Here is a 56,092-nt window from a genome sequence, read left to right as displayed (position 1 = left end):
ACTGCGGCTGCGCCGGTTCAGGCCTTCAAGGTAATCGTTGACCGTTTGCCGGTGCTCCGGGGTCGGGTCGGCCAGCAACTGCGGCACACTCGTTTCGAGTTCCAGCAGGCTGGGCAGGTAGGTGTATTTGCTGATCTCGCTTTCGACCGCGCGGGCGTTCAGTTCAAGCTGGCGCTGGCCGTTTTCACTGAGGCTGCGAATGCCAAAGTGTTCACTGATCAGGAAGCCGGCATAACCCAATCCGACCATCAGGATGATAATCAGCGGCGGCAGGAACAAATGACGAATCAGACGGGGCTTCACGGCAAGTGATGGCGGCGCGGCGCGATAGAGATTGGGGTCGCATTTCATCACAGATGCCTTGGGTCAACCACCACAACAAACTTCACCCCTCACCTGTAGTAGCTGCCGCAGGCTGCGATCTGTTGATCTTGCTTTTCAAGGCAAAAGATCGCAGCGTGCGGCAGCTCCTGCAGAGAGAGCGGTGTGGTGCTTTTAGTGCTGCAGGATTTTCTCGAGGAAGTGCTGCGCGCGTTCGGAGCGGGCGTTGATGTCGCCGAAGAATTCCTCTTTCGGGCAGTCTTCGATGATCTTGCCGGCGTCCATGAAAATCACCCGGTCGGCCACTTTGCGCGCAAAGCCCATTTCGTGGGTCACGCACATCATGGTCATGCCTTCGTGGGCCAGTTGCACCATCACGTCGAGCACTTCGTTGACCATCTCGGGGTCGAGCGCAGAAGTCGGTTCGTCGAACAGCATGACGATCGGGTCCATCGCCAGCGCACGGGCAATCGCCACACGCTGTTGCTGACCACCGGACAGTTGCCCCGGATGCTTGTGGGCATGCGCCGACAGGCCTACGCGCTCAAGCAGTTGCAGACCTTTCTTGGTCGCCTCTTCCTTGCTGCGGCCCAACACCTTGATCTGCGCGATGGTCAGGTTTTCGGTGATGGTCAGGTGCGGGAACAGCTCGAAATGCTGGAACACCATGCCGACGCGCGAACGCAGTTTCGGCAGGTTGGTTTTCGGGTCGGCAATCGAGGTGCCGTCGACGACGATGTCGCCTTTCTGGAACGGCTCCAGCGCGTTGACGCATTTGATCAGGGTCGATTTGCCCGAACCGGACGGGCCGCAGACCACGATCACTTCGCCTTTTTTGACCTCGGTGCTGCAATCAGTCAGTACCTGGAAGTCGCCATACCACTTGTTGATGTTCTTGATAGAGATCATACGGCAAACCTTTTTTGCAGACGCTTGACCAGCAGCGAGGCGGCAAAGCTGATTGTGAAGTACACGAGACCTGCGAAGATCAGGAACTCATTCGAGCGGCCAATGATGTCGCCACTGGCGCGCGAGGCGTTGAGGAAGTCGACCAGGCCCACGGTATAAACCAGCGAGGTGTCCTGGAACAAAATGATGCTCTGCTGCAACAACAGCGGGGTCATCTTGCGGAACGCCTGCGGCAGGATGATCAGACGCATCATCTGGCCGTAGCTCATGCCCAGCGCTTGGGCTGCGCCCATCTGGCCCTTGGGAATCGACTGCACGCCAGCCCGGACGATTTCGCAGAAATACGCTGCTTCGAACATCATGAACGCCACGATGCACGAGGTGAACGCACCAATCGGGGTGTCTTCGCCGGTGATCCAGCGCAGCACGAACGGTACTGCCAGATAGAACCAGGTGATCACCAGCAGCAACGGGATCGAGCGGAAATAGTTGACGTACGCGCCGGCCAGTCTGGACAGCAGTTTGTTATGCGACAGACGACACAGCGCGAGAATGGTGCCGAGAATAATCCCGCCGACCACGCCCATGGCCATCAGCTTGAGGGTCATCACCATGCCATTCCACAAACCGGGAATGGCCGGGACGATGCCACTGAAATCGAATTCCATTATTTACCCCCCACGGAGATCAGGCCGGGCACGGAAACTTTCTTCTCGACCACGCGCATCAGCAGCATCAGGCTCATGTTCAGGGTGAAGTAGATCAGGGTCGCCAGGGTGAAGGCTTCGAACAGGTTGGCCGAGAACTCGGCAGTCTGTTTGGTTTGCGCAAGCAATTCCATCAGACCGATCAGCGAGGCCACGGAGGAGTTTTTGAACACGTTCAAAAATTCCGAGGTAAGCGGCGGAATGATGATCCGGTAGGCCTGGGGCAGCAGCACGTTCCAGTAGATCTGCGGCAGCTTGAAGCCCATGGCGCGGGCGGCCGATTCCTGGCCACGCGGCAGCGCCTGGATACCGGTGCGCACTTGTTCGCAGACCCGTGCGGCGGTGAACAGGCCAAGGCACACGACAACGCTCAGGTAGGCCGAGGTGGTCGGGTTGAGATCCTGCTTGTACCACTCTTGCAGATCCGGCGGCAGCAGGTCGGGCACCAGGAAGTACCAGATGAACAGCTGAACCAGTAGCGGCACGTTACGGAACAGCTCGACGTAGCAAGTCGCAATGCCCGCCACGAGGCGGTTCGGCACAGTGCGCATGACGCCCAGTATCGAGCCCAGCAGCAGGGCGATGATCCAGGCCACGATGGCGATGGCAATGGTCCAGCCCAGACCGGAGATGAACCAGTCGAGATAGGTCTCGCTGCCCACGCCGGTGGACTTGAAGAACACGCCCCAGTCCCAGTTGTAATTCATTAGGGTCTCCCCTCGATTCGATCGATGTACAAGTGCCCGCCTGGGGAAGATCCATTCCCACCTGATCTTGAGGATCAGGCACACGCGATCGGCTCGACAGCCACCGGTTCGAGTGTTTCCAAAAAGTACCAGCAGGGAGTGACAAGCTCCTGAAAGGGCGGCGCCCCTTCAGGAGATAAGGTTAGTCAGAAATCAGGCTTTCTTGTCGTCGGCCGCTTTGTCGGTCGGCTCGGCGATCAGCTTCTTGAGCTCGTCGCTCATCGGGAAGTTCAGGTTCAGGCCTTTTGGCGGAATTGGCTGCATGAACCATTTTTCGTAGATCTTGTTGATCGCGCCCGACTTGTAGGTCGCCACGATGGCGTCATCGACAGCCTTTTTGAACGGCTCGTCGCCTTTGCGCACCATGCAGCCGTAGATTTCATAGGACTGAGGAGTACCGGTCACGGCCCAGTCATCAGCCTTTTTGGCTTTGGCAGCTTCGCCAGCCAGCAGGGCGTCGTCCATCATGAACGCAACGGCACGACCCGATTCCAGCATCTGGAAGGACTCACCGTGGTCTTTGGCGGAAATGACGTTCATGCCCATCTGCTTGTCGGCATTCATCGCCTTGAGGATGCGCTCGGACGTGGTGCCGGCGGTGGTCACGACGTTCTTGCCTTTCAGGTCATCGAAATCCTTGTACTTGGAGTCTTTCTTGGACAGAAGACGGGTACCGATTTCGAAGATGCCAACGGAGAAGTCAACTTGTTGCTGACGCTCGACGTTGTTGGTGGTGGAACCGCACTCGACGTCCACGGTGCCGTTCTGCACCAGCGGGATACGGGTTTGCGAGGTTACCAGGTTGTATTTGACCTGCAGGTTTGGCAGGTCGAGGTCTTTCTTGATCGCTTCGACGATGGCCAGCTGGATGTCGTGGGAGTAGCCGACCGGTTTGCCGGACGCATCAGCGATGTAGGAAAAAGGAATAGAGGCGTCGCGATGACCCAGAGTGATGGTGTTCGACTCTTTGATCTTCTTCAGGGTGCCGGTGAGTTCGGCGGCGAAAACTGGCGTGCTGATCAGAGCGGCAGCAATGGCTGCGCCCAGGATATGGGGAACGATGCGCATCAAATTTTCCTCGAATTGTTTTTTTTATGGAGCCAGTTCGTCGGCCCTTTTGTGCTTCGAATGCCTGACGGCTCCTGAAGTGTTGGCACAGCAGGCATTCGTCGAGAGAGTGTAGAGCATGAGTCGTGCCAGACCAGTCTGATGTAGTTAAGTGGATGATTTATAACGTTATTAAAGTTTTGTGATGGTTTGTTTGGGCATAACTGATCCGGTTTACCGAATCGACCGGGAAGTCGCGTTCGGAAAACCGAACGAGCAACAGCCCCTCACCCTAGCCCTCTCCCGGAGGGAGAGGGGACTGACCGCCGCGACTGGAAGAGATGCACCGACGTGAGATACCGAGTCGAACGCAAATTGGGCACCCCACAGAGATCGGCTCCCTTTTCCCCTCTATCCCTTGGGGGGAGGGCTGGGGTGAGCGATTGGGCGAGATGCACCGACTTGAGATACCGAGTCGAACGCAGATTGGGCACCGCACAGAGATCGGCTCCCTTCCCCCTCTACCCCTTGGGGGAGAGGGTTGGGGTGAGGGGGAAAAATTCAACTGACCCAATCAGATATTGAAGAATCCACACAACAAAAAGCCCCTGAACCTTGCGATTCAGGGGCTTTCGTTTAAGCAATGTTCAAATCACGCCGCTTCGATCTTGCTACGGTTCTGTTCGACCTGACCCAGATATGCGGCCAACTTATCTTGCTCTGCCGGCGTGGTGAACAACCCCAGCTTGCTACGGCGCCACAGAATATCGTGCGCCGTGGTCGCCCACTCTTCGCTGCACAGGTAATCGACTTCACGGGTATAGAGCCCGCCGCCAACGTGTTCGCCCATGTCGGCGAGGGTCTCGACACCTTCGAGCATGCGCCAGGTGCGGCTGCCGTACGTGGTAGACCAGCGACGGGCAATCTCGGTTGGCACGAAGTCGAACTTGTCGCGGATCAGCGCGCTCAAGGCCTGCGGTGTGGTCATGTCTTCGCCGCCCGGCAGGGTCGCCGTCGCGGTCCAGCTCGGGCGCATCTGGGTGAAGAACGGCATCAACTGCGCCATCGCCGACTCGGCGAGTTTGCGGTAGGTGGTCAACTTGCCGCCGAACACTGACAGCAGCGGCGCTTCTTCCGTACTGCCCGACAGCGCCAGGGTGTAATCGCGGGTGACAGCCGACGGGTTGTCGGATTCGTCGTTGCACAGTGGACGCACACCCGAGTAGCTGTGCTGAATGTCGTCGCGGCTGATCTGTTTCTTGAAGTGGGCGTTGACCACTTTCAGCAGGTAATCGGTTTCGCCGTCGGTGATTGCCACTTTCGCCGGATCACCAGTGTATTCACGGTCGGTGGTGCCGATCAGGGTGAAGTGGTTCAGGTACGGAATAGTGAAAACGATGCGCTGATCTTCATTTTGCAGAATGTGCGCGTGATCACCTTCGTACAGTTTCGGCACGATGATGTGGCTGCCCTGAATCAGACGGATGCCGTACGGCGATTCCATCTTCAGGTCATCACGGATGAAATTGGCGACCCATGGGCCGGCAGCATTCACCAACGCTTTGGCAGTGATCGAAAACAGGCTGCCGTCGGCACGTTCCAGGTTCAGGTGCCACAGACCTTTGGCGCGACGGGCGCTGACGCAACGGGTTTGGGTGTGCACGTGGGCGCCTTTTTCGCGGGCGGCCATGGCGTTCAATACCACCAGGCGGGCGTCGTCGACCCAGCAGTCGGAGTATTCGAAGCCTTTCTTGATTTCGCTTTTCAGTGCGCTGTCGGCGCCAAACTTGAGGCTTTTCGAACCTGGCAGTTTTTCGCGCTTGCCGAGGTTGTCATAGAGGAACAGGCCGGCACGAATCATCCACGCCGGACGCAGATGCGGACGGTGCGGCAGCACGAAACGCATTGGCTTTACGATGTGCGGCGCCTTGGCCAGCAGCACTTCGCGCTCGGCCAGCGCTTCACGTACCAGACGGAATTCGTAATGTTCGAGGTAGCGCAGGCCACCGTGGATCAGCTTGCTGCTGGCCGACGAGGTGTGGCTGGCCAGATCGTCCTTTTCGCAAAGGAACACCGAAAGACCGCGACCGGCGGCATCCGCTGCGATCCCGACACCATTGATCCCGCCACCGATCACGGCGATATCGTAGATCTCGGAGAGTGGGGGCGTACGCAAGGTAGAGGTGGACATCGGCTGGCCTCGGGCTCTTTTGATTTTCTATATTGGAAATCGAACATTAATGTTCATTTGCGAAAATGGTAGCCCATAAAGACGCGCACAGCCAGTCACGTTCGATTGAAAAAACTCATCGAAGATCAAAAAAAGGAAAATTTTCGAACATGGGATGCGCTTAATGGCGCGAGAGGTGTGTTGTTTGAGTGATCGCTTTCGCGAGCAGGCTCGCCCCCACAGTTTGAAATGCATTCCAGTGTGGGAGCGAGCCTGCTCGCGAAGGCGTCGGTACAGCCAATGAAGATAAGAAGGGTTAAACGACTTCGAGGCGAATCTTGTGCTGGCTCAACAATTGCGCCAGCGCCGGCACCGGCTGCTGATCGGTCACCAGGCAATCAATCAGACTGATCGGCCCAAGTCGAATCATCGCATTACGTCCGAACTTGCTCGAGTCCGCCGCCAGAATCACCTGCCGTGCATTGGCAATGATCGCTTGGGAAACCCGTACTTCCTGATAATCGAAGTCGAGCAGACTGCCGTCTTCATCAATCCCGCTAATCCCGACCAGCGCGAAATCAACCTTGAACTGATTAATGAAATCCACGCTCGCCTGACCGACCACGCCACCATCGCGGCGCACATTGCCGCCGGTCAACAGCACGTCGAAATCATCCTTGGCGCTAAGCATCGACGCCACGTGCAGGTTGTTGGTGATGATCTTCAGGTGATTGTGATTGAGCAGGGCGCGGGCAATCGATTCGGTGGTGGTGCCGATGTTGATGAACAACGAGGCGTGGTCGGGGATCTGCGCGGCGATGGCTTCACCGATGCGTTGTTTTTCATCGCGCATCTGATCGGCGCGCATCGCATAAGCGGTGTTTTCGACGCTGGAGTCGTAGGCCGCGCCGCCATGGTAGCGACGCAGTAAATTGGCTTCCGCGAGCTGATTGATGTCGCGGCGGATGGTTTGCGGGGTAACAACGAACAGCGTGGCCATTTCCTCGATGCTCACATAGCCGCGTTCGCGGACCAGCTCGAGGATTTGCTGCTGACGGGGAGGCAGATTCATGGGGCTTCCTTTGGGCTGCCGTGCAAAATTTGCCCATGATGCCGCAGGAATCCGCTCCCGACCAGTTAGTTGCCTATCAGTCTCTGAAGGTTGGCTTATTCAGCGTCTTCACGCGCCCAGTCACGGGTACGGCTGACGGCTTTTTTCCAGCCTTTGTACAGTTTCTCTTTCTCGACTTCGTCCAGGCTCGGCTCGAACTCGCGCTCGATCACTGCCTTGCCGCGCAGTTCTTCCAGGCTGCCCCAGAAGCCGCACGCCAGACCGGCCAGATAGGCCGCACCCAGTGCTGTGGTTTCGCGCATTTGCGGGCGCTCGACCTGGGTGCCGAGGATGTCGGCCTGGAACTGCATGAGGAAGTTGTTCGCTACCGCGCCGCCGTCCACGCGCAGGGCTTTGAGGCGTTCGCCGGAGTCCTGTTGCATGGCGTCGAGGACGTCACGAGTCTGGTAGGCGATCGATTCCAGCGCGGCGCGGATGATGTGATCAACGCGCACGCCGCGAGTCAGGCCGAACAGCGCGCCACGGGCATACGGGTCCCAGTAGGGAGCGCCCAGACCGGTGAAGGCCGGCACCAGGTACACGCCATTGCTGTCCTTGACCTTGCTGGCGAAGTATTCGGTGTCGTGAGCGTCGTTGATGATCTTCAGTTCATCGCGCAGCCACTGCACGGTCGAACCGCCGTTGAATACCGCGCCTTCCAGTGCATAAGCCACTTCGCCACGCGGGCCGCAAGCGATGGTTGTGAGCATGCCGTGCTGGGATTTCACCGCTTTGTCGCCGGTGTTCATCAGCAGGAAGCAACCGGTGCCGTAGGTGTTTTTCGCCTGACCCGGCTCGACGCACATCTGGCCGAACAGTGCCGCTTGCTGGTCGCCAGCGATACCGCCGATGGCGATGCCGCTCTTGGTGCGACCATAGATTTCCGAGGAGGCTTTGACTTCCGGAAGCATCTCGCGCGGGATATCGAGGATCTCCAGCATCTTCGAATCCCACTCCAGCGAGTGAATGTTGAAGAGCATGGTGCGCGAGGCGTTGGTGTAGTCGGTGACGTGAACTTTGCCGCCGGTGAATTTCCAGATCAGCCAGCTATCAACGGTGCCGAACAGCAGTTCGCCGTTGCGCGCACGTTCGCGGCTGCCTTCGACGTTGTCGAGGATCCACTTGAGTTTGGTGCCGGAGAAGTACGGGTCGGTGACCAGGCCGGTGGTGTCTCGGATGTAGTCTTCGTGGCCGTCGCGCTTGAGCTGCTGGCAGATCTCGGTGCTGCGGCGGCACTGCCAGACGATCGCGTTGTAGACAGGGCGGCCGGTGGTCTTGTCCCAGACTACGGTGGTTTCACGCTGGTTGGTGATGCCGATGGCAGCGACCTGATCATGATGCAGACCCGCCTGGGCCAGCGCCTCAACCATCACGGCGCTCTGGGTGGCGAAGATTTCCATCGGGTCATGTTCGACCCAACCGGCTTGCGGATAGTGCTGGGCGAATTCGCGCTGCGCGGTGCAGACCACGTTCGCATCGCGGTCAAAAATGATCGCGCGTGAGCTGGTCGTACCCTGATCGAGGGCAATGATGTAGTTCTTATTCTGAATGTCGGTCATGTCGATTGCCTTGGACGAAATAAGGGAGAGTGGGCCGTGGCGCAGGCTCGGATTGGCAGAAACCCGCGCCGGCTGTTTCAAGAAGTTCTTGGTTTGCCGTCAATGGCCGGTTCTGCATCCTTTGTAGCAGGTGTGGCGCCGGTCAGGTGACGGGCGATGAGCCCGCGATACCCGGCAGCGCCGAGGCAGGCACCGACAATCGGTGCAAAAATCGGAATCAGGAAGTACGGAATATCACGGCCGCCGGTGAAGGAAATTTCACCCCAGCCAGTAAAGAAAGTCATCAGTTTCGGACCGAAATCACGTGCCGGGTTCATCGCAAAACCGGTCAGAGGGCCCATCGAACTGCCAATCACCGCGATCAGCAAACCAATCAGCAGTGGTGCCATCGGGCCTTTCGGCAAGCCGTTGTTGTCGTCGGTCAGGGCCATGATCACGCCCATCAGGATGGCGGTGATGATCATCTCGACCAGGAACGCCTGAGCGGTGGACAGCACCGGATTCGGGAAAGTGGAGAACACCGACGCTAACTCAAGGCTGGCGGCCGAGCCACGCACCATTTGGTGAGTTTGTTCGTAATCGAAGAACAGATTGCTGTACAGCGTGTAAACCAACAGCGCACCGCAGAAGGCGCCAGCCACCTGCGAAAGAATGTAGAAGGGCAGTTTGCGCTTTTCGAAGTCGGCGAAGATTGTCAGCGCGATGCTCACGGCCGGGTTCAGATGCGCGCCGGAAACGCCTGCGGTGAGGTAGATCGCCATGCTCACGCCGACGCCCCAGATGATGCTGATTTCCCAAAGGCCGAAGCTGGCACCCGCGACTTTGAGCGCGGCGACACAGCCGGTACCAAAAAAGATCAGGAGTGCAGTACCCAGAAACTCGGCCATGCATTGGCCCGAGAGCGATGGTTGCTGTAAAGCAGTTGTCATTGAAAACCTCGTTTTTTGTTGTTGTCTGGCGCGATGCCGTCAGGGCAGGGCGCGATTTTCCCCGGGGCAGGATCCCCATCCTGTTCCCGGTTTACTGCTGGGTGCTGCAATGATGATAATTTTTACATTATTCAGATTCGAAAAAATATAGACAAGAAACAAACCTGTCAAAGGTCGAAAGTGAACCATCGGTCACAATAAAACTATTGGCGCTGTGAATGATCCTCGACGAGGGCCGATTATCGATCTTCTGAAAAGGCTGCAGGCCGCGGGAAACGCGGCGCTGGACTAGAGCCTTTTGTTATCTGATCGCCTAGAATCCGGCGCAGGATTTTTCTGCCACTGCCGAGCCTGGAGCTGCCATGACCCCTGCGTTGGACTTGTTGAAAAAAGTTCGTGCCGAACATCGCGTGCACAGTTACGAACATGACCCGAAGGCCGCGTCCTACGGGCTGGAGGCCGCGGAAAAACTCGCGCTGGAGCCTGCGCAGGTGTTTAAGACGCTGCTCGCGGCCAGTGAGAAAGGCGAATTGCTGGTGGCAGTGGTGCCGGTCGTCGGAAGTCTCGACCTCAAAGGTCTGGCTCACGCGGCAGGGGTGAAAAAAGTCGAGATGGCGGACCCGGCGGCGGCCCAGCGCTCCACCGGTTATTTGTTGGGGGGCATCAGTCCGCTGGGTCAGAAGAAACGTCTGCGTACCTTCATTGATAATTCCGCTCAGGCCTTTGCGACTATTTATGTCAGCGCCGGTCGACGTGGCCTGGAAGTCGAATTGGCTCCTGCTGTGCTGGCCGAGCATACCCAGGCCGAATTCGCCGACATTGGTCGCGCATGAGAATAACCTCGGCTGTATGAAGAAAATTGGCGGGTTCTGTCACTGGCGTTGATCCGAGCAGCGCTGCATGCTCTGCCGACTGACTGAGGGAGTAAGTTATGCAGCTTGATTTTCATCAGGTCGACGCATTCAGTGATCGGCCATTCAGCGGCAATCCGGCGATGGTGTATCGGCTCGACGCGTGGCTCGCGGACGAGTTGATGCAGAAGATCGCCGCCGAACACAATCTGGCGGAAACTGCCTTTTTGGTGCGGGAAGGTTCGGCCTGGCATATCCGCTGGTTCACGCCGACCACCGAAGTGCCGTTGTGCGGTCACGCGACGCTGGCCAGCGCTTATGTGCTGTTCGAGATCTACAAGGAAACGGCCGAGCGTCTGGACTTCACCTGCAAGTCCGGGCCGCTGAGTGTGAGCCGTGGGGATGGCCGCTTGTGGCTGGACTTCCCGTCAATCGTGCCCTCGGAGATTGGCGTGACGTTGGATGTCGAGCGGGCGCTGGGCGTCGAAGCCGTGGATGTGCTCGGGTCCAACGAATTGTTTGTGGTGCTGGAGTCGGAGCAGGCTGTGCTCGATTGCCAACCAGACATGGTTGCATTGGCCAAACTGCCTTGGCTCGGCGCTATCGTCACGGCGCGCGGCAATCAGCATGATTTTGTCTCGCGCTATTTCGCGCCGGCAATTGGCATCAATGAAGACCCGGTGACTGGTTCGACCCATTGCAGCTTGATTCCGTATTGGTCGAAACGTCTGGGCAAGTCGAGCCTGACCGCGTGCCAGCGTTCGGCGCGGGGCGGGGAGTTGTTTTGTCGGCTGGAAGGCGAGCGGGTGAAGATCGGCGGCAATGCGACGCTCGTTGCGAGCGGCACATTGTTTTTGAGCTGACCCAAAAACACCTGTGGGAGCGAGCCTGCTCGCGAATTCGGTCAGTCAAATCATCTGTGACTGATACATCGCATTCGCGAGCAGGCTCGCTCCCACAGTTCTGATCCGGGACGGATCAGAGTGCAGTGCTGTAGCGGCGGACGCCGTTTTCCACTGCCGGAATTTGTGCTGCGGTGCTGCCCGAGGCCTGGAACAACACGAGATGTTCGGCCGCGACACGAATCCCCACCTCTGCACCCACCTGATGGTCAGCATGGCTCGGGAAAATCGACTCCAGCTGCGCGCCGGTAGGCAAGTGCAGGCGATACAACGTCGAAGCCCCAAGGAAAGTTTTGCCGACAATTCGCGCCTTCAACCCACTGTCCGGCGCATAAACAATGTCATCCGGGCGCAGCAAAACATCCACCGCCCCGCCAATCGGCCACGTATAGGCCCGGTTGCCGCGCAGTTCACCCAGTTCGGTCTGCACCGATTCCGGGCTGCCGAGTTGGCCACGAATGAAGTAACCCTGACCGATAAAACTCGCTACATAAGGCGTTGCTGGCTCGTGATACAGGTTGTACGGCGTGTCCCACTGCTCCAGTCGACCTTCCTTGAAGACGCCGACATGATCGCTCACGGCAAAGGCTTCTTCCTGATCGTGGGTCACCAGAATCGCACTGGTGCCACGGGCCTTGAGGATGTCGCGCACCTCATGGCTGAGCTTGCGGCGCAATTCACCATCGAGGTTGGAGAAAGGCTCATCCAGCAACAGCAATTGCGGCTCGGGTGCCAGAGCGCGGGCGAGGGCGACGCGTTGCTGTTGGCCGCCGGACAACTCGTGGGGGAAGCGCTTGCCGAGGTTTTTCAGGTTGACCAGTTCGAGCAACTCTTCGGTAACGCGCTCCTTGTTCGGGTGCTTGCGGATGCCGAATGCAATGTTGTCCGCGACGCTGAGGTGCGGGAACAGCGCGTAATCCTGAAACACCATGCCGATCCGGCGCTTCTCCGGTGCGAGGGTGAAACCGGCGCTGGAAATGGTTTCGCCGCCCAACGTGATTTCACCTTCGTGCACCGGCTCGAAACCGGCAATGGCGCGCAACGTCGTGGTTTTGCCGCAGCCGGACGAGCCGAGCAGGCAGCCGATGTCACCGGCGTTGAGGTGCAGATTGAGGTTCTGCACCACACGTTGATCTTGATAGCCGCAAGCGAGGTTGCGCAGGTTCAGCAGTAATTCATGGCTCATGCGTGGTGATATGCCGGTTCGACGAGGAACTCGAGCAGGGCCTTCTGTGCGTGGAGACGGTTTTCTGCCTGATCCCAGGCGACGGAGCGCGGGTCATCAAGCAGGTCGAGGCTGATTTCTTCGCCACGGTGCGCGGGCAGGCAGTGCATGAACAGCACGTCCTCGGCAGCGAGGTCGAGCAGGGCGCGATTGACCTGGAACGGCGCGAACAGCTTGAGGCGCTTGGCAGTTTCCTCTTCCTGGCCCATCGAAGTCCAGACATCGGTGCTGACCAGATGCGCGCCACGCACGGCGTCCTGCGGATCGCGGACGATGGTCACGCGGTCGCCGGCCCTGGCGACGAATTCAGGGTTGGGCTCGTAGCCTTCAGGGCAGGCGATGCGCAACTGGAAGTCGAACTGGATCGCCGCTTCTATATAGCTGTTGCACATGTTGTTGCCGTCGCCGATCCAGGCCACGGTTTTGCCCTGGATCGAGCCACGGTGCTCGAGGAATGTCTGCATGTCGGCCAGCAACTGGCACGGGTGCAGGTCATCGGACAGGCCGTTGATCACTGGCACGCGCGAGTTGGCGGCGAATTCGGTCAGGGTGCTGTGGGCAAAGGTACGGATCATCACTGCGTCGAGCATGCTCGACATGACGATGGCGCAGTCGCCGATCGGCTCGCCACGGCCCAGTTGGGTGTCGCGCGGCGAAAGGAAGATCGCCTGGCCGCCGAGCTGGATCATGCCCGCTTCAAACGAGATCCGCGTGCGGGTCGAGGATTTCTCGAAAATCATCCCCAGCACGCGGTTTTTCAGAGGCTCGAACAGTACGCCGCGGTTACGCAGGTCCTTGAGCTCAACGCCTCGACGGATCACGCTGACCAGCTCTTCGGGCGTGCAATCCATCAGGGAGAGAAAGTGCCTTGCGCTCATCATTGACTACCTTTTGCTACAAACCGCAGATGCTCAAAGCCTTGTTTAACGGAACAACGGGCGAGACCTGCGGCGTAAGCCGCACGGGGCGACGAAATAGGGGAAGGCGCGATATTGACACTAAATGTCGCGTTTTTCCAATAGGCTACGGTTTTTGCGGGATTCGGAGGGCGGACATGATGTTGCAGTCACGCATTTGAAGCCAAGTTCAGGACAGCAGCGAGCCTCTTTGTACACTGGCCTCGCAGGGCTTGGCAATGCGGTGTGGCGGGGATCGGGTCGCTTGAGTCGGTTTACGACCGTGGCGCCATGCCATCACTTGGTCGGATGCTCAGTCTGAAACATTTGCTAAAGCAAAGTGCTGAGTTATAAATAAGTTTCGAGCGACGCAGGAAGCCCACCGCATGGAATCGAAAGAAAAACTGTTAATGGAATTGCTGGGCCACACGGCTCGCTCACTGACCCATCTGACCGCTTCAGTCACTTCAATGTCTTTTGAACTGTTGCGCAGCGAAGACGAAGTGGTCAAATCCGCCGGGCGCCACATGATCGATCGCATGGCGACCATCAGCGCCGGACTCGACGAACACTGGCGATTGATCGGCGAACTCACCGGCGTACACGTTGCTCACGAGCAGATCGAAACCATTCAGGAAATCCAGCTGGCAGCGCCCCCTCAGTTGCCCTCAAGCTGATTGCGGCGGTCTATCGGCTCACCTGATAGTCATCGATTCACAAGACGAACGTCGCTGGCGTCGTGTCGGCACTCGGGCCATAGTTTTGTTCCCGCGGGCGTGATTGCCCGTCCAGAACAAGACAGAGACTGGCCATGACCAAGACTCTCCATCACCGTGCCTGCCACCTGTGCGAAGCCATTTGCGGGCTGACCATCGAAACCACTGAAACCGACGGCAATGTCGCGATCACTTCGATCAAGGGTGATGCGCTCGACACTTTCAGTCGTGGCCACATCTGCCCCAAGGCCGTAGCGCTTCAAGATATCCAGAATGACCCGGATCGCCTGCGCCAGCCGATGCGCCGCGTTGGCAGCGAATGGCTGCCGATCGCGTGGGACGATGCGTTTGCGCTGGTGGCGGAGAAATTGGCGGCGATTCAGGAGCGGCATGGACAGAACGCCGTGGCGGTCTATCAAGGCAACCCGAGCGTGCATAACTACGGGCTGATGACCCACAGCAATTATTTCCTCGGCTTGCTGAAGACGCGCAATCGCTTTTCGGCGACCTCGGTCGATCAGTTACCGCATCACTTGAGCAGTTACCTGATGTACGGCCATGGCCTGCTGCTGCCGATTCCGGACATCGACCACACCGATTTCATGCTGATCCTCGGCGGTAATCCGCTGGCATCCAACGGCAGCATCATGACCGTGCCTGACGTTGAGAAGCGCCTGAAAGCCATTCAGGCTCGGGGCGGCAAAGTCGTGGTGGTCGATCCACGGCGCAGCGAAACGGCGGCGATGGCCGATCAGCACCTGTTTGTGCGCCCCGGTGGCGATGCGGCGTTATTGTTTGGGCTGCTCAACACGCTGTTTAGCGAAGGCCTGACGCGCGACAGTCACCTGCCGGTCGAGGGCCTGGACGAAGTGCGTGCAGCAGTGGCGACGTTTACTGCCGAGGCGATGAGCCCGTTGTGTGCCGTTCCCGCTGAACAGATTCGTCAGTTGGCCCGCGACTTTGCCGCGGCGCCGAATGCGGTTTGTTACGGGCGCATGGGCGTGTCGACGCAGGCATTCGGCACGCTGTGCCATTGGGTTGTGCAGTTGATCAATCTGGTTACCGGGAACCTCGATCGTGTGGGTGGGGCACTGTGCACGGAGCCGGCGGTGGATCTGGTGGCTTCAACGTCGGGCGGGCATTTCAACAAATGGCAAAGTCGGGTTTCCGGGCGTCCCGAGTACGGCGGCGAGTTGCCGGTCTCGGCGCTGGCCGAAGAGATGCTCACTGAAGGCGAAGGGCAGATCCGCGCGCTGATCACCGTGGCCGGCAACCCGGTGTTGTCGACCCCGAACGGGCGACAACTGGAGCAGGCGCTGGATGGCCTGGAGTTCATGCTCAGTATTGACCTGTATATCAACGAAACCACGCGTTATGCCGACCTGATTCTGCCGTCGACCTCGGCGCTGGAGAACGATCACTACGACACCACGTTCAACTTGTTTGCGGTGCGCAACGTTACCCGCTTCAATCGAGCGATCCTCGCCAAGCCCGAAGGTGCGTTGCATGACTGGGAGATCTTTGTTGGCCTCGCCAAGGCGTTCGCCGAGAAGACCGACAAGGAACTGAAACCGACCATGCCGCCGGCCAAGATGATCGACATGGGCCTGCGCATGGGGCTGTACGGTGACGGCTCGGAGCAAAAGCTCTCGCTGGCGACCCTGTTTGATCATCCCCATGGGATTGACCTCGGTGCATTGAAGCCGAACCTGGCGGCGCGCCTCAAAACCCCTGATCAGCGTGTCCAGGCTGCGCCGCCGGAGATCCTCGCTGACCTTGCACGTTTCGCCGCATTGCAGGCGCCCGCCGCCGATGAACTGTTGATGATCGGTCGCCGGCATGTGCGCAGCAACAATTCGTGGATGCACAACTATCATCGTCTGGTGAAGGGCAAGCCGCGTCATCAGTTGCTGATGCACCCGGATGACCTCGCCAGTCGTGGGCTCAGTGATGGGCAGTGGGTGCGGGTCAGTTCGCGGGTCGGCCAGATCGAGGTGGAAGTGCTTGGCAGCCTGGACATGATGAAAGGCGTGGTCAGCCTGCCGCACGGCTGGGGCCATGCGCGTCCGGGTGTGAGGATGGCGATTGCCAGCGGCCAGCCGGGGTCGAGTGCCAATGACCTGACTGATGAATGCCAGCTCGACGAGTTGTCGGGCAACGCGGCGTTGAATGGCGTGCCGGTGACCGTGGCGGCGGCTTGAGGATGTCTGTCGGGGAGACCGAGCAGCGCGCTCGGGATTCCGTTACAATGCGCCACCGTGCCGACCCATGAGTCGGAAAGTTCAGCCGAGGTGCTCCATGGATATCATCGAAACGATTAAAGAGCAGATTGCCAACAACACCATTCTGCTTTACATGAAAGGTTCGCCGAATGCCCCACAGTGTGGCTTCTCCGCGAAAGCTGCACAGGCTGTCATGGCGTGTGGCGAAAAGTTTGCGTACGTCGACATCCTGCAGAACCCGGAAATCCGCGCCAACCTGCCAAAGTACGCTAACTGGCCAACTTTCCCACAACTGTGGGTGGGTGGTGAGCTTGTCGGCGGTAGCGACATCATGACCGAAATGTCTGCTGACGGCTCGCTGCAAAGCACCATCAAGGCTGCTGTTGAAGCGGCTGCGGCGAACAAGTCGGAAGCCTGATGCTTTTGTTGTAGGAGCAAAGCTTGCTCGCGAAAAACCATAACGCGGTGTGTCTGTAGCACCGCGGCGCTTTCTTCGCTGGCAAGCCATGCTCCTACAGAAAAGCCAATAAAAAGCCCCGCACCTCGAAAGAGGGCGGGGCTTTTTAGTGCGTTCGCAAAGTTACTGCAAGTTACCGGTGCAATCTGAAACGATCGCAGCCAGCGTCAGCACTTACTCTTCGCCCATCTGCGACTGCAGGTAATTCTCAAGACCGACTTTATCGATCAGACCCAGTTGGGTTTCCAGCCAGTCGATGTGTTCTTCTTCGGATTCGAGAATGTCTTCGAGCAGTTCACGGCTACCGAAGTCGCCCACGGTTTCGCAATGCGCGATCGCGGCTTTCAGGTCTGCGTGACCGGTCTTCTCGATACGCAGGTCACACTCCAGCATTTCCTGGGTGTGCTCGCCAATGTGCAGCTTGCCCAGGTCCTGCACGTTTGGCAGGCCTTCGAGGAACAGGATGCGCTTGATCAGCTTGTCCGCGTGCTTCATCTCATCGATGGATTCTTTGTATTCGTGCTTGCCGAGCTTGTTCAGACCCCAATCTTCATACATACGGGCATGCAGGAAGTACTGATTGATCGCGACCAGCTCATTGGCAAGGATCTTGTTGAGATGCTGGATGACTGTAATGTCGCCTTTCATGATCGGAGTCCTGCCCTGTAATAGCTGTATATGCGGCAGAGTTTGAGCTTCGTATTTATAAGTGTCAAACCTAAGTTATTGAATAATATATGAAAATTAATCGGAATAAGAATGTTTGTGTTCCGCGTCTTGAGCCTAAGCAGTTGATTTACAGGCATAAAAAAACCGGACATGAGTCCGGTTCTTTGAAATAGGGTGTTATTACGCAGCAGTAAATTCTACCGGGTAGGGGATCGCGGCCTGGGCGGTTTGCAGCTTGGTCAGGGTTTCGCGAACCACTTCCTTGGCAAGACAGGCACATTTGCCGCATTGGCTGGCGACGCCGGTGGCCTGGCGTACTTCTTTATAGCTGCAGCAACCTTCATAGATCGCTTCGCGGATCTGTCCGTCGGTGACGCCAGTGCAGAGACAAACATACATAAGTGAGAACCGTCGCTGGTTGTGACTCAATTGCGATGGATCTTAATGTTAACGAGAATGATTGTCAAAGTGCTTTCGGAAGACTTCATCTGATTGACAGCTGTGGCTGACGAACGGTGATCACTGGCTAATTGCCTGGCCCTGTAAATGCAGCGTGGTTATCCGCCTCCTTTTTAAAAACCGTTAAGGACAGGCGAAACACGCAGTGTATGATGGTCGGCCCTTGCGAAGGGGGTTCGTGTCACAGGGCTGTCGTCTGAGGATGGCAGGCTGGCCCGAACCCTGAACTTCAAGTTTTTACACCAGGAGATATCAATGAGCGTACTCGTAGGCAAACAAGCCCCTGACTTCACCGTCCCGGCCGTACTCGGCAATGGCGAGATCGTTGACAGCTTCACCCTGTCCTCGGCCATCAAAGGCAAATACGGCCTGGTGTTCTTCTATCCACTGGACTTCACCTTCGTCTGCCCGTCCGAGCTGATCGCTCTGGACAACCGCATGGCTGACTTCAAAGCGCGCAACGTTGAAGTGATCGCTGTGTCGATCGACTCGCACTTCACCCACAACGCCTGGCGCAACACCCCAGTCAACAATGGCGGCATCGGCCAGGTGAAATACACCATGGCTGCCGACATGAAGCACGACATCGCCAAGGCTTACGACGTTGAATCGGAAGGCGGCGTAGCTTTCCGTGGCGCGTTCCTGATCGACGACAAAGGCGTTGTCCGCTCGCAGATCATCAACGACCTGCCGCTGGGCCGTAACATGGAAGAGCTGATCCGTCTGGTCGACGCTCTGCAATTCCACGAAGAGCACGGCGAAGTCTGCCCTGCCAACTGGAAAAAAGGCGACAAAGGCATGAACGCTTCGCCAGAAGGCGTTGCTGCTTACCTGACCGAGAACGCTGCTGCCCTGTAAGGCGCAACGTCGAGGTACAAAAAAACCGGCCCAAGTGGCCGGTTTTTTTATGTGGAGAATTAATTGGAACACCCTCTCGGCATCATTTGTTTCAAATGCGCGGAAAAAATACTGGATGACTGAACAGTGGTTGGATAGGGTTGTGCTCGAGCAATAACGGGGCACAGGGGCGATTGCCTGGTCCGGTATTGCGCCTCACTTCGTAAGGACGGTGCAATGGATTGCATGATGCAGAAGGGGATTCAAATGCCGAGTAGCTTGGACGTTGCGGATTATTTCCTCTGCCTGGAAGGGCATGAGGGCGAGATCTCCAATCTCAAAATTCAAAAAATGGTTTATTACGCTCAAGGGTTCAGTCTGGCCGTCCATGGCGAAGCACTCTTCCCTGAAAAGCTGGAAGCGTGGATGCACGGGCCAGTGGTTCCGGATCTGTATCGAAGATTCAGCCAATTTGGCTCGAGTGCCATTCCTCCTCCAAGTGATTTCAATCCAGATGTTTTCAGTGCCAAACAACAAAGTCTGCTCAACGAAGTGTTCGACGTTTATGGCCAATTCTCGGCGTGGAAACTACGTCAGTTGACGCATGAAGAAGCCCCTTGGCATAGAAACTTCAAGGAAGGGGAGTTCAGCCGAGAAATTCCAGCCTGTGAGATGCAGGAGTATTTCCGGGAGCATTTGGTGAACTGAACAATGGCCAGGTTCAAACGCAGGGAACGCGATGCGGCGGTTGCAGTAACGGCACGGACGTCAACCATCGAAAAGGATTCATCAGAAGCACGACCTCCGATTTTCTCATTTGAGTATTTGCAGAATGGTTGGTGCATTCAAGATTGCGAGGCCGTCGAGCGGTCGAAAATGCTTGAGCGTCTGAGGATTCTGGGAAAAATGCCTTGGAGAGAATTGCGCAAAGAACATAGGCATCGATATGGCTGTGAAACGATCGAGAGAACCAGCTTGAAAGTCGGGATACCTGATTTTTTGACAGGTGATGTCAGATTGTTGGTGTTTCGGGCTTTCGAACGTGTAGCGATGGTGGGTTACAAGAGCCATCGAGTTTTTTACGTGGTGTGGATTGATCGAGAATTTAAGCTCTATAAGCATTAAACAAAAAACCGGCCCAAGTGGCCGGTTTTTTTATGCTCGATAGAAATCCGACGAGTATCAGTCGTCGAAGTCTTCCCAGCCGCCCATCTGTTTCCAGCGGTTGACGATGCCACAGAACAGCTCAGCGGTTTTCTCGGTGTCGTAACGCGCCGAGTGCGCCTCACGGCCATCGAAATCGATGTCGGCTGCCTGACAGGCTTTTGCCAGTACGGTTTGACCGTACGCCAGGCCAGCCAGTGTCGCGGTATCGAAACTGGAGAACGGGTGAAACGGGTTGCGCTTCATGTCCAGCCGCGCAACGGCGGCGTTCAGGAAGCCGAGGTCGAAGCTGCTGTTGTGGCCGACCAGAATCGCGCGCTTGCAGCCATTGGCCTTCAGCGCCTTGCGGATGCCACGGAAGATGTCGGTCAGCGCGGTTTCTTCGCTGACCGCCATGCGCAGCGGGTGATCGAGCTTGATCCCGGTGAACTCCAGCGCCGCCGCTTCGATGTTGGCGCCTTCGAACGGCTCAACACGGAAGAAGTAAGTGTGGTCGGGATAAACAAAACCCTTTTCATCCATGGCGATGGTGGTCGCAGCAATCTCCAGCAACGCATCGGTGGCCGAGTTGAAGCCACCGGTTTCTACGTCGACGACCACCGGCAGGTAGCCGCGAAAGCGTGCTGCCATCGGATGACGGGAACCGCCACCACCACTTTGACCGTCCAGTTCGTCGTCGAAATGGTCTTCACTCACGCGTGTTCCTCCAGCAGGCGCCAGCGCAGTTTTTCACCGGCGCGCAGCGGGATAACGGTCAGCTCGCCGAATGGCAGGCTGGTCGGGGCGGTCCATTCTTCACGAACCAGGGTGATGCGATCGGTGTTGGCTGGCAGGCCGTAGAAGCGCGGGCCGTTGAGGCTGGCGAACGCTTCGAGCTTGTCCAGGGCATTACGCTGTTCAAAGGCTTCGGCATACATTTCGATGGCGGCGTACGCGGTGTAGCAGCCGGCGCAGCCGCAGGCGGCTTCCTTGGCGTGCTGGGCGTGCGGTGCCGAATCGGTGCCGAGGAAGAACTTCGCGCTGCCGCTGGTGGCAGCGTCGAGCAGGGCTTCCTGGTGCGTGTTGCGCTTGAGGATCGGCAGGCAATAGAAGTGCGGCCGAATCCCGCCCACCAGCATGTGATTGCGGTTGTAGAGCAGGTGATGCGCGGTGATGGTCGCGCCGACGTTGGCCGAAGCCTCGTTGACGAACTGCACGGCGTCGCCGGTGGTGATGTGTTCAAACACCACTTTCAGCGTCGGGAAGCGCTCGACCACACGACGCATATGCTCATCGATGAAAATCTTTTCGCGGTCGAACACGTCGACGTCGCTACGGGTAACTTCACCGTGGATCAGCAGCGGCATGCCGACTTCGGCCATGGCTTCCAGCGCCGGCAGAATCTTGTCGATGCTGGTCACCCCGGAGTCGGAGTTGGTGGTGGCGCCAGCCGGATACAGCTTGGCGGCGTACACGAATCCGCTGGCCTTGGCTTCACGAATTTCTTCGGGCTGGGTGCGGTCGGTGAGGTACAGCACCATCAGCGGCTCAAAGCGACTGCCGGCCGGGCGGGCAGCGAGAATCCGCTGGCGATAGCCGTCGGCTTCAGCGGCGTTGCGCACCGGAGGTACCAGATTGGGCATGATGATGGCGCGACCAAACGTGCGCGCAACATCGGCAACGGTATTGGTCAACACGGCACCATCGCGAAGATGAATATGCCAGTCGTCGGGACGCAGCAGGGTCAGGCGGTCGGACATGAGGGGATTCCAGGCGGGTCAAACTGAGGCGAATGCTACCGGAAAAGACTCTTGCAGGCACTCGCTATCAAGTTTTGCGGGAAGCTTCCGATATCCCGTACGTATGCCGTAAACATAGTGTGAATCGGTCTTTGTGTTTCAGAAGCCAATGGAGCCTCCCGTGCGCCAGCGTTATTTAGCCTTGCTCAGTGTGTTTGCCAGCCTTCCCGCGATGGCGCTCACCTACCAGACTCGCCTGGAGAACATTGAGTGGACGGTCGCCGGCGACAAGTTCGAATGCCGCCTGACACAACCGATCACTGATTTCGGCTCGGGTGAATTCGTGCGCAAGGCCGGCGAACAGGCGATATTTCGTCTGAATGCCTACAACGCCATGCTCGGCGGTGGCTCGGCGACGCTGCTGGCAGCGGCTGCACCGTGGCAGCCAGGACGTGGCGACATCAATCTGGGCAATGTCAGGCTCGGTAGCGGCAACGTCTTGTTCAACAGTTCGCAATCTCAGGCCGGCGGTCTGATCAGTGGCCTGCTGGATGGACGCAGTCCGGTCGTGCGTCGCGCTTCGGGCGATGGCCGCGTGTCGGAAGTGCGTTTATTGCCGGTGAAGTTCAGCAAGGCGTTTAACGACTATCAGACCTGTGTAGCGAAATTGCTGCCGCAGAATTTCGATCAGATCAAACAGTCGCAGATCGGCTTCCCCGGCGAAGGCGTTGACCTCGATGCCGCCGCCAAGGCCAAACTGCAAGTGATGCTTGAGTTCATGAAGGCCGATCCGACGGTCAATCACATCGAACTCGACGGCCATTCCGACAACAGCGGCAATCGCCTGACCAACCGCGAACTGTCGCGCCGCCGCGCGCTGGCAGTGGTCGATTTCTTCAAGGCCAATGGCATTCAGGAATCGCAGATCACCGTGCGTTTCCATGGCGAGCAATATCCCATCGTGCCGAACACCAACGCGGCCAATCGCGCGAAAAACCGTCGGGTCAATGTAAAACTGGCGCGGGTAGCACCCACTGCGGTTCCAGCACCGCAAGCCAGCACTCCAGCCAATACCGCGGCGACTTCCTGACCCGCCGGTCATCGTCGCGCTCTCGACAGATTCTGTCGCTTTGTCGTCTTAAGCTGTCGCGCCTCTGTAAATTATCGCGTTTGGGCGGTAGACTCCTCGGCTTTCCGTAGAACCCCGTGGAGTGATGGCATGGCGGACGTAAACAAGGTCGTTCTGGCGTATTCCGGCGGCCTGGACACTTCGGTGATCCTCAAGTGGCTGCAGGATACTTATAACTGTGAAGTGGTGACCTTCACCGCTGATCTCGGTCAAGGCGAAGAGGTCGAGCCGGCCCGCGCCAAGGCTCAGGCCATGGGCGTCAAAGAAATCTACATCGACGATCTGCGCGAAGAATTCGTGCGTGATTTCGTGTTCCCGATGTTCCGCGCCAACACCGTTTACGAAGGTGAGTACCTGCTGGGTACCTCCATCGCACGTCCACTGATCGCCAAGCGCCTGATCGAAATCGCCAACGAAACCGGCGCTGACGCCATTTCCCATGGCGCCACCGGCAAGGGCAACGACCAGGTGCGTTTCGAACTGGGTGCCTATGCACTCAAGCCTGGCGTGAAAGTGATTGCTCCGTGGCGTGAGTGGGACCTGCTGTCCCGCGAGAAGCTGATGGACTACGCCGAGAAGCACGCGATCCCGATCGAGCGTCACGGCAAGAAGAAATCCCCGTACTCGATGGATGCCAATCTGCTGCACATCTCCTATGAAGGCGGCGTGCTGGAAGACACCTGGACCGAGCACGAAGAAGACATGTGGAAATGGACCGTCTCCCCGGAGAACGCTCCTGACAAACCGCAATACCTGGAACTGACCTACCGTAACGGCGACATCGTTGCACTGGACGGCGTCGAAATGACCCCGGCTACCGTGCTGGCGACGCTGAACAAGATCGGTGGTGCTCACGGTATCGGCCGTCTCGACATCGTCGAAAACCGTTACGTCGGCATGAAGTCCCGCGGTTGCTACGAAACCCCGGGCGGCACCATCATGCTGCGCGCCCACCGCGCCATCGAATCGATCACCCTGGACCGCGAAGTCGCTCACCTCAAAGACGAGCTGATGCCGAAGTACGCCAGCCTGATCTACACCGGTTACTGGTGGAGCCCTGAGCGTCTGATGCTGCAACAGATGATCGACGCTTCGCAGGTCAACGTGAACGGCGTTGTGCGCCTGAAACTGTACAAAGGCAATGTGATCATCACCGGCCGCAAGTCCGACGATTCGTTGTTCGATGCCAACATCGCGACCTTCGAAGAAGACGGTGGTGCTTACAATCAGGCCGACGCGGCGGGCTTTATCAAGCTCAACGCGCTGCGTATGCGCATTGCTGCCAACAAGGGTCGCAAGCTGTTCTGATTACTTCAGACGCGCAGTATAAATAGCGCCCTTGTCATTCTGACGAGGGCGCTATTGCTCAAGCCCTTTCTCTCGCTTGCCTGACTCGTTTAATGCGTCGCACCCATTCAACGGTGTGCCCATTGTTCTTTCCAAGAACGTCTCCTGTCCGTCAATTTCCTTTCAGTATTGTCGCCATTCTCGTACACACGTTATAGACAAGGTAAAGCGTACTGCCTGTGGTCTTCTTGATGTGTTTGCTGTGGCTGAGAGCAACTTGCTTGAATAATGCATCGGAAGTTGAATCAGTCAAAAACATAATGATCTGGCTAGACTGTTTTCCGTGTAATGGGAATGCTTCTTTTAATTTATCCAGCTCAATCTGAGTGTTGATCAGACGTACATCGATGATGGACAGTAAGCTCGAAGGTTTGGACAGTTGAACGGCGTATTCGACCCACAGCGAAGTTACGCGGCGTTCCACCACTGGAGGATCGGGTGCGTTGTCGGTGCGACGTTTTTCTTGCGGGTTTGCCGTGTTTTTATGATCTTCAAGCGCCTTCAGGAAGTGGTCGTCGCTATCGAAGTCAGAGGGGGCGTAGAGAGAAAGATAGTTGAAGTTGAGGGTGATAAAAAAAAGCAGTAACAGATAGAAGGGGAAACTGATCAGGAACCAGATATAAATTTCGCGCTCGGTATTGTCCAGAAACGGCAGGGATACCGCAGCCGACGTCTCCGAGATCAAGGCAAATATGCCAATGATTGTCATGGGGTTGGTTATTCTTTTTTTTATATTAAGCGTGTTCTTTTTTTTCATGGAAATTGTCCTCTGTTGTGAGCAGTGTGTTTTAGTGAGTGCCTGGTTGGTTGATGTTATTAGTGTCGGTGGCCGGTATCAAAAGGTATCTGCTGTCTGGAAGTTTCTTGTTGCAGAGTTTTGTCGGTAGTCGTCAAGGATGTTGCTAACTTGTTCTGTAGAACTCGGTGCGCTCCGGTGATCCGCAGAATAGCTATCTGAAGTGGCCAAAGTTGGGCTGGCTGATCCGGGAGAATCAGTATTTAGAGTCGCTGTCGGGATGGGTAAAAATTCGCAGGGCTCCTCGGCCAAAAAGACGCTCAAAAGCCGCACGTACAGTTTGCCTGAACGTTTCAAATGCATTTTTTGTAGGAATAATCTTTATTGGTTGTAGGGCATGTCTTTCGCTGCAAGTGCAAGAGAACAACGCCATGCCACAGGCGATATGACTAAGCTAAGGTGCGGGCTCTAGAAATTCGAACAGCGAAATTGGACCTGCCCATGAATAAAGTGCTGATCGTGGATGATCACCCCGTCATTCGTCTCGCGGTACGTATGCTGATGGAGCGTCATGGCTACGAAGTCATTGCGGAAACAGATAACGGTGTGGACGCGTTACAACTGGCTCGCGAACAAATGCCGGACATCGTGATACTGGATATCGGTATTCCCAAACTTGATGGTCTGGAAGTTATTGCCCGATTGAGTTCGGTGGCCATGCCAATGAAAGTGCTGGTTTTGACTTCTCAGGCACCGGGGCACTTTTCCATGCGTTGCATGCAGTCGGGCGCCGCCGGTTATGTCTGCAAGCAGCAGGACCTGACCGAGTTGCTCAGTGCAATCAAAGCGGTATTGTCAGGTTATAGTTATTTCCCCAACCAGGCATTGCATACGGTACGTACCAGTTTGGGCAATGCCAGTGAAGCCGATATGGTGGATCGCCTTTCCGGGCGGGAAATGATGGTCTTGCAACAGCTGGCACGGGGCAAGACCAACAAGGAAATTGCCGACGGTATGTTTTTAAGCAACAAGACCGTCAGCACCTACAAGACACGTTTGTTATTGAAACTGAACGCACGCTCTCTGGTTGATCTGATCGAATTGGCGCAGCGTAATGGGCTTGTCTGATCATTTCGACCGCTGACGGGATCATGGGCCGATCAAGTTCAGCAATCAGCAGAAAGTAAAAAGCCTCCGTTCCGGGAGGCTTTCAAGTATCAGTCATCAAAATCGTAATCGGCCAATTGCTTCTGCAAACGGCGCTCCTCCAGCAAGTTATCGATAGTGCGGCGCTTGCTCAGATTGGTCTTGGCGACCTCAACCACTGGTTCTGCGTCATCAGTCTCTGCAGCGATATCGTCATCTATTTCCAGTTGCTCTTTGTCGCTACTCATAAGCTGACTCCCGGCTAAGAATGCCTTTGGCGCTCCTTATATCGACATTCCAGCAGCGGGTAAAAAAGATTTTTTCAATCGATGAATCAATAAACCTAATAGCCAGTCAATCGTCCGAGGTTTTGCCTTTGTATTCACACAAGTCTTCGATCCGGCAGCTGCCGCAGCGCGGCTTACGTGCCAGACACACGTAGCGTCCGTGCAGAATCAACCAGTGATGGGAGTCGAGCAGGAATTCCTTTGGTACAAACTTCATCAGTTTCTTTTCCACCTCGACCACGTTCTTGCCGGGGGCGATGCCGGTGCGGTTGCTGACGCGGAAAATGTGCGTGTCGACGGCCATGGTCAACTGGCGAAAAGCAGTGTTGAGCACAACGTTGGCGGTCTTGCGGCCCACACCGGGCAGAGCTTCGAGCTCTTCGCGCGTCTGCGGCACTTCACTGTTGTGGCGCTCGACCAATAAGCGGCAAGTCTCGATGACGTTTTTCGCTTTGCTGTTGTACAGACCGATAGTCTTGATGTACTCGGACAATCCTTCAACGCCCAGGGCGTGAATCGCTGCCGGAGTGTTGGCGACCGGAAACAGCTTCGCCGTGGCCTTGTTGACGCCGACATCGGTGGATTGCGCCGAGAGAATCACCGCAATCAGCAACTCGAAGGGCGAGGAGTAGGCCAATTCGGTCTTCGGCTCGGGATTGTCTTCATGCAGTCTGCGAAAGATCTCAAGACGTTTTGCGGCATTCATGGGCGATGCGATTCCTTGGAAATAGAGTGCGAGCGAGTCCACGCCTGACGGGCCGCAAGGAGCAGCCCCAGAAATATGAAGGCGCCGGGAACCAGCGTCATCAGATGCAGGCCCTCGCTGAATAAAACCAGACCTTGCCAGTGTTCGGATAGTCCGTGACCGAGGCTGCCGTGGCCGATGAGTTCGCGCAGTGCCGCGAGTAGCAGCATCAGCCCGCCGAATAGACCGCAGAGCCTGAAACGGTCGGTCAGCGGTTGGCGAAAGAAGCCATGGCACTCCAGCACCACGCATTGCAACGCGATCAGACCGATATACAGACTTACCGACTGATGCCACGGCAGAAACCAGCGTTGCGCAAGAATGTCTGCACAACTGGTCAACGTCGCCGCGAGCAGCAGACTGGCCAGCAATGCACTGGCCCCCGTCAGTCGCGAGCGCAGCAGTGCCATGCATGCGCCATAAGCACCGACTACCGTGGCAAACATCAGTAGGATGACCAATGCGCCCGCCAATGTTTCAGTAGCACCCAGCAGCAGCGAGAGCATCAGAGCATTCGACAGGTTCATGTTCCACTTCCCAGCAACGCGATCCGATGGTCATCAAAGTAACGCAATGCGTCATGAATCGCGTTGATCGCTGCGCGGGAGGTAATGGTCGCGCCGGCCATCTGATCGAATTGGCCCTGATCCTTCTTCAATGCCCAGGCTGCGTCTGCCGGTTCGCTGCTCGATTTGCCGGAAAACGCCGCAAGCCAGGTATTTGGCCAGTCGCCTATGGGCCCGCCCAGCGCCGGAGTTTCGTTTTGCCTGAGGGTTTTCACGCCAAGTAACTTTCCATTGGCATCAATGGCAATCAGCAACTCGATGACGCCTGCATAACCCTGAGTCTGACTCCGCAGCAGGACTGCGACGGTTTGACTGCCCTTGGTCGCGCGATAGCCGCCAGTCAAGGCACTGTGGCTCAACGCGATGTCGGCCAAAGTTAGCGGATGTTCCAGTGGTTGGTTGTCGTAGGCCTCGGCGGGTAGCACGTCGAGCAGTTTGCGGCTGTCGATCAAACGTTGTTCGGCGGCGATCTGTGGCGCATTGAGTTGTTGTATCAGATACGTCGCGCCGAGGCCGATGGCCGCCAGCAAGACCAGCGTCATCACGCGGCTCCTGCGGTTCATGGGCTCACCTGTATCTGGCGGCTGGCGGCAAAACGCTCGAGTGTCGGGACGCATAGATTCATCAACAACACCGCAAACGCGACGCCGTCAGGGTAGCCGCCCCACGTGCGAATCAAATAGGTCAGCAGCCCGACGCCGACGCCAAACAGCAGGCGAGCGAGCGCGCTTCTGGCGCCGGAGACCGGCTCGGTAATGATGAAAAACGCACCGAGCATGGTCGCGCCGCTCAGCAAGTGAAACAGCGGTGACCCATGGGAGTCCGAGCCCGAACCGTTCCAGCACAGCAGGCTGACCACAAACAGGCTGGCGAGCATGCCGACCGGCGCCTGCCAGCCGATCACCCGGCGCTGCAACAAGAACAGTCCACCGGCGAGAAACGCCAGGTTCACCCATTCCACACCGCGTCCACCGAATCGACCGAACGCCGGATTGCTGGCGAACAGCTCATCCATGGTCAGGCTTTTGTTGATGCGCAGACTGTCCAGCGCCGTGGCCTGAACCCAAGCGTCCGGCGCAGAGCCGACGTTGAATACCTGATGCACGGCAGCCACAACATCCATGCCATGCGCCGGCCAATGGGTCATTGGCTGTGCAAACATCAACATCGCCAAGGCGAATCCGAGCATTGCCGGGTTGAACGGATTTTTGCCGACGCCGCCGTACACATGTTTGCCGAGCAACAAACCTGAGGCCATCGCCGTTACCGTCAACCACCAAGGGCAATAAGGTGGCAGGGCAGCCGCCAGCAGTGTCGCGCTGACCACCGCGCTGCCGTCGCTCAGCACCGGTTGTAGCGGTTGTCGACGCAAGCGCGTGACACCCGCTTCAACGATCAAAGCCGTAGTGATGGACAGGATCAGATTGATCAGCACGCCCCAACCGTATAGCCAGAACAATGCGAGCAGCCCCGGCAACGTGGCGAGCAGCACACGTTTCATTGCCTGTTGCAGGCGATCGTCCGGCGTCTCAAGGGGCGACATGATCTTGTACCTGGCGCTCGGCGTCTTGCAGGCGGGCGCGGGCCTTGTCGAGGGTTTCGGTGGCGGTGTCGGCGCGCCGTTCGAGTTTGTTGAGGTCAGCGCGGGCGTAGGCCAATTCGGTTTTCAATTGGCGCAGATGGCTGTCGATGGGCCGTTTTTCGACCCGTAGCAAATCAGGCAAAGGCTGCTCGCTCGTGTCTTCGGCAGCGTGCAAGGCCTGCTCGGCGTCGCGCAAGGCCTGTTCCAGCGTTGTGATCTGCTCAGGTGCGGCTTCAGCTGTTTGCGCTTTCTTCAGTTCGGCGCGGCGCATGGCCAACTGGATCTTCGCCCGTTTCAGATCGGCGTCTTTCGCCGGCGCCACTACTGCAGAGGCGGGTGGGGCGCTGCTTTCGAGTTTCGCCAAAGCGTGCTCCGCCGCTTCGAACTGCTGCTGCAAGACAATTAATTGCGCCTGCTGCTCGAATGTCGGCGGATGGCCGAACGCTTTCAGGGATTTGTGCAGTTGCGCACGACTCATCGCCACATCGATCTTGGCTTTTTTCAGCGCGGCATCGGCGCCGGCGGCTTTCTGGGCGCGAACCCGTTCCAGCGCAGCCTGCACCGGATCGCTTGCAGTCACTGCCGGTTGAGCGGCCCGTTGCGCGCGAGCCTCTCGCTCTGCCTGTTTTTGCTGTTCTTCCCGTTGCAGGCGCTCATTACGCCGCTCGAAGCGCTGACGTGCGTGATCACGCTTGGCTGCGCGGGCGCGCTGTTCGTCCAGATTGAAGGCCAGACCACCCACCACCGGCAGCGTACCGAGTGGCAGCGGGTGCATCTCAATGCAATCCACCGGGCACGGCGCAACACACAGGTCGCAACCTGTGCACTCGTCGATCAACACGGTGTGCATCAATTTCGCCGCGCCGACGATGGCATCGATCGGGCAAGCCTGAATGCACTTGGTGCAGCCGATGCATTCGGCTTCACGGATATAAGCGACTTGCGGCGGCGCTGAACCACGGCTGATATCCAGCTCCAGCACTGGAATTTTCAACAGTTCAGCCAGTGCCGCGATGGTTTCATCACCACCGGGCGGGCACTTGTTGATCGGCTCGCCGTCGACGATGCCTTCTGCGTACGGCTTGCATCCGGGATGGCCACACTTGCCGCATTGGGTCTGCGGCAAGAGCGCATCGATGCGTTGAATCAGACTCATGTTTTGATCAATCCACTGAATCCGAGAAAAATCACTGCGATCAGTCCGGCGCCGATCAGATCGATCGGCAGGCCGCGAAAGGGCAGGGGAATATCGTTGTCGGCCGTGCGTTCACGCAAATCGCAAAACAGGCTCAGTACCAGCCAGAAGCCCAGCCCGGCGCCGAGGCTCAGCGCTGTCGCGTGCAGCGGGCCTTGATCGTTTTGCGCATTGATCAGCGCCAGCCCAAGCGCGCCGCCATTGCCCAGCAACAGCGGCCATAACCCGTCGAAGGGCAGGTTTGGCAGCCAGCGCTGCAAGCCGTGCAGCAGCGGCGCAATCAGCAACACGCTCAACGGCAGAAACACGAACAGGCGCAGCGCTTCAAGTTGCAGCGGCACCAGCAACCAATGCCAGATCGCGTAACCGATGACGCCAACGATCACCATCAGACACAGCGTCGCCAGCCCCAGCGCATGCACCTGCTGGCGACGGCCCGCCAACAGCGGATCGATGCCCAGCGGCCAGTGCAACACGAAGTTGTTGAGCAGCGCAGCACTGATGAGCGTAAGCACAAGTTCGGTCATGGTTCTGCCAGCGAAACGGGCGAGTGTCTCTTAAGGTTAGGCATTATCCGGGCGGATATGAAAAATCCCACAGGCATGCGGGGCACGCCTGTGGGATCGATTCACCGCCGAGTGTTACTTGATGCGTTGACCTGGCTTGGCGCCGCTGTCCGGGCTCAGCAGGTAGATTTCCTCACCGCCGGGGCCGGCAGCCATCACCATGCCTTCGGAAATACCGAACTTCATTTTCCGTGGCTTGAGGTTGGCGATCATCATGGTCAGACGACCATCGAGCTTGGACGGATCGGGGTAGGCGCTCTTGATCCCCGAGAACACGTTGCGTTGCTCGTCACCGATGTCGAGGGTCAGGCGCAACAGCTTGTCGGCACCTTCGACGTGTTCGGCTTTGACGATCAGCGCAACGCGCAGGTCGATGGCGGCAAACGCGTCGAAGTCGATTTCCGGCGACAGCGGATCCTTGGCCAGTTCGCCGTTGCCCGCAGGGGCGGCGGCGCCGGTGTCGGTCTGGCTGGCGGTCAGGTCTTCTTTCGAGGCGTCGCTCATGGCTTGCACTTTTACCGGGTCGATGCGGGTCATCAACGGCTTGAACTCGTTGAGCTGATGGTTGGCCAACAGGCTGGTGTGATCGTTCCAGGTCAGCGGGGCGACGTTGAGGAACGCCTCGGCGTCGGCGGCCAGCAACGGCAATACCGGTTTGAGGAAGATCACCAGTTGGCGGAACAGGTTGATGGCGGTGGCGCAGATCGCCTGAACCTCATCCTGCTTGCCTTCCTGCTTGTTCAACGACCACGGCGCCTTGTCGGCGATCCAGGCGTTGGCGCGGTCGGCCAGGGCCATGGTTTCACGCATGGCGCGGGCGAAGTCACGGGCTTCATAAGCGTCGGCAATGCTTGGCGCGGCAGCGAGGAAAGCCTCGGTCAGCTCCGGCGCAGCATTGGTGTCGACCAGCAGGCCGGCGTTGCCCTTCTGGATGAAACCGGCGCAACGGCTGGCGATGTTGACCACTTTGCCGACCAGGTCGGAGTTGACCTTCTGCACGAAGTCTTCGAGGTTCAGGTCGAGGTCATCGACGCCACGGCCCAGTTTGGCCGCGTAGTAGTAGCGCAGGTATTCCGGCGACAGGTGATCCAGGTACGTGCGGGCCTTGATGAAGGTGCCGCGCGACTTGGACATTTTCTGGCCGTTGACGGTCAGGTAGCCGTGCACGTTGATACCGGTCGGCTTGCGGTAGCCGGCGCCTTCGAGCATCGCTGGCCAGAACAGTGCGTGGAAGTTGACGATGTCCTTGCCGATGAAATGGTACAGCTCGGCAGTGGAGTCCTTGGCCCAGAACGCGTCGAAGTCCAGCTCCGGCGTGCGATCGCAAAGGTTCTTGAAACTGGCCATGTAGCCGATCGGTGCATCCAGCCACACGTAGAAGTATTTGCCTGGTTCGCCCGGGATCTCGAAACCGAAGTACGGCGCATCGCGGGAGATGTCCCACTGTTGCAGGCCGGCGTCCAGCCATTCGGCGATCTTGTTGGCCACGGCGTCTTGCAAGGTGCCGCTGCGGGTCCAGGTCTGCAGCATTTGCTGGAAGTCTGGCAGCTTGAAGAAGAAGTGCTGGGAATCCTTGAGCACCGGGGTGGCGCCAGAGATCGCCGACTTCGGATCTTTCAGGTCAGTCGGTGCGTAGGTTGCACCGCATTTTTCGCAGTTGTCGCCGTACTGGTCTTCAGTGCCACATTTCGGGCAGGTGCCCTTGATGAAGCGGTCGGCCAGGAACATTTTCTTTTCCGGGTCGAAATACTGGGTGATCGAGCGCTGGGCGATGTGCCCGGCGTCACGCAGCTTGATGTAGATCTGGCTCGACAGCTCACGGTTTTCTTCGGCGTGAGTGGAGTGGAAGTTGTCGAAATCGACCAGGAACTCGGCAAAGTCGGCGCTGTGTTCAGCCTGCACGTTGGCGATCAGTTGTTCCGGGGTGATGCCTTCCTTTTCTGCACGCAGCATGATCGCCGAACCGTGGGCGTCGTCGGCGCAGACATAGATGCATTGATTGCCGCGATGCTTCTGGAAGCGCACCCACATATCGGTCTGGATATATTCCAGCATATGGCCAAGGTGAATCGAACCGTTGGCGTAGGGCAGGGCGCTGGTGACGAGGATCTTGCGTGGTTCGGACATGTGGGGCTTCGCTACTTGATGAAACGGAGGTCGGCCACTATAAAGCGCCCGAGTATATTTTTCACCCCTGAGCCGCTGGGTACTTTGAGAGCATTTGTGGCGAGGGGATTTATCCCCGATGGGTGGCGAAGCCGCCCCAAAACCTGATACCTCGGTGTATCAGGTACACCGCGTTGAATGGTTTCACGACTGCTGCGCAGCCGAACGGGGATAAATCCCCTCGCCACAAAGGTTTTCCGACTCGAGCAATCTGTTCGCCTCAAATCGATGTCCAGCGTACGATAGCCGTCATCTTTTCCCAGTCTTGTTATCGGAGTTGCCCATGAGCGCCGTCACTCGCGCAGCGGTGGAAGCCGTCCTCAGCCAATACACCGACCCTTACCTGAACCAGGATCCGGTCAGCGCCGGTTGCGTGAAAAACATCGAGATCGTCGGTGACCGCGTCAATGTGCAACTGGAAATCGGCTACGCCGCCGGTCTGTTCAAGAGCGGCTGGGCACAACTGCTGCAACTGGCGATCGAAAACCTTGATGGCGTCGTCGTCGCCAGGGTCGAAGTCAACAGCGTGATTGCCGCGCACAAGGCGCAGGCGCAGATTCCGGGTCTGGCCAACGTCAAAAATGTCGTCGCCGTAGCCTCCGGCAAAGGTGGCGTGGGCAAGTCGACAACCGCCGCCAACCTTGCGCTGGCACTCGCCCGCGAAGGCGCCAAGGTCGGTATTCTCGATGCCGATATCTATGGCCCGAGCCAGGGCATCATGTTCGGCATTCCCGAGCGCACTCGCCCTGAGGTCAAGGATCAGAAGTGGTTTGTGCCGCTCAAGGCCCACGGTGTCGAAGTGATGTCGATGGCTTTCCTGACCGACGACAACACGCCGATGGTCTGGCGCGGGCCGATGGTTTCCGGCGCACTGCTGCAACTGGTTACGCAAACGGCGTGGGGCGATCTGGATTATCTGGTGATCGACATGCCGCCAGGCACCGGCGACATCCAGCTGACCCTCGCGCAGAAAGTCCCGGTGGCGGGTGCGGTGATCGTCACCACGCCGCAGGATCTGGCGCTGCTCGACGCGCGCAAAGGCGTGGAAATGTTCCGCAAGGTCAACATTCCGGTACTCGGTGTGGTGGAAAACATGGCCGTGCACATCTGCTCGAACTGCGGGCATGCCGAGCATCTGTTCGGTGAGGGCGGTGGCGAGAAACTGGCGACCCAGTACGGCGTCGAACTGCTGGCCTCGCTGCCACTGTCGATGTTGATTCGCGAGCAGGCCGATGGTGGCAAACCGACGGTGATCGCCGAGCCGGACAGCCAGATCGCCATGGTCTATCAGGAACTGGCCCGCCACGTCGGCGCGCGGATCGTGTTGCAGGAAGCGGCAACGCCGGCGATGCCGAACATCACCATCAGCGACGATTGATACCTCAGCAACACCCTGTACTTGTAGGAGCCGAGCTTGCTCGCGAAGGGGCCGTGTCAGGCAACGCTGATGTTGGATGACACGCCGCTTTCGCTTGTAGGAGCCGAGCTTGCTCGCGAAGGGGCCGTGTCAGGCAACGCTGATGTTGGATGACACGCCGCTTTCGCTGTAGGAGCCGAGCTTGCTCGCGAAGGGGCCGTGTCAGGCAACGCTGAAGTTGGATGACACGCCGCTTTCGCTGTAGGAGCCGAGCTTGCTCGCGATAGCGGATTAACATTCAACAGATCTGTTGAATGAACCACCGCTTTCGCGAGCAAGCTCGGCTCCTACAGGTTTTGCGCTGCGGTCAGATACGCAAGCCGCCGTCCATCTCCAGGATCCGGCCGGTGTAGTAGTCGTTCTCGAAGATATACGCCGCCGAATGGGCGATCTCCTCCGGCTTGCCCATGCGCTTGAGCGGAATCCCCGAGGTCATCTTCTCCAGCGCTTCGGGCTTCATCCCCAGGGTCATCTCGGTTTCAATGAAACCCGGTGCAATCCCCGCCACCCGAATGCCATAACGGGCCAGTTCTTTCGCCCAGGTCACCGTCGCCGCCGCCACGCCAGCCTTGGCCGCCGAGTAGTTGGTCTGGCCAACATTGCCCGCACGCGAGATCGATGAAATGTTGATGATCGCGCCGCTATTCTTCAGCTCGACCATTTTCGCCGCCACCTCACGGGTGCAGAGGAACACGCCGGTCAGATTGACGTCGATCACCGCTTGCCACTGTGCAAGGCTCATTTTGCTCATTTCGCCGTCCTTGACCTTCAACAGCAGGCCATCGCGCAGGATCCCGGCGTTGTTGATCAAACCGTGAATCGCACCAAAGTCGGCGGCAACCTGAGCAACCATGTGCTCCACTTGTTCTTCATTGGCCACGTTGCACAGATAGCTGCGCGCCTCGACGCCCTTGGCCTTGCAGGCAGCCACCGCGTCGTCGAGTTTTTCCTGATTCAAGTCGACGAGTGCCAGCTTCGCGCCTTTACCGGCGAAATACTCGGCCATCGAACGGCCCAAACCCTGGCAACCGCCAGTGATAATGATTACTTTGTCGTTGAGTTGCATTCGCATGCCCCGATAGCAGGTCAGAGTGGTTTTCCCTCAAGAGAGCCTCTCGATCTGCGCCCGACGTGGCCTGGCTGCACATGAGAACTGCCCCAAAGTGACTGGAACTTATCCCGGTCACCTGTCCGTTTTTACGACGGATTCTATTTAAGGAGTCATAAATTGAGCGTTGAAGTGGCCAAGAATGCCCGAGAATTGCTTCTCAAGGAATACCGCGGGGTGCTGTCGACTCACTCCAAATCGATGCCCGGTTTTCCCTTTGGCTCCGTGGTGCCGTATTGCCTGGACGAGCAGGGCCGACCGCTGATCCTCATCAGCCGCATCGCCCAACACACCCATAACCTGCAAAAAGACCCGAAATGCTCGCTGCTGGTTGGCGAGCGCGAGGCGGATGATGTGCAAGCCGTAGGTCGCCTGACCTATCTGGCCGAAGCGCAAAAGCTCGAAGACGCTGCTGCGATTGAAGCGGCTGCCGAGCGCTACTACCGCTACTTCCCCGATTCGCAGAACTACCACAAGGCCCACGATTTCGATTTTTGGGTGCTGACGCCCGTGCGGCATCGCTACATCGGCGGTTTCGGCGCGATTCACTGGGTCGATCAACTGACCCTGGCCAACCCGTTCGCCGGCAAGGGCGAGATCAGCATGGTCGAGCACATGAACAGCGACCATGCCAAAGCCATCGCGCACTACGTCGACCTCGCCGGTCTGCCGAAAAGTGTGCCGGCACAGATGGCCGGGATCGACACCGAAGGCATGCACCTGCGCATCGGTCAGGCACTGTACTGGCTGCCGTTCCCTGCGCCTTGTAATACGCCGACACAAGTGCGCGAAGCCTTGGTTTCTCTGGCTCACGCCGAGGTCTGGCCAAAAAATGCAGTGGCCGACGCTTGAATTCACGAAAGGGCGACGTCATCTAAGGCTTACTGCAAGGCATTTCTTGCGTTGAGGAAACTTTGATGCGCCCTTTTCTGTTGCTCTTTCTGCTGTTTCCGGTGCTGGAGCTGTTCGTATTCGTCAAAGTGGCAGGGTCTATCGGGTTTTTCCCGGCCCTGCTGCTGATCATTGTCGGCTCGATGTTCGGCGTGTTCGTGCTGCGCGTCGCCGGCCTGGCTACGGCACTGCGTGCCCGTGAAAGCCTGAACCGCGGCGAACTGCCTGCGCAAACCATGCTTGAAGGTCTGATGCTGGCGCTGGCCGGTGGTCTTTTGATCCTGCCGGGCTTTATCAGCGACGTGGTCGGTCTGGTGATGTTGCTGCCATTCACCCGTCGCCTGCTGGCGAACAAGATGCGTCAGCGCGCCGAAGACCAGGCCATGCGCCAACGCGCGTTCGCCGACGACCTGCAACCGCGGGGCGGTCCTGCTCCGCGCGAGCCTCTGGGCCGCGAAGGCGATGTGATCGAAGGCGAGTTCGAACACCGCGACACCAAGTAACGGCGTTATCGACACGGCACCTTCGGGTGCCGTGTTCATTTGTGGGCTGCTTTTGTAACGAGCCTCGGTGAAATTTTTTTAGCCTCGCCCTTGTAATAAGCTTATGCGCCCTTATGTATCGGTCACCGAAAGGTTTCCGACATTTGAGTCGGACAGACTTCCGCGGCTCGCTCGACGAACCGCAACCGGCGCAGGCCGGATTCGTTAAACCCGCCGGGACTACACCGGCCGATGAAAACCACAATTAGGAGAGATCGACAATGAAGCTTCGTCCTCTGCATGACCGCGTCGTAATCCGTCGCAGCGAAGAAGAAAAGAAAACCGCTGGCGGTATCGTCCTGCCAGGTTCGGCTGCTGAAAAAGCCAACCACGGTGTGATCGTCGCTGCAGGCCCAGGCAAGACTCTGGAAAACGGTGAAGTGCGTGCGCTGGCCGTTAAAGTCGGTGACAAGGTTGTGTTCGGTCCTTACTCCGGCAGCAACACTGTGAAAGTCGACGGCGAAGACCTGCTGGTAATGGCTGAGAACGAGATTCTCGCTGTACTGGAAGGCTGATTTCCCCGCCCATTTTCCCGCTACTACAAAGTATTTAAGGAATATCGATCATGGCTGCTAAAGAAGTTCTGTTTGGCGATTCCGCCCGTAAAAAAATGCTCAAGGGCGTCAACGTCCTGGCTGACGCAGTAAAAGCGACCCTCGGCCCGAAAGGCCGTAACGTGATCATCGAGAAGAGCTTCGGCGCTCCGACCATCACCAAGGACGGCGTTTCCGTCGCCAAAGAAATCGAACTCGAAGACCGTTTCGAAAACATGGGCGCGCAGCTGGTCAAAGACGTTGCCTCCCGTGCCAACGATGACGCTGGTGACGGTACTACTACCGCTACCGTTCTGGCTCAGTCGATCGTCAACGAAGGCCTGAAAGCCGTCGCTGCCGGCATGAACCCGATGGACCTCAAGCGCGGTATCGACAAAGCGACCATCGCTATCGTCAAAGAGCTGAAGAACCTGTCCAAGCCTTGCGCTGACACCAAGGCCATCGCTCAGGTCGGCACCATCTCGGCCAACTCTGACAGCTCCATCGGCGACATCATTGCCGAAGCCATGGAAAAAGTCGGTAAAGAAGGCGTGATCACCGTTGAAGAAGGCACTGGCCTGGAAAACGAACTGTCGGTTGTTGAAGGCATGCAGTTCGACCGTGGCTACCTGTCCCCATACTTCGTCAACAAGCCAGAGACCATGGTTGCCGAGCTGGACAGCCCGCTGATCCTGCTGGTCGACAAAAAGATCTCGAACATCCGCGAAATGCTGCCAGTGCTGGAAGCCGTTGCCAAAGCCGGCCGTCCACTGCTGATCGTTTCCGAAGACGTTGAAGGCGAAGCCCTGGCGACTCTGGTTGTGAACAACATGCGTGGCATCGTTAAAGTCGCAGCCGTCAAGGCTCCAGGCTTCGGCGACCGTCGCAAGGCCATGCTGCAGGACATCGCTGTTCTGACCGGCGGTACCGTTATCTCCGAAGAGATCGGCCTGAGCCTGGAAGCCGCTACCCTGGAAAACCTCGGCAGCGCCAAGCGTGTGACCATCTCCAAGGAAAACACCATCATCGTTGACGGTGCTGGCGTTGAAGCAGACATCCAGGCGCGTATCACTCAGATCCGTGCCCAGGCTGCTGAAACTTCCTCGGACTACGACCGTGAAAAACTGCAAGAGCGTCTGGCCAAGCTGTCCGGCGGCGTTGCAGTCATCAAGGTTGGCGCTGGTTCCGAAGTAGAAATGAAAGAGAAGAAAGCCCGCGTTGAAGACGCCCTGCACGCAACTCGTGCAGCCGTTGAAGAAGGCGTGGTACCTGGCGGTGGCGTTGCGCTGATCCGCGCTCTGCAAACCCTGAACGACCTGAAAGGCGACAACGCTGATCAGGACGTCGGTATCGCAGTTCTGCGCCGCGCTGTTGAAGCACCGCTGCGTCAGATCGCTGCCAACAGCGGTGACGAGCCAAGTGTTGTCGTCAACGAAGTCAAGAACGGCACTGGTAACTTCGGTTACAACGCTGCAACTGGCGAATACGGCGACATGATCGAAATGGGCATCCTGGACCCAACCAAGGTGACTCGTTCCGCTCTGCAAGCTGCATCGTCGATCGGCGGTCTGATCCTGACCACCGAAGCGGCAGTAGCTGACGCGCCGAAGAAAGACGGCGGCGCTGGCGGCGGCATGCCAGACATGGGCGGCATGGGTGGCATGGGCGGCATGATGTAAGCCAGCCTTACCCCCGTAACGCAAAAACCCCGCTGGCTCTCGCCAGCGGGGTTTTTTATTGCCCTCGGTTCAGTGTTGGCTGAAGACCGAGGTGTTGCCTTCGCGGGCAAGCCTTTCTCCTACGGAACTCGCGGGAGTCCTGAGGCGCATGGCTTGCCAGCGGTGGCGTCAGATCAGGCGCTGACGGGGTGCGCTCTGACGATACCCTCAGCCCTCACGGCCGGGCGATACAAGACCCAGTAATACGACCCCAGGCAAATCAGCCAACAGAAAATCGCCGTCCACACATTGTGCGAAAAGAAGTGCGCGCCCTGCATCATTCGGCTGATCGAAAACACCGAGCCCAATGCAAAGGCAAAGATAAACGCTTGTTTTGCCAGACGCGGACGACGGTCACGCAAGACAAAGAACAGCGCAAACAGTGTGAACCCCGTTGCCGCATGACCACCCGGCCAGCAACGACCAGGTTTGTTGGTCTGCGGCCGATGTTCCATCAGTTTGCTGTAAGTCTCATGGCCGCCGAACTGCTCCAGGCTCCACGGGCACTGCACCGCCGTCACCGCTTTCATCGGCGTGACAAACGACGTCGCCAGGCCCAACGACAGCACGAGGCAACCCAGTTCGCGCTTGAACGGTTTCAATCGTTCGATGAAAAACGAAGCAATAAAACCCAGAACCGCAAATACCGAGAACGCGATCACCACCTCTTTTGCGCGGTCGTGAAGGATGTTCTCGAGGAAGTAACTGTGACGCCCGATGAAGTCTCCGGCCGCCGGGTCGTAAAACATCCGAGCCAGATCCATGTCCAGATCGGTCAGTTCCAGCAAAACCAAAATGATCGCGGCAGCGACGGGAATCCCCAGGCACAACCACAGGTTCAACGGGCGAGGAGTGGGGCGTACAACGCTTGATGACATGACGGATCCTGAACAAAAGAAAACGCCCCGAGACATCGGCCCGGGGCGCTTCGATTAACGTTCGCTGACTTGCGGAGCACCCTCCTTGGGTGCTTTCCAGCCAAGCAGCTGTTGCTTGAAGCCATAACTGGCGGTTTGGTAATAGGTGATGGCGCGGCTGATCAGCGGGTCATCGCTGGTCGCCCGTGACTCACGGCTCTCGGTCAGTGCATCGTCGTGGCGACGCAGGCCCTGGCGCGGGCTGAGAATCGCCAGATCCTTGCCGTCGAACAGGCCCAGATGCTGATAGTTACCCACCACGACACGCGGCGGCAGCGGGTTGTCCTGCAACAGGTTGCGGCCGAAGAACGTTGATTGGTAATCCATGTTCAACAAACCCAACAAGGTCGGCGCGAGGTCGATCTGGCTGGCCAGTTGGCCGTTTTCGCGAGGTTCAATCAGCTTCGGTGCATAAATGAACAGCGGGATCTGGTAGTTGGCAATCGGCAAGTCTTCCTTACCGGCGCTGCCTGCGGTGTGGTCAGCGACGAAAATGAAGATCGTGTTGTCGAACCACGGTTTCTGCCGCGCCTGCGCAAGGAACTCGCCGATGGCGTAGTCGGTGTATTTCACCGCGCCGTCGCGACCATTACCGGATTTGATGTCGATGCGATTGTCCGGGTAGGTGTAAGGACGGTGGTTGGAGGTGGTCATCAGTTGCAGCAGGAAAGGCTGCTGTTTGGCGTAGTCGGCATCGGCGAGTTTCAGGGTCTGCTTGTACAGATCCTCGTCGGCCATGCCCCAGGCATTCTTGAAGTGAATGTCCGCTTCATCGACGCTGCTCTGATCAACCACGCGATAGCCGTTGCCACTGAAGAATGCATTCATGTTGTCGAAATAGCCGCGCCCGCCATACACGAACACGCTGTCGTAACCCACCGCACTCAGTTGCTGGCCAAGACTGGCGAAACCGCTTTCACGGCCGATGCGCTTGACGATCGAACGGCCCGGCGTCGGTGGAATGGCCAGGGTAATGGCTTCCAGGCCACGGTCGGTGCGGGTGCCGGTGGCGTAGAAATTGTTGAAGTACAGGCTCTGTTTGCGCAAGGCATCGAGATTTGGCGTCAGGTTGCGCTCGTCACCATTGCTGCCCAGGTATTTGGCGCTGAGGCTTTCGATGGTCACCAGCACGATGTTCGGTGTGCGCGCAGTGCCGGGGTTGTCGATCATCCGACGGATGTCTTGCGGATCCTGACCGATGAAGCGGGCATTGGGTTCGCTCAATTCAGCGCGAATCTGTCGGGCGACTACCTCAGGTGTGTGGCTGCTGTAGAACTGGGTGTAATCCAGCTCGTTGTTACGGAATGCAGCGAAAAACTGATACGGGCCATTGCTCGCCAATTCGTTTTGATAGGCGTTGCCGCCCTGAGCACGCGGTGCGTCCTGACTCAGCAGTTGCAGGCTCAAGCCTGCGACAACCAGCAAACCCAGCGCATTGAGCAAGCGCCCACGCAGCGGCGGCAGCGGAGCGTCCAGTGCAGCATTGAACGTTTTGCGCAGAGCAAAACTGATGGCAATGGCCAGCAGCGCCAGAATGCTCAACAGCGTACCGATCGGGTACGACTCCAGCACGTTGTTCAGCACTTCGTCGGAATACACCAGGTAGTCGACGGCGATGAAGTTGAAGCGCACGCCGAACTCGTCCCAGAACAGCCATTCGGCCACTGACACGAACAGCATGGCGAACAGGCTGACGGTGAACAGGCCTTGCAGAAACCAGCGATGGCCGCGACGACGCCATAACGCCGGCGGGCACAGCAACAAATACAAGCCCATCGGCAACGCTGCATACGCAAGGAAGCCGAGGTCGTACAGCAGACCGATGCCGAATAAGGCAAAAGCGCCGCCACCGGCCTCATCCAGATGCGTCAGCAACAAAACGGCGCGGGTCACGGAAAAGATCACCAGCCATACACCGGTGACCAGTAGCAGAAGGCGCAGGGGCGCCATCTTCAAAGAGTCCATTGTCTACATTCCTTATATCTAATGGCGCGAGAGTGTTGCGTGGTGACTGTAGTCAGGTTGTGAACCGATAGTGAAAATCTTGTTAACCCTCAAATTTGGTTGAGAGCGTCGATTTCAACGGTTTTCAGCCTAGCCCTGAGGCTGAGTTGGCCGTAAGCTGCGCGGGCCAAGACGGCCATTACTGTGTACGGAAGAGGTGCCCATGCGAATCCTGGTGGTCGAAGACAACCGCGACATCCTCGCCAATCTGGCCGATTATCTGGGCCTCAAAGGCTATACCGTCGACTGCGCGCAGGACGGTCTGTCGGGCCTGCATCTGGCGGCGACCGAGCATTACGACCTGATCATTCTCGACATCATGTTGCCGGGGATTGATGGCTACACGCTGTGCAAGCGCCTGCGCGAAGATGCCCGCCGCGACACCCCGGTGATCATGCTCACCGCCCGCGATCAACTCGACGACCGCTTGCAGGGATTCAAGTCCGGCGCCGACGATTACCTGATCAAGCCGTTTGCCTTGTCCGAGCTGGCCGCGCGCGTCGAAGCGGTGATGCGCCGGGCGCAGGGTGGCGGACGTCGGGCGTTGCAGGTTGGCGATTTGAGTTACGACCTCGATACGCTGGAAGTGACCCGCGAAGGTAAGCTGCTGAAACTCAACCCGGTCGGCCTCAAGTTGTTGGCAGTGTTGATGCAGAAGAGCCCGCATGTACTGCGTCGCGAAGTGCTCGAAGAAGCGCTGTGGGGCGATGACTGCCCCGATAGCGACAGTCTGCGCAGCCACGTTCACCAATTGCGTCAGGTGATCGACAAGCCTTTCGCCAAGCCACTGCTGCATACCGTGCACGGCGTGGGTTACCGCCTGGCCGATGCGTAATGGAGTTTAGACAGAGCCTTTCTCAACGGATCATCATTGCCTTCGCGCTGATGAGCGCGCTGGTGGCCGGCGCCTTCGCCATGGGCATCGTCGCAACGGTGCATCTGGTCGAGGAGAAACTGATTTCGGCCGGGCTGGGCGGCGATTTGCAGCGCCTGCTGCTGATGGACAATGTCTCCGACTGGAGCCATCGCCCGGAGCCGGATCAGTTGTTCTATTTCAGTGGCGGGCCGGGTGATTTTGAATTGCCCAAGGATTTGCGCCACCTCGATTCCGGTTTCCACGAAGTGTTCCGCGAGCAGCTGTCGTACCACGCGATGGTCGAAATCGTCGACGGTCGTCGCTATGTGCTGCTGCAGGATCAAAGCGATTTTGAAGAGCGTGAACGCGTGCTGTTTGCCGTCGTGCTGGTCGGCTTTGTGCTCAGCCTGGCGCTGGCGGTATTCCTCGGCTGGGTGCTGGCGCGCAAAGTAATGGCGCCGGTGGTACGGCTGGCCCGGCAGGTACGCCATCGCGACCAGTTGCTCGGGCTGGCGCCACCGTTGGCGCCGGATTACGCAGCAGACGAAGTCGGTGAACTGGCAGTGGCCTTCGATGCGACGCTCGGGCGTCTGCGTCAGGCGTTGAGTCGCGAACGGCTGTTTACCAGTGACGTCAGCCACGAATTGCGCACCCCACTGATGGTGCTGGCCAGCTCCTGCGAATTGCTGCTGGAGAACCCGGCTATCGATCAGCGCGGTCGCTCTCAGGTCGAGCGTATTGCCCGCGCCAGCGAAGAAATGCGCGAACTGGTGCAGACCTTTCTGATGCTCGCCCGTGCCCAGCGCGAAGACGCCGGGATGGCGCCGCAACATAATCTCGCTCAGGTGGCTGACAGCTTGCTGAATGTCTGGCGCGAACCGATCGAAAGCAAAGGCCTGAAATTGCAGTTCGAGCCCGGCAACCCACCGGACACCTGTTACAACGCCACGTTGCTGACAGCGGTGATGGGCAACCTCTTGCGCAATGCCTGCCACTACACCGAACAGGGCTTTATTCGCCTGTCGCTGAACGCTAATGGCTTTGTCGTCGAAGATTCGGGCGTCGGCATTCCGGAGGAGAAGCGCGAGGCGATGTTCCAGCCGTTTGTACGCGGCACTGAAAACCGCGGCGAAGGGTTGGGGCTCGGATTGTCATTGGTTCAGCGGATCTGCGAGAACCAGGGCTGGACGGTGACGCTGAGCACCATGCAGCCCAACGGTTGCCGTTTCGAGGTGGAATTGGGCAAAGGCTGACACGCGGTGGTGGCACCCAGCCACTCCCGCCAACCTGTCTAAATCCTGTATAACCTTGAAATAGTTTGCGGGTTTACCCGACGTTTTTTTCACAAATGGATGACCTGACGCTGACACGGCCCTGCTTATGGTGGGGACATCAGCAATTCAGGAGTCCTGGTGATGGCCGGCCCGATCAAACTCGATTTTTCCGAAAAGTATGACGACACGCATGCGCAGAAATATCTGCAAAAGCATCAGGCCAATCTCGGTCGCCGTTTGTCCCATTGGCGTGACGAGCAACTGGCTCGCAAGGCGCTGACATTGGCTGGCGAACCGGGTCTGGTGCTGGATTTGCCGTGCGGGGCGGGGCGTTTCTGGCCATTGCTGGCGGAAAAACCCAACCGGGTGATCATTGGCGCGGACAATTCCGAGTCGATGATCCGGACGGCCATGCAGGCACAACCGGCGGAGGTGGTGAAACGGGTACAACCCTTGCACACATCTGCGTTCGACATTGCCTTGCCTGATAACGCCGTCGACAGCATTTTCTGCATGCGTTTGCTCCATCACATCGGTGAAGCCGAGCATCGACGGGCCATTCTGCGTGAATTTGAACGCGTCACCCGTGACAGCGTGATTATTTCGCTGTGGGTGGATGGCAACTTCAAGGCCTGGAAACGCAAGAAGGCCGAGGCCGAGCGTGGACAGGAAGGTTACCAGAATCGCTTTGTGTTACCGGCTGTTACGGTCGAAAAGGAATTTGAAGACGCTGGGTTCCGCATTCAAGAACAACTGGATTTTATTCCGCTCTATGCCATGTGGCGGGTTTACGTATTACGCAAGAGGTAACGGAATGGCAGTGCAATTTGCAGCAGAATCGGACATTGCTCCGCAGGATCGTTTTGACTATTACTGGAACCAGCGCGGTGAGTGGGTAGAAGAACCCAACGTGCGTCGTGGTGGCGAAAGTGGTGTGCAACGAGTCATCGGACGTGACGGGCAACTGCTGTATGCAAAGCGCCAGACCGGACACATCTATCGCAGTTGGTTGCACCCGTTCGGTCGCCCGACGGTATTGCGTGAGCTCGATGCCCTGACCGGTGTGAGCAAGCTCGGAGTGCGGGTGCCGGAAATCGTTTTCTGCGGCGCGCAACCTGACCCGCAATACAAGTGGCGAGCCTTGCTGGTGACGAAGTCGCTGGACGGTTTCGACGAACTGGAAAAGTGGGAAGCCGGCGGTGGTCGCGCGCAATTCGGCGAAGCGGTTTATGAGCGTGTCCTCAAAGAGCTGGCCGAGAATCTTGCGCGTATGCACAAGGGCCGTTGGCAGCACAGTTGCATCTACATCAAACACGTATTTGTGCGGGTAACCGGTGAGCCTGAGTCGGCCAAGGTCGAAGTCGCTTTGATCGACTTCGAGAAGTGCCGGCAACGTTTGACCGCCTATCGCGCCGCCTCCCATGACATGAAGCAAATGCGTCGCCACTCGTCGTTCAGCGATACGGACTGGAAAAAACTCGTCTACTTTTATGAGACGGCGTTTGGCAGCGCTATCAAAGGTTTATAGCGATGAAACTCGAAATTGCACGAGGTTTGTTCCTGGTAGGGGCCTTGGCAGTTGCTTCACTGGCGGTGGCTGCCTGGGAGCAGCCTCGCATGCAGGTAATAGGTGCATCCACAACGGATGCTCACTGCGCTATACCCCGCGTGGCAAAAGTCTCTGCGGCGAGTAAACCCGACCATGATTTGTTGCTGTTCATGTTCGGGCTTTCCCAAGGGATGAAGCCACAGAGTTGACCCGGTTGAAGCCCACATAAAAGGCCTCGCAAATGCGAGGTCTTTTTTATGGATGAATACAAACCCCCTGTGTAGGAGCTGCCGCAGGCTGCGATCTTTTGATTTGGTTTTAAAACGCATGGTCAAGGTCAAAAGATCGCAGCCTGCCGAGCTCCTGCAGGGTCATGGTTTTAGGTCAGGTTTCGCCAGCAGGGTGTAGATGCACGGCAACACAAACAGCGTAAACAACGTGCCGATCGACATCCCCGTCGCAATCACCATGCCGATATCAAACCGGCTCACAGCGCCTGCACCGGTCGCCAGAATCAACGGCACCATGCCAAACACCATCGCCGCGGTGGTCATCAGCACCGGTCGCAAGCGAATCGCCGCCGCTTCCTCCACCGCTTCGCGCGCCGTGAGGCCTTTGTCCTTGCGCAACTGGTTGGCGAATTCGACGATCAGGATCCCGTGTTTGCTGATCAGCCCGATCAGCGTTACCAGTCCGACCTGGGTGTAGATGTTCATGCTCGACCAACCGAGGAACAGCGGAATCAGCGCGCCGCAAATCGACAGCGGCACTGTCACCAGAATCACCAGTGGATCGCGGAAGCTCTCGAACTGCGCCGCCAGCACGAGGAAAATGATCGCCAGCGCCAACGCGAAGGTTACCCACAAGGCACTGCCTTCCTGGACGAACTGGCGTGACGCGCCGCCATAGTCGAAAGCAAAACCGGCCGGTGCTTCCTCGCGGGCAATCTGCAACACGGTGTCGATCGCTTCGCCCATGCTCACCAGCGGGAAACCGGAGATTTTCGCGGCGTTGAGCTGCTGGAACTGGTTGAGCTGTCGTGGTCGCGCGCGATCGCTGATCTTGATCAGTGTCGACAGGGGCAGCAGCTCACCCTGGGTGTTCTTCACGTAGTAATTGTTCAGCCAGTCCGGGTTATCTCGGTACGCTCGTTCGACCTGAGCGATGACCTTGTAGCTGCGCCCTTCGATTGTGAAACGGTTGATTTCCGCCTCACCGAGCAGCGTCGCCAGGGTGCCTCCGAGATCCTGCATCGACACGCCCATCTGCGCGGCTTTGGCGCGGTCGATGTCGACCACTACCTCAGGTTTGTCGAATGCCAGATCGAGATCGACGAAGGCGAACTTGCCCGACTCCATCGCGCGTTTCTTGATCCGGTCAGCCACTTGCAGCAGCAGTTCGTAGTCGTTGGCGGTGTTGACCACAAACTCGAACGGCAAGCCTTCACCGGTGCCGGGCAGCGAGGGCAGATTGAAACCGAAGATCTGCAAGCCGGGGATACTTCCCAGTTTGCCTTGCACCTCGGGAAGGATCTGCATCTGTGTGCGACTGCGCTCGTTCCACGGTTTGAGCAGGAAGCCGCCGATCCCGGCCTGTACGCCGTTGTAGCCGTTGATCTGGAACGAAGAGTAGTACTCCGGGAATTCCTTGAAGATCTTGATGAACTCGTCGGTGTAGGTGCTCAGGTAGTCAAGGTTGGTCGGTTGCGGGGCGCTGGCCATCATGAAAATGATGCCCTGGTCTTCGTCCGGCGCCAGTTCCGATTTGGTGAACTTGAGGAACACCGGGATCAGGCACAGCACAATCAACGCGAACACCAGCACCACCGGCCGCGTATTCAGCGTGCCGTGCAGCAGGCTCTGGTAGCGGCGCTTGAGGTTGTCGAAGACGCGGTCGAGGCGATGCGCGAGGCCGCTGGGATTCTGTTCGGGGCGTAGCAGAAACGCGCACATCATCGGCGACAACGTCAGCGCGACAACCCCGGAAATCACCACTGCACCGGCCAAAGTCAGGGCGAACTCCTTGAACAGCGCCCCGGTCAGCCCGGTGAGGAAACCGATTGGCGCGTACACCGCAGCCAGAGTGATGGTCATCGATACCACCGGCATGGCAATTTCCCGCGCACCCTCAAGGGCGGCATCAAAAGGCGTCTTGCCTTCCTCGATGTGCCGGTGGATGTTTTCCACCACGACAATCGCATCGTCGACCACCAGCCCGATGGCCAGCACCATCGCCAGCAAGGTCAGCAGGTTGATCGAGTAACCCATCATCTGCATGAAGAACATCACGCCGATCATCGACAGGGGAATGGTCACCACCGGGATCACCACCGAGCGCAGTGCGCCGAGGAACAGGAACACCACGACGATGACGATCAGCACCGCTTCGAACAGGGTTTTCACCACTTCGTCGATGGATGCTTGAATAAACAGCGTGGCATCGTAGGCGATCTCGCTCTTGAGGTTGGGCGGCAACTGCGCCTCCAGCTCCGGCATGATCTTGCGCACTTCCCTGATCACGTCCAGCGGGTTGGCGCCCGGCGAGGATTTGATGCCGATGTACACCGACGGCGTGCCGCCGAACGAGCTGATCGAGTCGTAGTTTTCGGCCCCCATTTCAACCCGCGCGACATCGCTGAGCAGCACGCGGCTGTCGCCGCTGACCTTGAGCGGAATCGCCGCAAACGCCTCGGCGGATTTCAGTTCGGTGTTGGCGTTGATGCTGGTGACCACGTACTCGCCTTTCACTTCGCCGGCGGCGGAGAGGAAGTTGTACTGGCGCACGGCGTTGGTCACGTCGCTGGCGCTGAGGCCGAAACCGGCGAGTTTCACCGGGTCGAGCCACAGGCGCATGGCGAATACCTGATTGCCGAGAATCTCCGCTTCGGCCATGCCCGGCAGGGTCGCCAGTTTTGGCTGGATCACCCTGGACAGGTAGTCGGTGATCTGCGGGTTGCTCAAGTCCTTGCTGAAGAAGCTGATGTACATCAGCGCCGAAGCGTCGGCGGACTCCTTGCTCAGCACCGGGTCTTCGGCGTCCTGCGGCAGTTTGTTCTTCACCTCGTTGGCTTTGGCCAGCAGTTCGGTGAACAAGCGATCAGTGTTGGAGCCGATGCGTGCGTAGATCGAAATCGTCGAGAAGTTCTGCCGACTGACCGAGGTCATGTAGTCGATACCCTCGGCGCTGGCCAGGCTCTGTTGCATCGGCTGGGTGATGTAGCCCTGAATGGTCTCGGCGTTGGCCCCGGGGTACGCCGTGGTCACGGTGATCAGGGCGTTTTCCATTTGCGGGTATTGGCGCAGCGGCAGCTTGCTCCAGGCCTGGAAGCCGAGCAGCACAATCAACAGGCTGACCACGGTGGCGAGCACCGGGCGGCGGATGAACGGATCGGTAAAAGCCATGGGGTTTCCTTGATCAGTCGGCGCGGGGCGGACTGTTCTGCTCGCCGAGGGTCTTGTCGTCGCTGATGGCAATGTGGGCGCCGTTGTCCAGTTTGATCTGGCCGGCGGTCACCACTGTTTCGCCACTCTGCACGCCCTTGTTGATCATCACCACGCCGTCGCGGCGCTCACCGGTTTCGATGAAGCGGCGTTCGGCGATCAGTACCGGTTGGCCCTTGTCGTCCTTTTCAACGCTGCCGTCCTCGGCTTTCTTCTGTCCGACCACGTAGATCGAGTTGCCATAGAGGGTGTAGGTAATCGCGCTTTCCGGCACGACGACATGTTTCTGCGGATCCGGCAGCAGCACTTCGAGGCTGGTGAACATGCCCGGCAGCAATTTGCCGTCGGGGTTGGCCAGGGTCGCGCGTATCAGGATGTTGCGCGTGGTGCTTTCGACAATCGGGTTGATCGCGCTGATCTTGCCGGCGAAGTTTTGCCCTGGATAGGCGGCGACTGAAATCTGCACCGGTTGGCCGATGGCCAGTTTCGGCACCGATTGCTCGGGCAGGTAGAAGTCAGCGTAGAGGCTGCTCAGGTCTTGCAGTGTGGCAATTTTGGTACCGCTGGCGAGGTAGTCGCCGACGTCGACCTGACGGATGCCGATGGTGCCGCTGAACGGCGCGAGGATGCGTTTTTTCGCCAGCGAGGCGTTGAGCTGATTGACCGTGGCCTTGTTCTTTTGCAGTACGGCGGAGAGGCGGTCGTATTCGCCTTTGGAGATGGCGCGGCTGTCGACCAGTTGGCTGCCACGGCCGAAGTCCAGTTGCGCGAGGCCCAGATCAGCCTTGGCGGTTTCCAGCAGGGCGGTTTCGACGGCGCTGTCGAGTTGCAGCAACGGTTGTCCGGCTTTGACCTTCTGGCCTGACTCGAACTTGAGCTCGGTGACGGTGCCGGCCACTTCCAGACTCAAGTCGACGCCTTGCAGCGCCTTGAGCGTGCCGACGGTGGGCAAGCGCATCTGCCACGGGCGTTCGGACGCGGTGGCCACGGCGACGCTGATCGGCGGTTTCGGTTTGGAAAAGCCCTGGACCATCGTGTAGATCGAAAAGGCTTTGTACCCGCCCAACACAAGGACGATCAGCAAAACAACACCCAACATGATCAGCATGCGGCGACGCAGCATATTTCCAGTTCCTTGGATAAATCAGGTGAGACAGGCGGGCACATTACTCCGAGACAGGCAGGGATTCCAACTGCCAGTTATTACCGTTGGCTTGTAGGAGCAAAGCTTGCTCGCGAAAGCGGTGTATCAGTCACCAGGATGTCCGGTGTGCGGCCGTCTTCGCGAGCAAGCTTTGCTCCTACCGGGTTTGCGGTTGCTTCAGGCCATCAAGTGCAAATGGTTGTCCCAGAGCCCCGCCGGCAGTTCCAGTGGCTTGGCCAACAGTTCATCCTGGCGGCAATCGTAGTAACGGCAACGGCCCTGACCCGAGGTCACGACAAAGCCGTCCTTCACCGCACCCACGCCCGCGCAATCAGGCAACGGCGCGTCGAGGCGCACTTCGCCGCTGTCCAGATCCCAGATAAAGAAGCGATTGCCACGGGGCGCCGTCAATGCGACCAGACGCAACTCGCTGTGCACCGCCACACTCGCGGTGTAATGGCCCATCGACTGCAACTGATGCTCCGGCACCGGGAACGCCACGAAGGGCTGCCCCGGACGCTTGATCGCCAACAGCTCCGAACGCTCATGCGAGGCGCCCATGAATTGCTGGCCGGCGACGATGGTGCCGTCGCTGGCAATGCCCAGGTGGCGCACGCTGTTCATCTGCTGGGCGAGGGTTTCCTTGCTCAGCAGGGTGCCGTCGCGCTGCATCAGCACCAGGCTTGGCTCCATGGCGTTGAGGTTCATGTCGACGCGGCTTTCCGCTTCAGTACGAATCCCGCCGTTGGCCACCACCAGCGTCTCGCCATCGGGCATCCATGACACCTGATGCGGGCCGAGGCCATGAGTGGAAATCTCACCGCTGTGCACCAGCCGTTCGCCTTCGAACTTGTACACCCCGAGCAAACCACGACCGGCATCGCTGGTGTCATTCTCGGTGGCGTACAGGTATTCGCCGTCCTTGTGAATCACCGCGTGACCGTAGAAGTGCCGGTTCGGTTGCGACGTCACGGTCTGCAACAAAGCACCGTCGCGCAGATCGATCAGGTAGCTCTCGGTACCCGGCCGGCGGGCGACGAACAGTGCAATCGGCTGCGTCGGGTGGTTGATGATGTCGTGGCAACGCTGGCCGACTTCGGTGGCGAACACGCGCGTGCCATCCAGCCGATAACCGACGGCATAGTGCTTGCCGTCGGTGTCGTCGCGCGCCGACAGCAGCAGCGGGCTCTGATCCTTGCGTTTGAACAGCGTCCAGCCGCCCAGCGTCACTGCTCCCAGCAGCACACTACCTAAAGTCAGAGCCTGGCGTCGCAGCATGGCACTTGCCCTCATCAGTCACCGTCGTTGGCGTTGAAGCCCAGTTGAATGCCCAGCGCCTTGGCCAATTCGCCTTCGTGCAGGCGATGGACGACGTTGAGGCTGTCGTAGATGTCGTTGAGTTGCTGCCGACCCGCATCGTCTTCAAGCATTTCGCCCAGCGACCGCTGGGTGCTGTCGAACAGTTTCAGCGAGGCAGCGTAAGCGGCGTCGATCTTGTCTGCCAATGGCTTCTGATCGCTTGGCAGCAGGTTGCGCAGGCCTTTGTTGTCGACGCCTTCCCAAACGGTTTTGGCGGCGGCAAGGCTGGCTTCCAACGCGGTCAACGACGACTGGCTGCGCCATGCATCGGCCTGGAACGGCTGTGGCACGCCTTTGCTCTGGCGGCCCATCGGCGTGCCGAGTTTTTTCTTCAGAGTGTCGAGTGCGGTGACCTGTACACGCAGCAGATCGGCGATCGCTTCGTGGGAGTCGGCGTAGCGCTGGTTGGGGAACTTGGTCATCTGCGCGAGCATGCCGTCGGTGTTGTTCCAGCTCTGCAGAATCTCTTCGGCCAGTTGCTTCTGACGTTCGCCGATGGCGATCAGCAGCGGGCAGTACTTGGCTTTCTGGTCGGCGTTGGCGACATCAGGCTTTGCGTCGAACAGGATGTACTCGTAAGCCGACAGGCCCTGTACCACCACGCTCGACTTGGCCAGTGCAGCGGCATCGATCTGCGGCTGGGCGACGACCAGTTGCTCGACCTGACGGCCGACAAGGTTTTTCTTGTCCGGCCAGAACTGCACCTGCCACGAACGGTTGCCCTCGGCCAGCGGGCCGATCAGCAGCGGTTGCAGCTCGGCCCAGGCTTTCTGCGCGTGCAGGAAGTCGGCGCGGGCGGTCTCCAGGGTTTCCTTGCCCTGGCAGTAGGCGAGGGCGCTGACAGCCAGTTGCTTGTCGGCCTCGACCCAGCGTGTGTAAGTCGGCAGGATCACCGATTTGGCGATGGCCGCCGAGGTGACGGCTTGCGGATCCTGTGGCGAGCACGCGCCGAGGGCCAGTGCGGCAAGGCTGGTGAACAGTAGCTTGGGACGGAACATGTCGGGCTCCCGATTCTTTTAAGTGTTTAAAGTGAATTCAGAAACGCCAGCAGCGCGGCACGCTGCTCGGCATTGAACGATAAAACCTGTTGCTGCGCCGCTTTTGCTTCGCCGCCGTGCCAGAGCACCGCTTCGAGCAGATTGCGCGCGCGGCCATCATGCAAAAACTGGGTGTGGCCACTGACCGCTTGCGTCAGGCCGATCCCCCACAACGGCGGCGTGCGCCAGTCGCGGCCGGAGGCCTGGAATTCCGTGCGGTTGTCAGCCAGACCGTCACCCATGTCATGCAGCAGCAGATCGCTGTAAGGGCGAATCACTTGATTGGCCAATTCAGGTTCGGCGGCGTTGGCAGCGGTGGTGTATTTCGGGGTGTGACACGAATCGCAGCCGGCCTGGAAAAACAGGTTTTTGCCGGCCAGCACTTGTTCATCGTTGACGTTACGGCGCGCGGGCACGGCGAGGTTACGGCTGTAGAACAGCACCAGACGCAGGATGTTGTCGCTGACTTCCGGCTCGCCGTCCGGGCCATTGCCGTTCGGCGCCTGCTTGCAGGCGGTTTGCGCCTCGGTGCAGTCATCGAAAGGTCTCAGGCTGGTCGTAAGGCCCATGTCACCAGAAAACGCGTGAACATTTTGTTGATTGAGATTCGGTTGCCCGGCTTTCCAGCCAAATCGGCCGATCACGGTTTGCTGCAACGCGTCGTCCCAGACTCGGTTTGGCCGGCCATTGATGCCGCCGTTCTCTTTGGCTTGCGCGGTAGCGTTGGCGAGGATCGCTTCTTCAGGGATCGCTTCGAGCAGACCGAGGCCAATCATCGGCGGGGCGACGCGGGCGGAGAAACGCGTGTCCGGGTGCATTGGGCCGTAGCCGAGTTGGGTGATCTGTAACGTCGGTTTGCGCAGTTCGACTTCGGTGCCGTCCTTGAAGCGAACCGGTACCGGCGTGTAGTCGACCCGCACTTTGCCTTCGGGAGCGACGCCGGGCACAGCCATGTCCTGGAACTGGCCACCGTAGACCGGCTCCGGCACCACGCCGACCTGCTCGATGAGCCGGGCATATTCCGGCGCGTCGGGAATCGACAGCCTGACCAGCATCGACACCGCATTGGCCGCACCGGGCGTTGGCGGATGACCGCGACCGTCCTTGATGTGACAGTTCTGGCAGGCGTTGGTATTGAACAGCGGGCCGAGTCCGTCACGCGCGGTGGTGGTCGACGGCGCGATCACCCACGGGCTGCGGAAGAAGCTGTTGCCGACGCTGAAATCCACTCGACGCGACGGCGGCAGGTTGGCCGAGGGCAGGGAGAACGCGTTCTGATCGGTCTTGCGCACGGTCGCTGCACCGCCCGAACGTGCTTCACCAGGCTCGGCCTTGGTGAAACGCGGGGCGTCATCGCAGGCACTCAGGCCCAGGGCCAGACACAGTGCGGACAAGCGAAGAGGCAGCGAGGGCATCAGACATCCTGCGGACGGGCAAAAATAAAGGCGCAAAGTCTAACAGGGCGAGGGGGTTTGAATAAGAGGAATTATCGTTTGCTTGATTTGTGGCAAGCCTTGAAGCTCATGCAAACCCTGTGGGAGCGAGCCTGCTCGCGAAAGCGGTGTCTGCGGCGCTGACGAGGTTGCGACAGATGACGCCTTCGCGAGCAGGCTCGCTCCCACAGGGATGGGTGGTGCATTTGATATCGAGCACATCATGGAGCAGGGTTTTGGGAATGGCAGATATGAAAAAGGCGACCCGAAGGTCGCCTTTTTTGACGCGGACGCTGTTGATCAGAACTCGTGATCAGCGTTGTCCGGGTTCAGGTCGCTGATGCCCAGTTTGCCGGCAGCGGCTTCGATCGAACCGGTCTGCTTGACCAGCGAGGCGATGGCGTCGCGGACGATCTGGTTGCCAGCGGTGTTGCCGGCAGCGATCAGTTGGTCGTAGTGCTCACCCTTGTTGGCGTGATCAACCATGACCTGGATCTTCGCTTCAGTGGCAGCCAGATCGGCTTTCAGCGCGGTGTCGGCAGCCGGGTCAGCCTTGGCCACCAGCGACGACAGGCTGGCGCCGGTCATTTTGGTGCCGTCGGTACGGGTGTACTCGCCCAGGTAGACGTTACGAATGCCTTTGGCATCGTAGAAGTGCGAGTTGTGGGTGTTGTCGCTGAAGCAGTCCTGCTCGTCTTCAGGCGAGTTCGCCTCCAGAGACACCTTCATGCGCTCGCCCGCCAGTTCGCCCAGGGACAGGCTGCCCATGCCGAAGAGCATTTTGCGCAGGCCGGTTTCGCCTGGCTCGGCTTCCAGCGTGGCGCGGTAGTTGTCAGCCACGTTTGGCTTCCAGTTGCCGACCATTTCTTCCAGGTCGCTGACCAGCAATTGGGTCACCGACTTCAGGTAGGCACGACGACGATCGTTGTGGCCGCCAGTGGCGCCGGCGCCTTCCAGGTAGTCGGAAGCAGGACGGTTGCCAGCACCAGGGCCGGTGCCGTTCAGATCCTGGCCCCAGAGCAGGAATTCGATCGCGTGGTAGCCGGTGGCGACGTTGGCTTCGGAACCGCCCAGCTCATTCAGGCTGGCGAGTTTTTCCGGGGTGATGTCTTTGACGTCGACCTTGTCTTCGCCGACCTGAACTTCGGTGTTGGCGATGATGTTGGCGGTGGCGCCCGGGTTACCCAGTGCGTGCTCGTAGGATTTGTCGACGTAGTCGATCAGACCCTCGTCCAGTGGCCAGGCGTTCACCTGACCTTCCCAGTCATCGATGATGGTGTTGCCGAAGCGGAACACTTCACTCTGCAGGTAAGGAACGCGGGCAGCGACCCAGGCAGCCTTGGCGGCTTTCAGGGTGTCGGCGTTCGGCTTGGCGAGGAAGGCGTCAACGGCAGTTTGCAGGGTTTTCGCGGTGGATTCGGCATCGCTGTAAACGGCGAAGACCATGTCGGCGTAATGCGCGACCACAGCCTTGGCGGCGGCTTCGTCGACTTTACCGGCAGCGGCAGGAGCAGCCGCAGGTGCGGTGGTGCTGGCGGCTGGAGTCGGCGTGGCCGGAGCGGCGGCCTTGTCTTTGCCTTCGCCGCAACCGGCGAGGGAAATAGCGATGGCCAGCAGACTGGCGGTAGCCAGAGGCATACGAATCATGGCGAACATCCTGCTTCGGTAGATGAATGGACAGGCGCGGGGGTGCGCAAAGCTGCGACATAATGCAAATCTTTCGCATTATGTGTAAAGGGTTGTGGCTGGAAATATTTCTTATTTACGCAGATCGAAAGATCGCAGCCTCC

54 protein-coding genes (1 of these 54 only partly in view) are annotated in these 56,092 nt (G+C 58.4%); 21 read left to right on the top strand and 33 right to left on the bottom strand.

What is annotated here, in order from left to right; translation table 11 throughout:
- The 9 genes from JFT81_RS17850 to JFT81_RS17810 all read right to left on the bottom strand — a co-directional run.
- Positions 1-351: the 5' portion of an ATP-binding protein gene (locus tag JFT81_RS17850; RefSeq protein ID WP_201228346.1), read on the bottom strand. Its footprint begins 1,551 nt before the window's first position; the window shows 351 of its 1,902 coding nt (coding positions 1-351); it begins with the start codon at positions 349-351; its stop codon lies beyond the left edge, outside the window.
- Between the two features lie 144 nt (positions 352-495).
- Positions 496-1,230: an amino acid ABC transporter ATP-binding protein gene (locus JFT81_RS17845; protein ID WP_007927141.1), complete on the bottom strand. Its 735-nt coding sequence runs from the start codon at positions 1,228-1,230 to the stop codon at positions 496-498.
- Positions 1,227-1,898 carry an ABC transporter permease subunit gene (locus tag JFT81_RS17840; RefSeq protein WP_201146921.1) on the bottom strand — a complete coding sequence of 224 codons (672 nt, stop codon included), beginning with the start codon at positions 1,896-1,898 and terminating at the stop codon, positions 1,227-1,229. The genes JFT81_RS17845 and JFT81_RS17840 overlap by 4 nt, the downstream gene beginning before the upstream one ends.
- Complete coding sequence (locus JFT81_RS17835) at positions 1,898-2,644, bottom strand: amino acid ABC transporter permease (protein WP_201228345.1); 747 nt, start codon at positions 2,642-2,644, stop codon at positions 1,898-1,900. Before JFT81_RS17835 ends, JFT81_RS17840 begins: the two co-directional genes overlap by 1 nt.
- A 192-nt stretch (positions 2,645-2,836) precedes the next feature.
- Positions 2,837-3,751, bottom strand: a complete 915-nt coding sequence (locus JFT81_RS17830; protein WP_201146919.1) for a glutamate/aspartate ABC transporter substrate-binding protein — start codon at positions 3,749-3,751, stop codon at positions 2,837-2,839.
- A 631-nt stretch (positions 3,752-4,382) separates the two neighbouring features.
- Positions 4,383-5,921, bottom strand: a complete 1,539-nt coding sequence (gene glpD, locus JFT81_RS17825) for a glycerol-3-phosphate dehydrogenase (RefSeq protein ID WP_201228344.1) — start codon at positions 5,919-5,921, stop codon at positions 4,383-4,385.
- Between the two features lie 295 nt (positions 5,922-6,216).
- Positions 6,217-6,972, bottom strand: coding sequence for a DeoR/GlpR family transcriptional regulator (locus JFT81_RS17820; protein WP_007916700.1), 756 nt, complete (start codon positions 6,970-6,972; stop codon positions 6,217-6,219).
- A gap of 95 nt (positions 6,973-7,067) precedes the next feature.
- Positions 7,068-8,570, bottom strand: a complete 1,503-nt coding sequence (glpK, locus tag JFT81_RS17815) for a glycerol kinase GlpK (RefSeq protein ID WP_201146917.1) — start codon at positions 8,568-8,570, stop codon at positions 7,068-7,070.
- Positions 8,571-8,647: 77 nt separating this feature from the next.
- On the bottom strand, positions 8,648-9,499 hold the full coding sequence (locus tag JFT81_RS17810; protein WP_201228343.1) for an MIP/aquaporin family protein: 852 nt from the start codon (positions 9,497-9,499) through the stop codon (positions 8,648-8,650).
- A gap of 362 nt (positions 9,500-9,861) precedes the next feature.
- On the opposite strand from JFT81_RS17810, the gene ybaK reads away from it, so the two are divergent.
- Together ybaK and JFT81_RS17800 are read left to right on the top strand one after the other, a co-directional pair.
- A complete protein-coding gene (ybaK, locus tag JFT81_RS17805) occupies positions 9,862-10,332 on the top strand; it encodes a Cys-tRNA(Pro) deacylase (RefSeq protein WP_201228342.1) in 471 nt (156 codons plus the stop codon).
- A gap of 98 nt (positions 10,333-10,430) precedes the next feature.
- Positions 10,431-11,213 (top strand): PhzF family phenazine biosynthesis protein, encoded by a 783-nt coding sequence (locus JFT81_RS17800; RefSeq protein ID WP_201228341.1) that lies wholly within the window; start codon positions 10,431-10,433, stop codon positions 11,211-11,213.
- A gap of 115 nt (positions 11,214-11,328) precedes the next feature.
- On the opposite strand, the gene JFT81_RS17795 is transcribed toward JFT81_RS17800, so the two are convergent.
- Positions 11,329-12,438 (bottom strand): ABC transporter ATP-binding protein, encoded by a 1,110-nt coding sequence (locus JFT81_RS17795; protein WP_201228340.1) that lies wholly within the window; start codon positions 12,436-12,438, stop codon positions 11,329-11,331.
- Positions 12,435-13,355 (bottom strand): ornithine carbamoyltransferase, encoded by a 921-nt coding sequence (gene argF, locus JFT81_RS17790; protein ID WP_201228339.1) that lies wholly within the window; start codon positions 13,353-13,355, stop codon positions 12,435-12,437. The genes JFT81_RS17795 and argF overlap by 4 nt, the downstream gene beginning before the upstream one ends.
- Positions 13,356-13,759: 404 nt before the next feature.
- Here argF and JFT81_RS17785 point away from each other — a divergent pair, with 404 nt between their 5' ends.
- From JFT81_RS17785 to grxD, 3 genes are all read left to right on the top strand, one after another.
- Positions 13,760-14,050, top strand: coding sequence for a hypothetical protein (locus JFT81_RS17785; RefSeq protein WP_007916677.1), 291 nt, complete (start codon positions 13,760-13,762; stop codon positions 14,048-14,050).
- Positions 14,051-14,184: 134 nt separating this feature from the next.
- Complete coding sequence (locus JFT81_RS17780) at positions 14,185-16,290, top strand: molybdopterin oxidoreductase family protein (protein WP_201228338.1); 2,106 nt, start codon at positions 14,185-14,187, stop codon at positions 16,288-16,290.
- A 97-nt stretch (positions 16,291-16,387) separates the two neighbouring features.
- The gene (gene grxD / locus JFT81_RS17775; protein WP_042560740.1) at positions 16,388-16,729 is read left to right on the top strand and encodes a Grx4 family monothiol glutaredoxin; all 342 of its coding nucleotides are present in this window, start codon (positions 16,388-16,390) and stop codon (positions 16,727-16,729) included.
- Between the two features lie 213 nt (positions 16,730-16,942).
- Here the strand turns inward: grxD and bfr are convergent, their stop codons facing one another.
- Together bfr and JFT81_RS17765 are read right to left on the bottom strand one after the other, a co-directional pair.
- Positions 16,943-17,416 carry a bacterioferritin gene (gene bfr, locus JFT81_RS17770; RefSeq protein WP_095190453.1) on the bottom strand — a complete coding sequence of 158 codons (474 nt, stop codon included), beginning with the start codon at positions 17,414-17,416 and terminating at the stop codon, positions 16,943-16,945.
- A gap of 201 nt (positions 17,417-17,617) precedes the next feature.
- Positions 17,618-17,836 (bottom strand): bacterioferritin-associated ferredoxin, encoded by a 219-nt coding sequence (locus tag JFT81_RS17765; RefSeq protein ID WP_003227725.1) that lies wholly within the window; start codon positions 17,834-17,836, stop codon positions 17,618-17,620.
- A 315-nt stretch (positions 17,837-18,151) separates the two neighbouring features.
- On the opposite strand from JFT81_RS17765, the gene JFT81_RS17760 reads away from it, so the two are divergent.
- From JFT81_RS17760 to JFT81_RS17750, 3 genes are all read left to right on the top strand, one after another.
- Positions 18,152-18,754: a peroxiredoxin gene (locus JFT81_RS17760; protein WP_003227723.1), complete on the top strand. Its 603-nt coding sequence runs from the start codon at positions 18,152-18,154 to the stop codon at positions 18,752-18,754.
- Between the two features lie 216 nt (positions 18,755-18,970).
- Positions 18,971-19,441: a type II toxin-antitoxin system antitoxin SocA domain-containing protein gene (locus JFT81_RS17755; protein ID WP_201228337.1), complete on the top strand. Its 471-nt coding sequence runs from the start codon at positions 18,971-18,973 to the stop codon at positions 19,439-19,441.
- Positions 19,442-19,444: 3 nt separating this feature from the next.
- Positions 19,445-19,858, top strand: a complete 414-nt coding sequence (locus JFT81_RS17750; RefSeq protein ID WP_201228336.1) for a hypothetical protein — start codon at positions 19,445-19,447, stop codon at positions 19,856-19,858.
- Between the two features lie 57 nt (positions 19,859-19,915).
- On the opposite strand, the gene rnt is transcribed toward JFT81_RS17750, so the two are convergent.
- Positions 19,916-20,593 carry a ribonuclease T gene (rnt, locus tag JFT81_RS17745; protein ID WP_007916667.1) on the bottom strand — a complete coding sequence of 226 codons (678 nt, stop codon included), beginning with the start codon at positions 20,591-20,593 and terminating at the stop codon, positions 19,916-19,918.
- Positions 20,590-21,636 (bottom strand): dihydroorotase, encoded by a 1,047-nt coding sequence (pyrC, locus tag JFT81_RS17740; RefSeq protein WP_201228335.1) that lies wholly within the window; start codon positions 21,634-21,636, stop codon positions 20,590-20,592. The genes rnt and pyrC overlap by 4 nt, the downstream gene beginning before the upstream one ends.
- A gap of 160 nt (positions 21,637-21,796) precedes the next feature.
- Between pyrC and JFT81_RS17735 the strand changes: the two genes are divergently transcribed.
- Together JFT81_RS17735 and JFT81_RS17730 are read left to right on the top strand one after the other, a co-directional pair.
- Positions 21,797-22,705 (top strand): OmpA family protein, encoded by a 909-nt coding sequence (locus tag JFT81_RS17735; protein ID WP_201146911.1) that lies wholly within the window; start codon positions 21,797-21,799, stop codon positions 22,703-22,705.
- 129 nt (positions 22,706-22,834) lie between these two features.
- Complete coding sequence (locus JFT81_RS17730; RefSeq protein ID WP_201228334.1) at positions 22,835-24,052, top strand: argininosuccinate synthase; 1,218 nt, start codon at positions 22,835-22,837, stop codon at positions 24,050-24,052.
- 151 nt (positions 24,053-24,203) lie between these two features.
- Here JFT81_RS17730 and JFT81_RS17725 read toward each other — a convergent pair whose 3' ends face one another.
- Positions 24,204-24,848 carry a hypothetical protein gene (locus tag JFT81_RS17725; protein ID WP_201228333.1) on the bottom strand — a complete coding sequence of 215 codons (645 nt, stop codon included), beginning with the start codon at positions 24,846-24,848 and terminating at the stop codon, positions 24,204-24,206.
- 480 nt (positions 24,849-25,328) lie between these two features.
- Here JFT81_RS17725 and JFT81_RS17720 point away from each other — a divergent pair, with 480 nt between their 5' ends.
- On the top strand, positions 25,329-25,955 hold the full coding sequence (locus JFT81_RS17720; RefSeq protein WP_053123410.1) for a response regulator transcription factor: 627 nt from the start codon (positions 25,329-25,331) through the stop codon (positions 25,953-25,955).
- An 89-nt stretch (positions 25,956-26,044) separates the two neighbouring features.
- Here JFT81_RS17720 and JFT81_RS17715 read toward each other — a convergent pair whose 3' ends face one another.
- From JFT81_RS17715 to metG, 8 genes are all read right to left on the bottom strand, one after another.
- Positions 26,045-26,221, bottom strand: a complete 177-nt coding sequence (locus tag JFT81_RS17715; protein ID WP_201228332.1) for a hypothetical protein — start codon at positions 26,219-26,221, stop codon at positions 26,045-26,047.
- Positions 26,222-26,327: 106 nt separating this feature from the next.
- Complete coding sequence (gene nth / locus JFT81_RS17710) at positions 26,328-26,966, bottom strand: endonuclease III (protein ID WP_201228331.1); 639 nt, start codon at positions 26,964-26,966, stop codon at positions 26,328-26,330.
- Positions 26,963-27,532, bottom strand: a complete 570-nt coding sequence (locus JFT81_RS17705) for an Rnf-Nqr domain containing protein (protein ID WP_201228330.1) — start codon at positions 27,530-27,532, stop codon at positions 26,963-26,965. Before JFT81_RS17705 ends, nth begins: the two co-directional genes overlap by 4 nt.
- Entirely contained in the window at positions 27,529-28,134 is a 606-nt protein-coding gene (locus JFT81_RS17700) for an RnfABCDGE type electron transport complex subunit G (RefSeq protein WP_201228329.1), read from the bottom strand. Before JFT81_RS17700 ends, JFT81_RS17705 begins: the two co-directional genes overlap by 4 nt.
- Positions 28,131-29,114, bottom strand: coding sequence for an RnfABCDGE type electron transport complex subunit D (locus tag JFT81_RS17695; protein WP_201228328.1), 984 nt, complete (start codon positions 29,112-29,114; stop codon positions 28,131-28,133). Before JFT81_RS17695 ends, JFT81_RS17700 begins: the two co-directional genes overlap by 4 nt.
- Entirely contained in the window at positions 29,101-30,309 is a 1,209-nt protein-coding gene (gene rsxB / locus JFT81_RS17690; protein ID WP_201228327.1) for an electron transport complex subunit RsxB, read from the bottom strand. Before rsxB ends, JFT81_RS17695 begins: the two co-directional genes overlap by 14 nt.
- Positions 30,306-30,875 carry an Rnf-Nqr domain containing protein gene (locus JFT81_RS17685; RefSeq protein WP_201228326.1) on the bottom strand — a complete coding sequence of 190 codons (570 nt, stop codon included), beginning with the start codon at positions 30,873-30,875 and terminating at the stop codon, positions 30,306-30,308. The genes rsxB and JFT81_RS17685 overlap by 4 nt, the downstream gene beginning before the upstream one ends.
- A gap of 114 nt (positions 30,876-30,989) precedes the next feature.
- Positions 30,990-33,041: a methionine--tRNA ligase gene (gene metG, locus JFT81_RS17680; RefSeq protein WP_201228325.1), complete on the bottom strand. Its 2,052-nt coding sequence runs from the start codon at positions 33,039-33,041 to the stop codon at positions 30,990-30,992.
- Between the two features lie 322 nt (positions 33,042-33,363).
- On the opposite strand from metG, the gene apbC reads away from it, so the two are divergent.
- Complete coding sequence (apbC, locus tag JFT81_RS17675) at positions 33,364-34,458, top strand: iron-sulfur cluster carrier protein ApbC (protein ID WP_201228324.1); 1,095 nt, start codon at positions 33,364-33,366, stop codon at positions 34,456-34,458.
- Positions 34,459-34,804: 346 nt separating this feature from the next.
- Here apbC and JFT81_RS17670 read toward each other — a convergent pair whose 3' ends face one another.
- Positions 34,805-35,563 (bottom strand): SDR family oxidoreductase, encoded by a 759-nt coding sequence (locus JFT81_RS17670; protein ID WP_201228323.1) that lies wholly within the window; start codon positions 35,561-35,563, stop codon positions 34,805-34,807.
- A gap of 162 nt (positions 35,564-35,725) precedes the next feature.
- On the opposite strand from JFT81_RS17670, the gene JFT81_RS17665 reads away from it, so the two are divergent.
- The 4 genes from JFT81_RS17665 (at position 35,726) to groL (ending at position 39,250) form a co-directional block, all read left to right on the top strand.
- Positions 35,726-36,457 carry a DUF2470 domain-containing protein gene (locus tag JFT81_RS17665; RefSeq protein ID WP_201228322.1) on the top strand — a complete coding sequence of 244 codons (732 nt, stop codon included), beginning with the start codon at positions 35,726-35,728 and terminating at the stop codon, positions 36,455-36,457.
- 65 nt (positions 36,458-36,522) lie between these two features.
- Positions 36,523-36,999, top strand: coding sequence for an FxsA family protein (locus JFT81_RS17660; protein WP_201228321.1), 477 nt, complete (start codon positions 36,523-36,525; stop codon positions 36,997-36,999).
- Between the two features lie 260 nt (positions 37,000-37,259).
- On the top strand, positions 37,260-37,553 hold the full coding sequence (locus JFT81_RS17655) for a co-chaperone GroES (RefSeq protein ID WP_003227685.1): 294 nt from the start codon (positions 37,260-37,262) through the stop codon (positions 37,551-37,553).
- Between the two features lie 50 nt (positions 37,554-37,603).
- Positions 37,604-39,250, top strand: coding sequence for a chaperonin GroEL (gene groL, locus JFT81_RS17650; protein WP_201228320.1), 1,647 nt, complete (start codon positions 37,604-37,606; stop codon positions 39,248-39,250).
- A gap of 173 nt (positions 39,251-39,423) precedes the next feature.
- On the opposite strand, the gene JFT81_RS17645 is transcribed toward groL, so the two are convergent.
- Together JFT81_RS17645 and JFT81_RS17640 are read right to left on the bottom strand one after the other, a co-directional pair.
- Complete coding sequence (locus tag JFT81_RS17645) at positions 39,424-40,167, bottom strand: phosphatase PAP2 family protein (RefSeq protein WP_201228319.1); 744 nt, start codon at positions 40,165-40,167, stop codon at positions 39,424-39,426.
- 54 nt (positions 40,168-40,221) lie between these two features.
- The gene (locus JFT81_RS17640) at positions 40,222-42,171 is read right to left on the bottom strand and encodes an LTA synthase family protein (RefSeq protein ID WP_201228318.1); all 1,950 of its coding nucleotides are present in this window, start codon (positions 42,169-42,171) and stop codon (positions 40,222-40,224) included.
- A 202-nt stretch (positions 42,172-42,373) separates the two neighbouring features.
- Here JFT81_RS17640 and colR point away from each other — a divergent pair, with 202 nt between their 5' ends.
- From colR to JFT81_RS29485, 5 genes are all read left to right on the top strand, one after another.
- On the top strand, positions 42,374-43,045 hold the full coding sequence (gene colR, locus JFT81_RS17635) for a two-component system response regulator ColR (protein ID WP_158833779.1): 672 nt from the start codon (positions 42,374-42,376) through the stop codon (positions 43,043-43,045).
- Positions 43,045-44,319, top strand: coding sequence for a HAMP domain-containing sensor histidine kinase (locus tag JFT81_RS17630; RefSeq protein ID WP_201228317.1), 1,275 nt, complete (start codon positions 43,045-43,047; stop codon positions 44,317-44,319). Before colR ends, JFT81_RS17630 begins: the two co-directional genes overlap by 1 nt.
- Before the next feature lie 162 nt (positions 44,320-44,481).
- Positions 44,482-45,150, top strand: coding sequence for a class I SAM-dependent methyltransferase (locus JFT81_RS17625; protein ID WP_201228316.1), 669 nt, complete (start codon positions 44,482-44,484; stop codon positions 45,148-45,150).
- Between the two features lie 4 nt (positions 45,151-45,154).
- Positions 45,155-45,868: a lipopolysaccharide kinase InaA family protein gene (locus JFT81_RS17620; protein WP_201147328.1), complete on the top strand. Its 714-nt coding sequence runs from the start codon at positions 45,155-45,157 to the stop codon at positions 45,866-45,868.
- A 2-nt stretch (positions 45,869-45,870) separates the two neighbouring features.
- Complete coding sequence (locus JFT81_RS29485; RefSeq protein WP_242485633.1) at positions 45,871-46,098, top strand: hypothetical protein; 228 nt, start codon at positions 45,871-45,873, stop codon at positions 46,096-46,098.
- Between the two features lie 162 nt (positions 46,099-46,260).
- Here JFT81_RS29485 and JFT81_RS17615 read toward each other — a convergent pair whose 3' ends face one another.
- From JFT81_RS17615 to JFT81_RS17590, 6 genes are all read right to left on the bottom strand, one after another.
- The gene (locus JFT81_RS17615; protein WP_201228315.1) at positions 46,261-49,290 is read right to left on the bottom strand and encodes a multidrug efflux RND transporter permease subunit; all 3,030 of its coding nucleotides are present in this window, start codon (positions 49,288-49,290) and stop codon (positions 46,261-46,263) included.
- 13 nt (positions 49,291-49,303) lie between these two features.
- Positions 49,304-50,452, bottom strand: a complete 1,149-nt coding sequence (locus tag JFT81_RS17610) for an efflux RND transporter periplasmic adaptor subunit (protein WP_201228314.1) — start codon at positions 50,450-50,452, stop codon at positions 49,304-49,306.
- Positions 50,453-50,650: 198 nt separating this feature from the next.
- Entirely contained in the window at positions 50,651-51,751 is a 1,101-nt protein-coding gene (locus tag JFT81_RS17605) for a DUF1513 domain-containing protein (protein ID WP_201228313.1), read from the bottom strand.
- A 14-nt stretch (positions 51,752-51,765) separates the two neighbouring features.
- Positions 51,766-52,830 (bottom strand): imelysin family protein, encoded by a 1,065-nt coding sequence (locus JFT81_RS17600; RefSeq protein WP_201228312.1) that lies wholly within the window; start codon positions 52,828-52,830, stop codon positions 51,766-51,768.
- Positions 52,831-52,856: 26 nt separating this feature from the next.
- Entirely contained in the window at positions 52,857-54,284 is a 1,428-nt protein-coding gene (locus JFT81_RS17595; protein WP_201228311.1) for a di-heme oxidoredictase family protein, read from the bottom strand.
- A 318-nt stretch (positions 54,285-54,602) separates the two neighbouring features.
- Complete coding sequence (locus JFT81_RS17590) at positions 54,603-55,949, bottom strand: imelysin family protein (protein ID WP_201228310.1); 1,347 nt, start codon at positions 55,947-55,949, stop codon at positions 54,603-54,605.
- Between the last annotated feature and the right edge of the window lie 143 nt (positions 55,950-56,092).

Origin of the sequence: Pseudomonas sp. TH43 (assembly GCF_016650635.1) — a bacterium.
Taxonomy (GTDB): Bacteria; Pseudomonadota; Gammaproteobacteria; order Pseudomonadales; family Pseudomonadaceae; genus Aquipseudomonas.
Note: the sequence above shows the minus strand (reverse complement) of the source record. Positions and strands in the feature narration are given on the sequence as shown.

What these genes read in the sequence shown, in the direction of transcription:
- JFT81_RS17845 (WP_007927141.1), bottom strand. Translation starts at nt 1,230, where the DNA reads ATGATCTCTATCAAGAACATCAACAAGTGGTATGGCGACTTCCAGGTA.
- JFT81_RS17840 (WP_201146921.1), bottom strand. Translation starts at nt 1,898, where the DNA reads ATGGAATTCGATTTCAGTGGCATCGTCCCGGCCATTCCCGGTTTGTGG.
- JFT81_RS17835 (WP_201228345.1), bottom strand. Translation starts at nt 2,644, where the DNA reads ATGAATTACAACTGGGACTGGGGCGTGTTCTTCAAGTCCACCGGCGTG.
- JFT81_RS17830 (WP_201146919.1), bottom strand. Translation starts at nt 3,751, where the DNA reads ATGCGCATCGTTCCCCATATCCTGGGCGCAGCCATTGCTGCCGCTCTG.
- glpD (WP_201228344.1), bottom strand. Translation starts at nt 5,921, where the DNA reads ATGTCCACCTCTACCTTGCGTACGCCCCCACTCTCCGAGATCTACGAT.
- JFT81_RS17820 (WP_007916700.1), bottom strand. Translation starts at nt 6,972, where the DNA reads ATGAATCTGCCTCCCCGTCAGCAGCAAATCCTCGAGCTGGTCCGCGAA.
- glpK (WP_201146917.1), bottom strand. Translation starts at nt 8,570, where the DNA reads ATGACCGACATTCAGAATAAGAACTACATCATTGCCCTCGATCAGGGT.
- JFT81_RS17810 (WP_201228343.1), bottom strand. Translation starts at nt 9,499, where the DNA reads ATGACAACTGCTTTACAGCAACCATCGCTCTCGGGCCAATGCATGGCC.
- ybaK (WP_201228342.1), top strand. Translation starts at nt 9,862, where the DNA reads ATGACCCCTGCGTTGGACTTGTTGAAAAAAGTTCGTGCCGAACATCGC.
- JFT81_RS17800 (WP_201228341.1), top strand. Translation starts at nt 10,431, where the DNA reads ATGCAGCTTGATTTTCATCAGGTCGACGCATTCAGTGATCGGCCATTC.
- JFT81_RS17795 (WP_201228340.1), bottom strand. Translation starts at nt 12,438, where the DNA reads ATGAGCCATGAATTACTGCTGAACCTGCGCAACCTCGCTTGCGGCTAT.
- argF (WP_201228339.1), bottom strand. Translation starts at nt 13,355, where the DNA reads ATGAGCGCAAGGCACTTTCTCTCCCTGATGGATTGCACGCCCGAAGAG.
- JFT81_RS17785 (WP_007916677.1), top strand. Translation starts at nt 13,760, where the DNA reads ATGGAATCGAAAGAAAAACTGTTAATGGAATTGCTGGGCCACACGGCT.
- JFT81_RS17780 (WP_201228338.1), top strand. Translation starts at nt 14,185, where the DNA reads ATGACCAAGACTCTCCATCACCGTGCCTGCCACCTGTGCGAAGCCATT.
- grxD (WP_042560740.1), top strand. Translation starts at nt 16,388, where the DNA reads ATGGATATCATCGAAACGATTAAAGAGCAGATTGCCAACAACACCATT.
- bfr (WP_095190453.1), bottom strand. Translation starts at nt 17,416, where the DNA reads ATGAAAGGCGACATTACAGTCATCCAGCATCTCAACAAGATCCTTGCC.
- JFT81_RS17765 (WP_003227725.1), bottom strand. Translation starts at nt 17,836, where the DNA reads ATGTATGTTTGTCTCTGCACTGGCGTCACCGACGGACAGATCCGCGAA.
- JFT81_RS17760 (WP_003227723.1), top strand. Translation starts at nt 18,152, where the DNA reads ATGAGCGTACTCGTAGGCAAACAAGCCCCTGACTTCACCGTCCCGGCC.
- JFT81_RS17755 (WP_201228337.1), top strand. Translation starts at nt 18,971, where the DNA reads ATGGATTGCATGATGCAGAAGGGGATTCAAATGCCGAGTAGCTTGGAC.
- JFT81_RS17750 (WP_201228336.1), top strand. Translation starts at nt 19,445, where the DNA reads ATGGCCAGGTTCAAACGCAGGGAACGCGATGCGGCGGTTGCAGTAACG.
- pyrC (WP_201228335.1), bottom strand. Translation starts at nt 21,636, where the DNA reads ATGTCCGACCGCCTGACCCTGCTGCGTCCCGACGACTGGCATATTCAT.
- JFT81_RS17730 (WP_201228334.1), top strand. Translation starts at nt 22,835, where the DNA reads ATGGCGGACGTAAACAAGGTCGTTCTGGCGTATTCCGGCGGCCTGGAC.
- JFT81_RS17725 (WP_201228333.1), bottom strand. Translation starts at nt 24,848, where the DNA reads ATGAAAAAAAAGAACACGCTTAATATAAAAAAAAGAATAACCAACCCC.
- JFT81_RS17720 (WP_053123410.1), top strand. Translation starts at nt 25,329, where the DNA reads ATGAATAAAGTGCTGATCGTGGATGATCACCCCGTCATTCGTCTCGCG.
- JFT81_RS17715 (WP_201228332.1), bottom strand. Translation starts at nt 26,221, where the DNA reads ATGAGTAGCGACAAAGAGCAACTGGAAATAGATGACGATATCGCTGCA.
- nth (WP_201228331.1), bottom strand. Translation starts at nt 26,966, where the DNA reads ATGAATGCCGCAAAACGTCTTGAGATCTTTCGCAGACTGCATGAAGAC.
- JFT81_RS17705 (WP_201228330.1), bottom strand. Translation starts at nt 27,532, where the DNA reads ATGAACCTGTCGAATGCTCTGATGCTCTCGCTGCTGCTGGGTGCTACT.
- JFT81_RS17700 (WP_201228329.1), bottom strand. Translation starts at nt 28,134, where the DNA reads ATGAACCGCAGGAGCCGCGTGATGACGCTGGTCTTGCTGGCGGCCATC.
- JFT81_RS17695 (WP_201228328.1), bottom strand. Translation starts at nt 29,114, where the DNA reads ATGTCGCCCCTTGAGACGCCGGACGATCGCCTGCAACAGGCAATGAAA.
- rsxB (WP_201228327.1), bottom strand. Translation starts at nt 30,309, where the DNA reads ATGAGTCTGATTCAACGCATCGATGCGCTCTTGCCGCAGACCCAATGC.
- JFT81_RS17685 (WP_201228326.1), bottom strand. Translation starts at nt 30,875, where the DNA reads ATGACCGAACTTGTGCTTACGCTCATCAGTGCTGCGCTGCTCAACAAC.
- metG (WP_201228325.1), bottom strand. Translation starts at nt 33,041, where the DNA reads ATGTCCGAACCACGCAAGATCCTCGTCACCAGCGCCCTGCCCTACGCC.
- apbC (WP_201228324.1), top strand. Translation starts at nt 33,364, where the DNA reads ATGAGCGCCGTCACTCGCGCAGCGGTGGAAGCCGTCCTCAGCCAATAC.
- JFT81_RS17670 (WP_201228323.1), bottom strand. Translation starts at nt 35,563, where the DNA reads ATGCAACTCAACGACAAAGTAATCATTATCACTGGCGGTTGCCAGGGT.
- JFT81_RS17660 (WP_201228321.1), top strand. Translation starts at nt 36,523, where the DNA reads ATGCGCCCTTTTCTGTTGCTCTTTCTGCTGTTTCCGGTGCTGGAGCTG.
- JFT81_RS17655 (WP_003227685.1), top strand. Translation starts at nt 37,260, where the DNA reads ATGAAGCTTCGTCCTCTGCATGACCGCGTCGTAATCCGTCGCAGCGAA.
- groL (WP_201228320.1), top strand. Translation starts at nt 37,604, where the DNA reads ATGGCTGCTAAAGAAGTTCTGTTTGGCGATTCCGCCCGTAAAAAAATG.
- JFT81_RS17645 (WP_201228319.1), bottom strand. Translation starts at nt 40,167, where the DNA reads ATGTCATCAAGCGTTGTACGCCCCACTCCTCGCCCGTTGAACCTGTGG.
- JFT81_RS17640 (WP_201228318.1), bottom strand. Translation starts at nt 42,171, where the DNA reads ATGGACTCTTTGAAGATGGCGCCCCTGCGCCTTCTGCTACTGGTCACC.
- colR (WP_158833779.1), top strand. Translation starts at nt 42,374, where the DNA reads ATGCGAATCCTGGTGGTCGAAGACAACCGCGACATCCTCGCCAATCTG.
- JFT81_RS17630 (WP_201228317.1), top strand. Translation starts at nt 43,045, where the DNA reads ATGGAGTTTAGACAGAGCCTTTCTCAACGGATCATCATTGCCTTCGCG.
- JFT81_RS17625 (WP_201228316.1), top strand. Translation starts at nt 44,482, where the DNA reads ATGGCCGGCCCGATCAAACTCGATTTTTCCGAAAAGTATGACGACACG.
- JFT81_RS17620 (WP_201147328.1), top strand. Translation starts at nt 45,155, where the DNA reads ATGGCAGTGCAATTTGCAGCAGAATCGGACATTGCTCCGCAGGATCGT.
- JFT81_RS29485 (WP_242485633.1), top strand. Translation starts at nt 45,871, where the DNA reads ATGAAACTCGAAATTGCACGAGGTTTGTTCCTGGTAGGGGCCTTGGCA.
- JFT81_RS17615 (WP_201228315.1), bottom strand. Translation starts at nt 49,290, where the DNA reads ATGGCTTTTACCGATCCGTTCATCCGCCGCCCGGTGCTCGCCACCGTG.
- JFT81_RS17610 (WP_201228314.1), bottom strand. Translation starts at nt 50,452, where the DNA reads ATGCTGCGTCGCCGCATGCTGATCATGTTGGGTGTTGTTTTGCTGATC.
- JFT81_RS17605 (WP_201228313.1), bottom strand. Translation starts at nt 51,751, where the DNA reads ATGCTGCGACGCCAGGCTCTGACTTTAGGTAGTGTGCTGCTGGGAGCA.
- JFT81_RS17600 (WP_201228312.1), bottom strand. Translation starts at nt 52,830, where the DNA reads ATGTTCCGTCCCAAGCTACTGTTCACCAGCCTTGCCGCACTGGCCCTC.
- JFT81_RS17595 (WP_201228311.1), bottom strand. Translation starts at nt 54,284, where the DNA reads ATGCCCTCGCTGCCTCTTCGCTTGTCCGCACTGTGTCTGGCCCTGGGC.
- JFT81_RS17590 (WP_201228310.1), bottom strand. Translation starts at nt 55,949, where the DNA reads ATGATTCGTATGCCTCTGGCTACCGCCAGTCTGCTGGCCATCGCTATT.